This is a genomic window from Bradyrhizobium sp. 1(2017) (assembly GCF_011602485.2).
GTDB lineage: Bacteria > Pseudomonadota > Alphaproteobacteria > Rhizobiales > Xanthobacteraceae > Bradyrhizobium.
The window spans coordinates 6,748,078-6,805,748 of record NZ_CP050022.2; the positions used below are offsets into that span (position 1 = coordinate 6,748,078).

The window sequence follows — 57,671 nt, forward strand, 5'->3', positions numbered from 1 at the left end:
CGGCAGCGCTGATCTCAACGGCAACGATATCCTCGGCCTCTGCGGCCTGGTCATTCGCCGACCAGGAGCCCGCGGCATTTGCGTCAATGTATCCGAATCGCGACGTGCTGAACGGCGGCGCGCTGACGCCGGCGGGACGGATGGGACTGGAGCGGGCTGGCGGCGCCGCGCCGGTGTTCGGAGCAGGCCATCCCTACGTCCGTCACTGGCATCGATGAGCGGCTCCAGCGAGCAGGCAGTCTGCGGCACGCAGGCGACTTTGCTCGTCCCTGACCCGCACGGGGTGCGGCCGCACGAACGGCACGCCCCGCCGGTCACGAGCCATGACGGTCGTGCATTTTCCGCGCACCATCGACCGCCAACGGGCCGCCACCACGGCTTCGTGCAAAGGCGAAAATGATCGTTCGATTGATACTGCTCATCGCTCACATGCATGCACATGTCTGGTGAGCGAGCCGAGGCGTTCCCGGCGTCGCTTTGTCAAGGAGACATGCAATGACTACTCTGAAGCTCTTGTCGGCCGGACTGGCCGTTGCGGCCATGATTGCCTCCCCCGCGATGGCTCGGGAAGGCAGCAACAACACGCGCCGCGCCAATGTCGACTCCTACGCGTCGGTTCAGCGCGTGCCGGTCACTTCCAAGCGCAGCTGCGCTCGCGCTCCCGACGTCGGTGCGTACGCAACCGCCCCCTGGCGCCGGCCTCCCTGCGAGCCCACCTCCGGCTACTGAGCCTGCGAACCGGACGGGCCTTTGGCCGCAAGGCAAGCGAGAGCGCTGAGTAGGGATTCTCCTCTCAGCGCTTCGCGGATTCTACGTCGCTGACGGAAATGGTCGCGTCATCCAGCGCCGTTCTCCCAACCAGGCCGAGATCGCCGCAGCACGCGACCCTCGGCAGCTTGTTTTGCGGATGGCTAGATCATGCCGACCGCAGCGGCATTCCGCCACCGCCTCGGCGAGTCGCCCGCGAAGCGCCTGAACGTCGTGGTGAAATGAGCCTGGCTCTGAAATCCCACCGTCAGCGCGATCTCGACGATCGGCATCTCGCAGTTCCGAAGCAGATCCTTGGCGCGCCGGATCCGTTCGCGCAGGATGTACTCGTGTGGACTGCATCCCATGGCAATCCGGAACTGGGCGGCAAAATGCATGCGGCTCAAGCCGGCAACCGAGGCCAGATCCACCAGCCGAATCTTCTTGCAAGAATGGACATCGATGTGGTCGAGCACCCGCTTGAGCCGCCACTTCTGCAATCCCCGGACCTGCCTGTCACTCACACATGAACGATCGCGGACTCGCGCATCGAGCTGCGGCCGCATGTAGCGCTGCAGAGCGGACAGCCTCGCGACAACCGCAAGGCGCAGCGCGTCCATGCAGAGAGCGCCGTGGGCAGGCTCCAATCTCTTGACCGCGGCGAGGGCTTCGGACAGGCCCCGAACAACCGGATCATCTTCGTTGCAAGCGAGCACTTTTGGTGCCGTGTCCGGCGGTGTCGCGGAGGCGCGGCGCTGCGGGATCCGGACGCGCAGCCAACCGCTGTCGCGCAACCCGTCGCACTGGGACATCCCGGGGTCTCGCCGCGACTCGGGCTCGATCGCGATGACCAGGCCGAGCCGATCAAAGGCAATTGCAGCTGTATCCCGGACCGGCAGGTCGTCGCTGCGCGTGACGACGGCATGAGCGATGGCTTTCGGAAGCAACCCGCCTGACGTCAGCGCGACGGCCGAGCGGAAGTCCGTGGGACTGTCGTCGGAAATGATGGTCGTCGTCTCGTAGCCATGCTTCGGTTGTCGTGGCGGTGACGGTTGAGACATTTTTTACTCTTACTGCTCGTCCAGACCAGAGACGCGCGACCAGCGGGATACGCGAATGAAGGCGCCTCCATCGGAACGATGGTAGCAAGACACGATCCGATCGCGAGTTAAGAGACGTAAAATCAGGAAATTTCAGACGCGCCGCTGCCGACAGGCGTCTGCGGCGAGGCGCTGTCCCGCGCTCGGCAGCCTCGGCTCGCCGAGCTGTCACACGATCGTCGTCACAAATTCGTGTATAGAACAGCGAGCATGTCGAGCGGCGGGTCACCGGTGGCGGACGCCAGAGGACGGCGAAGGTCGTCTTGACACGCCAACCGCCTCCCCTATAGGAGACCAAGGCATAGTCATGCTTTCACATTATTGCCAAGGACGGTGATCTTCGGGGAGCCATGACTTTCCTGGCATCGCGACTGTGAATCTCTGATCCACGGATCCCAATGTCGTCTTCGCCGGCCAATCGAACCTATGCTTTCGGAAACTGGCTCATCGATTGCCAGCGCAGGGAGCTGAGACACGACAACATCGCAGTGCCGATCGGCAGCCGCGCGTTCGAGCTTCTCGAGAAGCTGGCGGAATCTGCCGGTCTTCTGGTGACCAAGGATGAATTGGTCGCGAGCGTCTGGTCGGGCCTGGCCGTCGAGGACAACACCCTGCAGGTCCATATCTCCGCCGTCCGCAAGGCGCTCGGCAGGGATCGCGACCTCCTCAAGACGGTGTCGGGTCGAGGATACACCCTCGCCGGAAGCTGGCGAAGCGGACACCCGGATTACGGATTGGCCGCAACGATATCCGCGCCGGCCGCTTCCTCCTTCTCGAGCAACCTGCCGAATGTGCGCGCGCCTCTGATCGGCCGCGAGGATTCCCTGAACGAGCTGGTCGACATCCTGTCCGCATACCGCGCGGTGACTCTGGTCGGCCCTGGAGGCATCGGAAAGACGAAGCTGGCCATCGAACTTGCGCGGCGTGTCGCATCGTCGTTCGACGATTCCGTCGCACTGATCGAGCTCGCGACCTTGCAGGATCCCGCACTCGCGATCTCTGCAACGGCCCGCGCACTGAAGCTTGCGTTGAGCGACAAGAACGTCTCCCCTGCAAGCATTGCCCAGGCCATCGGCGCGCGGCGCCTGCTTCTCGTGCTGGACAATTGCGAGCATGTCATCGACGTTGCCGCGCAAATCGCCAGCGCGGTGCTTCGCTATTGTCCGAATGTCTCGGTTCTTGCGACCAGCCGCGAAGGGCTGCGCATCGACGGAGAATACATTGCGGCCATCCCGCCGCTGTCGGTGCCCAGGCCTGACATCCAGGATCCCGATCTGCTTCTTGGGGAAAGCGCGGTGCAGCTCTTCGTCGCGCGGACGCGGGCGTTGCGTGCAAGCTTCGTTCCCGACGCTGGCGATTTGCGGAAGATAGCCGCCATCTGCCGGCGGCTCGACGGAATTCCGCTCGCGCTGGAATTTGCCGCGGCCCGGGTCGCGAATCTCGGGGTGGATACCGTATTGAGCCGACTGGACCGGCGCTTCGAGCTCCTGAGCAGCGGCCGCCGCGACCAGCTGCCGCGACACCAGACCCTGCGAGCAACGCTGGACTGGAGCTACGATCTGTTGTCGGGCGAGGAGCAGAAACTGCTTTGCCGGCTTGCGATGTTTCCGGCGGGCTTCACGCTCGATGCGGCCATTGCGATGATGGACGACGCTCTGTCTCGATCGGACGTCATCGAGACATTGTTCAATCTGGTCGGCAAGTCGCTCGTCTCGCTGGATCCCTCCTTCGAGGGGCGATGGCGCCTGCTCGAAACCACACGCGCTTATGCGTTGGAGAGGCTGATCGAAGCGGGCCTCGTCGCGCAAGCCGCCCGACGGCACGCGACCTTCCTCAGGCAGCTCGTTGCGCCGCTTGGCGGGACTTCGCCGACGTCCGACGATGTCTCCCGGCTCGCCCAGGAGATCGGAAACGTCCACGCCGCGCTCGACTGGGCCTTCGCACCCGGCGGCGACGCCGCGCTCGGGGTCGAGCTCACGGCCGGCTTCGTTCCGGTGTGGATGCAGTTGCTGTCCGTCGTGGAATGCTCCAGCCGGATCGAGCACGCCCTCGCCCATCTCACCCCTGAACTGACCTGCGATCCGAGACTGAAGGCGCAGCTCCATGTCGCGTTGGGGTTTGCTCTTCTCAACACGACCGGCTCTGCCGATCGCATGAAGGCGGCCCTCAATATCGGTCTCGTGCTCGCCGAAGAGCTGTCCGATCTCGAGCTTCAGCTTAAGGCCGTCTGGACGCTGTGGAGCTACAATCTCAACTCGGGCCAATATGACGCGGCCAAGTCGGTCGGCGAGCGATATCTCGATATCGCGCTGCGCACGGGAAATCCCGCCAACGAGACCGTAGGTCGCCGCCTGATCGGCGCCGCCAGCCATTTCTATGGAGCGCAGGAGGATGCAGCGCGCGAGCTGACGCTGTCGCTGGATCATCCGGACCACGGGTTGAAGGACGGCCCGAACCAGATGTGGTTCCTGCTCAACCAGAGCGTTCTGGCCAAGGCCATGCTGGCCCGCGTCTTGCTGCTGCAGGGTAAGGTCGCGCAGAGCAGAGCCCTCGCCGCCGAATGTCTGCAGGAGGCGGAGCGAGAGAAGGACAAGCTTGCGATCGCCTACGCCTTGCGGAACGCCGTCTGTCCGATCGCACTGATGACGCATGATCTGCCCGCTGCCGACCAGGCGATATCGTCGCTCCTCGAGCTCGTGACCCGCGAGGGAATAGCTTTCTGGACGAGCTGGACATCCTGTCTCAAGGGACAGCTGCTCGTCCTGCAAGGTCAGTACGACGATGGAATAGCGCTGCTGCGGAGCGGATTGAAGGCGCGGACCGAAAATGGATGGTTGATGCGCAACCCCGAATTTCTCGGATCGCTCGCCGAAGGCCTGCTCGCGGCCGGCGAGACCGCGCAAGCCCTGGCTGCCGCCGAAGAGGCCTTGAACATCGCCCGCCAGGGCCGGCAATTGTGGTGCCTCGCGGATCTGCTGCGCATCAAGGGCGAAATTCTGCTTGCCGATGCTCCACTCGATCTCTCCCGGTCGGAATTGCTGTTCGCCGAGGGACTGTCCATCGCAAGAGAGCAGCAGTGCCGCTTCTACGAGCTGAAGATCGCGGCGGCCTGGGCCAGGATCATGGCGGGATCCGATCGTCAGCAGACTGCGCTCGATCTCGTCGGCCCCATCACCGCGCTGTTCGACCGCGAGGTCGATCTTCCCGCGCTCGCATTCGCGCGCGGCCTCGTTGCAAGCCCGGCGACGACAGGTGGCGACCGGTCCGCCTCCTGCACCTGCCACTAACGAAACCTTCCTTACACAATCCGACGGACGATGCTTGATGATGTTCTCTCGACGACGACTCCTGGGCGGCGTTGGCGCTGCGGTGCTTTCGCCTGCCATCATCCGCGCGCAAGGCACGAGACCGATCCGGATCGGCGAGATCAACTCCTATAGCAGTGCGCCCGCGTTTACCCTGCCCTATCGTCGCGGCTGGCAGCTGGCGGTCGAACAGCTGAATGCGAAGGGAGGTCTTCTCGGGCGCGAGCTGGAGGTCATCAGCCGTGACGACGAGGGCAAGCCGAGCGTTGCGCTTCGCGCGGCGGAAGAGCTCGTACGCAGGAACGGCGTCGACCTGCTGGCAGGCGCGTATCTGTCGCATGTCGGGCTGGCGATCAGCGACTTCGCCCGGCAGAATCGCACCCTGTTCGTGGCAAGCGAACCGCTCACGGACGCCCTCGTCTGGGACGAGGGGCATCGATATTGCTACAGGCTGCGCCCGTCGACATACATGCTCGCCGCCATGCTGGTGGAGGAGGCAGCGCAGCTGAAGGCGACGCGATGGGCGACGATCGCACCGAATTACGAATACGGGCAGTCGGCCGTCCGGTGGTTCATGCATCTTCTCCGCCGCCGTCGTCCAGACGTCGAATTCGTTGGCAGCCAATGGCCGCCGCTGGGGGCCGTTGATGCGGGCGCGGTCGTGAATGCCATCGCTCGGCAGAGCCCGGAAGCAATCCTCAACGTCACCTTCGGTCCCGACCTCGCGCGGTTTGTCCGGCAAGGCAATGATCGCGGCCTGTTCAAGGGGCGACACGTCGTGTCGTTCACGACAGGCGAACCCGAATACCTTCATCCACTCGGGCAGGATGCACCGGAAGGGTGGATCGTGACCGGCTATCCCGTGACCGAAATTCTGGATGACACCAACAACGCGTTCATATCCGCCTACTCCGCGCGATTTGGCGAGGCTCCCACGATGGGCTCCGTGGTCGGTCACGCCCTGATCAGCTCGATCGCAACTCCGATCGAGAAGCTGCAAGGCCTCGATACCGAGGCCATGGCCGACGGGTTTGGCGGCGTCGGCTTTGAGACGCCGTTTGGACGGGCCAGCTGGCGCTCCATCGACCATCAAAGCACGCTGGGAACGTTCGTCGGCCGTACCACGGTCAGGGACGGCAAGGCCATCATGGTGGGCTCGAAATATCTGGATGGCGGAGCCGTGCTCCCGCCGGATCCCGAGGTGCGCAAGCTGCGTCCGGGCACTTGAGGCGCAGGCCTCTCAGCATCCCGGCGGCAGGATCGGCGACACGCCCGGCGTCGGCGCTGCGCCCGTAGCATTGGCCGGCAACACGGTCGCAGGCGACGCCAGGTTCATCGAGACCCCTTCCATGCAGGCCGAGCTGTTCGGGCTCGGCACGATGGCGGTTGGATCAATGCCGGTGCCGCCGGCAGCGCTGACGTCGGCCGGAATTGTCCCCGGTGGCGGACTGGCCGGCACCTGCGGGATCGAGAGTGGCAGCGACGCAGCACTCGCCACCTGCCCTCCCGGCGTTGAGCTGCATGCGACCGTCGCGCCCGTTCCCGCCGGCGCCGCTGTGGCAATCGTTCCGATGGAGCTGCCGGTCAGTCCTGTGACCGGCAATATCGGAGCAGCACTGCCCGACGTCGACAAGCCGAGATTCGAGACGATCGGCGTTGCCGGCACGGGCATCGGCGATGTCGACGGCGGAGCGCAGACAACCACCGTCCCCGGCGACGTCGGATCGGAGGCCAGCGGCACGGGCGCAAGCGTCGTGTCGGGCGCATTTGGCTCGGTCGTTGCGGAAAACGGACCCGGACTGTTCAACGGCGAGATCACGATCGCGCCCGGCACCGTCGGAAGGCCCATGGCGGTGGTGCCGGTGGTGGCCACCTGTGCCTGGCTCGCAGAGCCGCCAAGCAGCAGCAGAGCGAGCCCCGTTGCGAAAATGGTCCGTATCATCGCGGCGCCCTAACTCACTTCGACCTTGCGAATGGTGACCTTGCTGCCCTCTGCGAGGTTCACCGCCGGATTGAGCACGACCTGGTCGCCGGGCTGCACCCCCTCACGCACTTCGACCGTGGTGCCGAAATCCCGCGCGATCGAGACGTGCTGCAAATGAACGATGCCATTGCGCACGAGCGCGACGTGAAGGCCGTTCTGGTCGAAGACGAGCGCATCCGACGGAACGATCATCGACGGCGTCTTTTGCGGGATCGACAATTCGACCGTGCAGTAGATGCCGGGACTGAGCACGCCGTCCGGATTCGGGACGTCGATCTCGGTCAGCAGCGTTCGGCTTCCCGGCTGCAACGCGGTCGCGATCCGCGTGACCTTGCCCGGAAACGTCCGGCCCGGAATCTCGGGGACACGGATATCGGCATCGACGCCGGGGGCTACCCCGAAGGCCTCGTCCTGCGGCACGAAGACCTGGGTTCGGATCACGTTGGAATGCATCAGCGTGAACATGAAGGTCGATCCGGCCTGCACCAGGCTGCCATTGTCAACGTTGCGTTGCGTGATCACGCCATCGAACGGCGCCACCACGCGCTGATAGGCCTTCTCCTGCTGGAGAACGCGAATCTGAGCCTCTTGCGCCGCGATGTTCGACTGGGCGACGCCGACGGCCGCCTGCTGCGCTCGCAGGGTGAGACGGTCATTGTCGCCCTGCTGCGCCGTCAGCCAACCCTGCTTGACGAGATTGCTGTCCCGCGCATTGGTGACGTCGGCGAGTTCGCGGCTTGCTTGCGCCTGCTGCAGCGCCGCCTGGTTCTGCGCGAGCGTCGCCTGCGCCTGCGCGATCTGCTGGTTCAGCTCCGGAGCGGTGATGTCGGCGAGGAGATCGCCCTTCTTCACATGGGCGCCGATATCCACGTAACGCTTCTCGATATAGCCGCTGGTCCGCGCGAAGATGTTTGCCGCCTCGAACGCCGTCGTCGTCGCCGGCAAGGTGACCTTCATGATGTCGCCGCTGGGTCGAACCGCCGCCACCCGAACCTCCGGCACGGCGGTTCTGACTTGCTCTGCCAATGCGGCGACCTCGCGCGCGGCCTGATAGTGCCGCCAGCCACCGATGCCGAGACCGCCCACGAGGATCAGAACGATGCCGCCTCCGAGCACCACACCACCGTAGCGGCGGCCCGATTTCGGCTCCTTGCCGGGCAGCTCAACGATCCGCAGGCTCTCCGCACCCGGACGGCCCGTCTTCTCGTCGTCGGTCCGTATGCGAACGTCATTCATTGCGGTTGCTCCTCGAATACGCCGTGTTGGGGCCTGCCATCGTTGCCCTTGCGCAGCATGGCGAACAGATAAGGCACGATCAGCAGCGTCGTCGGGGTCGCGAACAGCAGCCCGCCGATGACGGCCCGTGCGAGAGCTGCATTCTGCTCCTCGCCCGGCCCTCCGATCGCCATCGGGATCATGCCGACGATCATCGCGGCGGCGGTCATCAGGACGGGACGGATCCTGGTGCGGCCGGCGCTCAGCGCGGCCTGGAATGCGGAGTGTCCCTTCAATTGCTCATCGCGCGCGAACGTCACCAGCAAAATGGAGTTCGCCGAGGCCACGCCGACCGCCATGATCGCGCCCATCAACGAAGGCACGTTCAGCGTCGTTCCCGTGATGAACAGCATCGTCACGATGCCGCAGAACGTCGCCGGCAGCGCCAGGATGACGACGAAGGGATCGCCGAAATTCTGGTAGTTCACGACCATCAGCAGGTACACCAGGATGGCCGCGAACAGCAGTCCGATTCCCAGATCGCGGAACGACTGATGCATGCTCTGGATCTGCCCCAGAACCTGGATCGAATTGCCCGGCTGGAGCTGCTTCTGCAGCGTGGACGTGACCTTGTTGATATCGGCCGCGACGCTGCCGAGATCCCGACCCTGCACGCTCGCATAGATGTCGAACACCGGCTGGACGTTGGCCTGGTTCGAGTTGGTGGGAACGGTCCCGCGCTTGAAGGTGGCGACATTGCTGAGCAGGCCCGGCACCGTCTGCCCGCTGGCGGCAAGCGACGCCGACACCGGCGTGTTCCCGAGGGCATTCAGCGAATTGGCCCTGTATTCCGGTGTCTGCACGGCGAGGTAATAGGGAATGCCCGACGTCGGGTCGGTCCAGAAGTTCGGCGAGACCTGCGCGGACGAGCTGAGGCTGACATTGATGTTGGTCGCGACCGTGCTGGCATTGAGGCCCAGTTGCGCGGCTCGGGTCCGGTCGATGTCGGCGTAGAAGGCGGGAGCATCGACTTCCTGCTGCAAATGAGCATCGACGACCCCAGGGATCGTGGACAAGTTCTTCTGCAGCTCCTTTGCAACGGCCAGATTGTTGGTGCCGTAGCCGACCGTGCGAACGTCGATCTGTGCGGGAAGTCCGAAGTTCAGGATCTGCGTGACGATATCGGCCGCCTGGAAATAGAAGGTGTCCTCGGGGAACGCCGATGGCAGCACCTGGCGCAGCTTCGCGACGTAATCCGCAGTCGGCTTGTGCCCATCCTTCAGCGACACGAGGATGGTGCCGTCATTGCCCCCTATCGTCGAGCCGTCTGTGAATGCGAGATTGTAGGCGCGTGCCGGAAGCCCGATATTGTCGACGATCAGCGCCCGGTCCCGCTCCGGAATGACCTCGCGAATCTTATCCTCCACCGCCTGGAAGATCGCCTCCGTCTTCTCGATGCGGGTGCCCGCGGGCGCGCGAACGTGGAGCTGGATCTGGCCGCCGTCGATCAGGGGATAGAAGTCGCGGCCGACATAGACGAACATGGTGGCTCCGAGCGCCAGCACCAGCACGGCGACGACGGGCACGATGGCGCGACGCTGCAACAAGGTCAGCAGGAGCTCGGAGTAAGCATTGCGCAATCGATCGAAGCCGCGCTCGAACGCGGCCGAGGCGCGCGCGAAGATGCCTGACGGGCTTTCGCCCTCACCGTGGCGCCGCTCGCCTTTCAACAGCAGGCCGATGGTGATCGGCGTGAGCGTCCGCGACAGCCCATAGGACGCCAGCATCGCGAACACCACCGCAAGGCCGAGCGGCGTGAACAGATATTTGGCCGGCCCCTCCAGGAATACGACCGAGGTGAACACGCAGCTGATGGCGAGCGTGGAGACCAGCGTCGGCACCGCGATCTCGGCGGCCCCGTGCAGCGTCGCATCCGGCAACGGCATGCCTTCTTCGGTCCAGAGCCGGTAGGTGTTCTCGATCGTCACCGTGGAATCGTCGACCAGGATGCCGACCGCGAGCGCAAGCCCGCCAAGCGTCATCGTGTTCAGGGTCTCGCCGAGGAAATACAGGACGACCAGCGAGGACAGCATTGCGAGCGGGATCGAGATCAGGACGACCAGCGTCGATCGCCACGATCCCAGGAACATCAGGATCATCAGCGCCGTGAGTCCTGCCGCGATCGCGCCCTCCCGCAGCACGCCATTGACGGAATGGGTGACGAACACAGACTGATCGAACAGCTCGTTGATCTTGAGCCCCGCAGGCGCCGATGCACGAATCGATTTCAGGGCGTTCTTCACACCATTGACGACGGCGAGCGTGGAGGCATCACCGTTTTTGATGACGCTGAGCAGGACGGCGCGGTGGCCGTCCTCGCGCACGATGTTCTGCTGCACCTGGGAGCCGTCCCGGACCTGGGCCACGTCCTTCAGGAAGATCGTGGCGCCGTTCGCGAACTTGACCGGGATCATGTTGAGATCCTCGATCGAGGCCGGGGTCGCGTTGGTCCTCACGGTGTACTGGGTGTCGCCGATCTTGGTCGTGCCGGTCGGCAGCGTCAGGTTCTGGGTGTTCACCGCATTGACGATGTCGAGCGGCGTCAGCCCGCGCGACAGCAGCTTGTTCGGATCGATGTCCACCATGATCTGCCGGTACTTGCCGCCGGCGGGCGTCGGCAGCGTCACGCCGGGAACGGGCGCCAGTTGCTGGCGGACCCGATAGATGCCAAAGTCATAGAGCTGCTGCTCGTTCAGGCTGTTGGATTCGAGGCTGAGCTGGAGCACCGGCACGCTCGAGGCGTTGAACTGCACGATGATGGGCGGCTGAATGCCGGGCGGCATCAGGGCGCGGATGGCGTTGGTCGCCGACACGATCTGCGAGATCGCCAGATCGAGATTTACGTCGGGCTGGAAGTAGATCTTCTGAACCGACAGCCCGTTGAGCGTCTGCGCCTCGATGTTCTTGATGCCGCTGACATTGGCGCTGATCGAGTACTGGCTATAGGTGCTGACGCGCTGCTCCATCTCCGGCGTCGAGAGGCCGGTATAGCTCCAGATCACCGTGACCACGGGGATGCGGATCTGCGGGAAGACGTCCGTCGGCATCGACCGGATCGCGATGCCGCCGAGAAACAGGATCAGCGCCGCGAGCACGTAGAATGTGTGCGGAAGCCGCAGCGCGAAGCGAACAATTCCCATGATGGCCTGCCTGGAGCGGGTAGTGCGGGGTCGGTGGAGAGATGAGGGTGGGCAGACATCCGTTCAAATGAAAACGCGTTCAGGCGATCGATGCCGGGACCTTCGACGCGCCTGGGCGGCCGCGTCGTGCTGCCAGCGGCAGCGCTTCACCGCGCCACTCACCGGCGCGTGCGGCATCCCGCGCAGCGAGGATGACGGCGCGCCTGACCTTGGCGAAAGCGCGGATCTCGATCTGCCTGACGCGCTCGCTGGAGATCGACAGTTCGACGCCCAGCTGATCGAGCGTGACCGGATGATCCGCCAGCCGCCTCGCTTCCAGGACGTGGCGCTCGCGTGCCGTGAGCCCGCCCAGCGCCGCACGCAGGGCGCTGCTGCGGCGCTCCGTTTGCTCGCGATCGGCCAGAACCGTCTCCGCGTCGACTGCGTCATCGACCAGCAGCGTTTCCCACTCGGCGCCATCCTCCTCGCCGCCGACGCGCGCGTTCAGCGACATATCGCCGTTCAGACGCGCATCCATCTCCATCACCTCGCGGGCGGTCACCTCGAGCCTCTCGGCGATGACAGTGGCGACATCGGGCGTGAGCCTCGCCATCGCGCCGCCCATGGCTTTCCGCATCTCGCCACGCAGCCGGAAGAACAGCTTCTTCTGCGCCGCCGTCGTGCCGATCTTGACCAGGGACCATGAGCGCAGGATGTAGGCGTGAATGGAGGCCTTGATCCACGGCACCGCATAGGTGGAGAACCGCGCGCCGCGGTCGGGCTCGAAGCGTGAGGCGGCGATGACGAGACCGAGATTGGCTTCGGCGATCAGATCGACCAGCGGCAATCCGTATCCCTTGTAGCCGCGCGCCACCTTGGCCGCGATCCGCAGATGACTGGTGACGAGTGCATTCGCGGCGCGCTCGTCCCGCGTCTCCTGCCATCGGCGCGCGAGCTGCTGCTCCTGGCCGGGCTCGAGAAGTTCGTAGCGCTTGATCGCCATCGCATACGCGCTGAGGAACGGAACCGGCGCGGATAGGCCCGGCGCGGCTACGGCATCATGCCTCGAGATGTCGTGACTGATCTGCATCTATTGCTCCCACATTCCGAAACGGCTGACAGGTATTAGGAGGCTTGCCGACGGGCAGGCCACTAAACTGGGCGTCACTAATCTGAATTCGGTTTCAGAGGTCCGGCATGTCCCGGCACCGAGGCGATCGCGCGTCAGGCCGGTCATCACATCCACTTCGCGCTTGCGTGAGCCGACATTCGACACCGGCATGCGGCGGGCTCTGCCATCCCCCGCGGTCCAGGCCAGGATCTCGATCCGCCCTCCGGGAGCCGAACCGATGATCAGCCGAAAGCCGTGCAGCTTGACGATGGCGGCCACCAGGCTCAGCCCGAGCCCAACTCCCGGCGTGTTGCGGATCTTGTCGGAGCGGTAGAACCGCCGCAGCACCGCTTCACGTTCCTGCTCGCTGATGCCGGGCCCACTGTCGCTGACGCGCACGAGCACCGTCCTGTCGTCCAATTCGAGCTCGAGATTCACCTGTCCGCCTGACGGTGCGAACTTGACGGCGTTGTCCACGAGGTTCGCGATCGCCTCGAACAGCAGGTCCCGATCGCCCCACACCTGCACACCGCGACCTATGAGGACGCCAAGCGCGACGCCCTTGTCCTCGGCGATCGGCTCGTAGACATCGCACACCTCGCGCAGGATTTCGTCCAGCGCGACGTTGCCGAAGCCGGCCGTGCGACGGTTGTTCTCGATCTCGGTCAGGCGCAGCAACGCGGTGATGATCGCCAGCGACTGGTCGATGCCGGCGATCGCCTTGTCCACGACCTCCTGGAGCTGCTCCAGTGTGGTCGCGTGGGTTCGCCCGCGCTCCAGCGCCAGCCTTGCCCGCGTCAGCGGAGTCCTGAGATCATGAGCGATGTCGTTGCCGACGCCGGCAAGCGCGTTGATCATCGTCTCCATCTCGTCGAGCATGCCGTTGACGATCCTTGCAAGCCGCGCGAACGGATCGTCCGCATTGTCCTCCGGCAGCCGCTCGCGCAGCTCGCCGGCCACGATCCGCTGCACCCGCTGGTTCACCTCCTCGACGCGCTTCTGGGCTCGGACGCTCAGCCACGCGCCGGCCAGCAGGCACAGGCAGAAGGCGGGCAGCACGCCGAGCGCAAGCGCCTGCCCGACCACGTTCGATATCTCTCGCGTCTCGTCGACGTTCCTCCCCAACACCAGGACGTCGCCGTCATCGAGGCGCCTGCCGACGGTCCTGACGATGGGGCCGCGGACGGCCGTCGCCCCCGGCGGATCGAGCCGAACACTCCGCACCGTTCCGTCGAGATCGAGCCCTGCCGGCACGCGATCGATGTTGCCGGCAAGGCGCGCCCCGTCGGCGCTGAACAACCCGGCATAGTGTACGCGCCTGGAATCCTGCTGGAGATGATCGGCGATCGCGCGGACGCGCCGATCCGGCGGCAGATCGACCATGAAGTTGATCTGCGTGGTGACCATGCGGTCTGATCGCGCGATCAGATAGTCGTCGAGCTGCCGGTAGACGAACGCGAACAATCCAACCACGAACAGCGCAAGGGTGGCCGCGACCGCCAGGGCCCACAGGAACGTGTTCGAACGGATGAATTGAATCTTGCGCATGTCCCCTCGCTATTGATGCGAGCGCAGGATGAAGCCGGAGCCCCGGACGTTGTGGATGAGCTGCACCTCGCCGGGAGCATCGACCTTGTGGCGGAGCCGACCCATGTGCACGTCGATCAGGTTGGTGGTCGCTGGAACGAACTTGTAGTTCCAGACCTCTTCGAGCAGCATCGCGCGCGTCAGCAATTGATCGCTCCGGCGCATCATGTACTCGAGCAGGCGGAATTCGCGCGGCAGCAGATCGATCTCGCGCTCGCCGCGTCGGGCGGTGCGCTCGATCAGATCGAGTTCCAGCGGGCCGGCCAGCAGGATGGTTTCGCGGCTCTCCGTCGGACGTCGCAGCAAGGCCTCGATCCGCGCGACCAGCTCGACGATCGCGAACGGCTTGGTGAGATAGTCGTCGCCTCCCATGCGCAAGCCCCGCACGCGGTCGTCGACCGCACCGAGCGCGCTCAGAACCAGCACGGGCGTCCTGATCTGGTCGTTGCGCAGCGCCTCGACGACGGTCAGCCCGTCCATTCCCGGCAGCATGCGGTCGACGATCATGGCATCGGGATGCGAGGTACGCGCCCGGTCGAGGCCTTCGACGCCGTTCGGCGCCCACTGCACCTCGAAACTCCGCTCGGCAAGCTCGGCGACGATCGCCTCCGCAGTCTCAGTGTCGTCCTCGATCAGGAGAATCCGTGTCATGAGCCTCGTCCCACCTTCTGCGCGGCGCTTCGGCCTGCGGCGAGGCGGCGCGGGCCCGGCGGTCTGCGACGTCATGGTCACCGCCCCGTTCCGAGCGCTCGGTGCCGCGCCGGCCTGCGAACGGCCACGCGCTGCATGACCAGATGGTGCTGGGGAGCTGGCGGCATCACTGAATTGATTGTCAGAAAGCCGGCCGCCTTTGCGGCCAGCGGCGCGAGCAGGACGCCGACGCATCTTGCCATTGTCGTGATCATATTCTTCGCGATCATCTTCCGCCTCCGTCTTCGAGCTACGCTTGAGTGGAGATATGCCAGTGATGCGCGCGCCGTTACTCTCGAAGGCAACGAAGGTTGCCTATTCGCACGATCGTGGTCGCGATGCCGCATCGGCTCACAGGCCGTTGAATGCCGGTGAACATTTCGTGCATTTGGATCGCGCCCGATCGCGCACATCTCCTGTAGCAGCCGGCTTGATCGCCTGCTGTCATCAAAGGAGAAGCCGAATGACCACTTTCAAGCTCTTACCGATGGGTCTGATAGCCGCTGCCTTGCTCGGAGGTCCCGTCATGGCACGCGAGCACCATGCCGTCACGCGGCAGCCCGCGATGCAATCCGATACGTATGCATCGAACGCGCCGATCTATCAGGACGGCCGCGCTTGCGTGCCGGCACCACGTGTCGGCGCGTTCGCGACCGCGCCCTGGACCGGCAACAATGTGCCGTGCGAGCCCGGCACCGGCGCGTTCTGATCGCCGCACTTCACATCGCAGGACGGGGAGCGGGTTGATTTGTTCAGCCCGCTCCCTCATGCGCGCTGTGATGCCGCGCGCCCGGATCGCCCTTCCGGCTGGCCTGCCACATTACTGAAGCCGAATTTAGTGGGATTGCCGCGCACCGTTCCTACCTCTGGTGCATCACGAGCCCAGCCATCAGGCGCCATCTCAACTGGAGCATTGGCGAGCACGACGCGGACGCGGACTGCGATGATGGCGGGCGGCTCGGCACGAAAGGAGTGTTCCATGAAGCGAGCAATCATGATTTTGGCAACAGCGGCGCTGGCCTCGACGCTGGCCGTCGGTACGGCCGCAGCGCATGGCGGTGGTGGCGGCGGTCACGGCGGTTTTGGCGGTGGCGGCCACAGTTTCGGCGGCGGCGGCTTCGGCGGCGGCGGCTTTGGCGGCGGCCATATGGGCTTCGGCGGCGGCGCGCATTTCGGCGGCGTCGGCCATGCCGGAGGCTTTGGCGGAGAACGGCTCGGCGGGGCGCATTTTGGGATCGGTCACGTCGCCTCGGGCGGCGCAGGCTTCCGCCAGCATGCGTTTCATCACTTCGGCCGCTATCGGCCCGGCTACGGATTCTACGGCTATTATCCGGATTGCTACGATTGGTACGAGCTGCACCCCGGCGCGCCGTTGCCGCTGAGCTGCAGCTGATCTGGATGCGCGGTGTTCGGCCCGGTCGGCATGTCACGATCCGGGCCGACGCAGCGTCGCGTTCTCGCGTGTACCTTCTGCCAACATCTTTCCACTGTGTGATTTGAGTCACAACAGAATCATTCGCTCTCGCCTACAATCACCGGGCATGGCCGCAAACAAGGTAACGGCGGTACGCACGAGGCTGGGGAGGCGATCAACAGCTACGGACTTTTCAAGCCGCCAGGGTGAAGAACCCGGCGGCTTCTTGTTTGGCAACGCGACGGTCGAAGCCCCGCCTTGCTGCCAATGCGGGGCAACACGGGCCGCAGCGGCGATCGCCGCTAGAACGATGCCGGGCCTTTCCTCTGTTCGCGCTCGTCTTCGACCTGCCGTTCCGCCTCGAGCCAGAATTCCAGGTCGCGGTTGACCGGGCGGCCGGCCCGCTCCCAGAGCTCATAGGCGCGCGCCCGCACCCTGCCCCGCCGCAGCATGCGGCCGAGCTTCTGCTTCAGCTCCTCGGCGAAGCTCCTGAATCCCCGGACAGTGGTTTCGTCGCGGGCGAGCGCCGCCGCCCGCGTTGCGAGCTCGATCTGGTGCTCGATCTTCTTCTGCTCGTCCACTGCCGACACTGCCGCGGAAAGGGATGTTGTCACAGCCGTGCTGGTGAATTCCGTTCCGGCAAGTTCTGTTCCCCCGGAAGCCGCCGGCGCCGCTATTGTTTGGGCATGATCGCTTCGGAGAGGCGCCGCAAAGTTTTCCGGGCAGCGGATGGTTTTCGCAGACCCATCCCAGACCGAAGCAGAATGGGCGGGCCTTGTCGGTCACAGCGTATCCGGCGTTCGCAACGTGCTCGACTCGTCCTCGTTGCGCAGCTCCTGCTCGGCGGCGCGCCAAAATTCTTCGTCGCGACCTTCGGGCTTGCCCGCTTGCTCCCATAATTTGTGCGCGCGTTCCCGGATCTCTTGCTCGGCCGGCTTGGGCATTTCATCTCCTGCTGATGAAGCACGGCCCCACCCTGGGGGGTATGGGGGGCTTGGAGGCGGGGCCGTGCAGGCCAGCGATCGGCGGCGACGCTGACCCGCGGAGTCAAGCCGCGGTGGATGCGAGAGTTCCTATTTGTGCGCGAGCACGCGTCACATTGCATGAGGTCCATCATATTCGATTGATGGGCTTGCCGAGTCGGCGGTAACGGGGGAGGGTTCGGCCGGGAATTCGCACGTCACTCGATAGGCAACGTTCGAGAGAAGCAGCCCGAGGCGGAGCTGGCACGTAACGGCAACACTGGATGCGGTTAGAGATCAGGACTTGTCGTGCGCGTACTTCTCCAACAGCAGGCGATTATATTCATCGCGCATGGCCTTCCGCGAGATATGGCCTTTCCGGTCCTTGGCGATCTTCAGAAGGTCGGGATCAGTCGGTGCCCGCGATTTCCGCCCGAATCTCGCAAAGAGCCGGGTCGCCGGCGCCGCCGTTCCAAACAGTCGGTCAAACCATCCCATCGTGTCCTCCCGGACAGAACTGAGATGAACGACATTATCATCATCAATTTGGGGGTCAAACGGACAGTAAAACTGCACTTTTAAAAACTCCCCCGCGCCCATTAAGGGTGAGCCGGGTCAGGTGACTTGTACGACAAATCCGAATTTCTGTAAAGTCGGATTTTTGCGAGGGATTGACGGGCTGGAAGAGGAAATCTTGCTTCTCGCAGAACGGAAGCTCAAATGCTTTGCGAGTTGTCGCAGTGCTTGGCTTGGCTTGGCTTGGCTTGGCACGGCGCAGCAAAGGCTCGGGGGCACAGCTGCTGTTGCAGCTGTGCCCCTTTGTCGCAAGGACGCGTTACAGCAATCCGACCTTGTGCATGATCTGCCGGATCTGAGCCGGATCAGGATCCATCATCGTGGGGGCGAGTGTCGCGCCCGCCGTCTGTGCGGGACCGCGCGCGACGGCGCTCGAACCGTTTTGCGTCAAACCAGCGGACTGTAGCATCATCCCACCTGCCGTTTGTGCCGGACCGCGCGCCACGTTGTTCGCACTGGCCTGCACTGGATCGACGGACTGCGGCGCCGGCGTGCTCCCCGGAACCATGCTCGGTGCTTCGACCGGCCGCAATCCAAGCAGACGACGCAGCGTTGCCAGCGAAGGATCGGTTCCGGACACAGCGGCGGCAACCGGGGCGACACCGGTTTCGAGGCCGAGCGCCCGCATCGCGTTCGGCAGTCCCGCGCCGGTACGATTCGGGTCACCGAATTGCAGCGGCGTTGCGGTCTCCTTCAGGATCTGGAACAGCCGCTCGACACGGCGTGCATCGCGATTCTGGAAGGTTCCCTTGGTGAAGTCCGGATGGTGCGCCAGCACGAGCGCGGCCAGGCCCGTGACATGTGGCGTCGCCATCGAGGTACCGTCCCATGCACCGAAACCATCGGCGGGAAGCGACGAGACGATCCCGACACCGGGCGCGCAGACGTCGACCTCCGGTCCGAAGCAAGAGAACTTTGCTGGAAAATATCCGTCGTGGCTCTGGAAGCCGTCGAGCGCTTGCTGCGAATGATAGCTGTCATCGGGAAACTCGCCCCACTTGCCCAGTGCGGCGACCGCCAGGCAATGCGGCGTCGAAGCCGGAAACTGCACCGGCCCCGAGGAATTCCCGGCAGCAATGATGCAGGCCATGCCCATTTGCTTGGCCCGGACGATGCGTTCCTCGATGATCCGCGAAGGCTCGCCGCCACCCAGGCTCATATTGGCGACATCGATGCCATGCTCCATGCAGTAATCGAGCGCGGAGACGAGATCGCTGAACCGGCCGCCCGGGAAGATGCGGCAAACATGGATTTCCGCCGCGGGGGCGAAGCCGCGGATTCCGCCACCGGTGCCGACCGGACCGCCGGCGATGATTCCAGCGCAATGCGAGCCATGGCCGATCGTGTCGACGGTCCACGCCGTCTTGTCGTTGCCGACGATGCTGGTGCCTTCGGTGATGCCGTGCAGGTTGCGATGGGTTGGCGCCAGGCCGGAATCGATGACCGCGATCTTGATACCGGCGCCGTTAAAGGACGGCGGCAGACGATCAAGGCCCATCGCGCGCTCACCCCAACCCATCAATTGCTGGCCGGGGAAGTTCCGTAGAACCGCGCCGAGCGCCCTCACGACGATCCGGTTGACACTGTTGGGAACGAGCTGCGGACGATCGAGCCAGAAGGTCCAGTAGTCGATCTTCGGTTTGACGAGGATCGAGCGGATGGTCTCCGGCGTTTCGCCCTGGAGGGTCACCGTGGCACGGCCGGTGGCGTCGGTGATGCCCTGCGCCGGCCACATGCTGCCGAACACATAGACCTCGGCTTCGGGCAGCGGGCCGTCCTGGCCCAACACTTCGATCGTCGCCGTGAAGCCGTTAGCCAGCGGCGTAAGCACCCCCGGATTGGGAAGCTGCGGCGTGGTCGGGTCGAGCATGTAGGTCAGCCGCTCGTCACGCTCCACCGCGCAACGCCCTTGTGCCTGGGTCTGCAGCAATTTGGCCTTGTCGGGAGTCATCTTGGCGAGGACCAGCGGACTGAGCGGCACTTGTCCGAAGTCTGCGCTCTGAAATCCGAACAGGCGCGGCGGAGCGACCGTTTTCACCACTTCGATGTCAGGGCTGTTGGTGAGCTGCTGGGTCAGAAAGTCGACGCTGAAGGTCGCAAGCCCCGGTTGCTGCTGCGGCGCGATCATGAATTGCGCCGGGCGCGATGCGAGCGTTGCGGGCCCCTGCCCTCGTGCCGGTGACTGGCTCGCGGCGTTTTCCGGAGACGCACCGTTGCCGTTTGCCACCGGTTCGGTCGCTTCGTGCTCAGTCCGCCCGGAAGTTCCTGATTTGCCTCTCGTGGCCATCTGCGGCCTCCTCAATGTTTTGCGTGTCCAATGTTTGCCCACCAAAATCAGTCGGCATCGAATTGCTTCAGCGCTGAATTCGGTTCGACCACGAGCGTGGCAAACGTCGATTTCAGGCGGTCGGCCTGGGTCTTCGTCATCGAAAGGATGACGACGTCGGGTGCGATCTGCGCGACTCGCTTCACGCCGGGTTCACGCTGCAAGTGTTCGTTGAGCTGACCGGACTGGACCGGGTCTCCCTGCACGATGAATTCCTGCGACGCGTTTGAATCCGCCATCTGGCTTCCATTCACATTTGTGCGGAGAGGACGGGCTTGCGCCCGCCCTCTCCGGGTGGGGTCTAGTGCATCGTGCCACCGGGCTGGCCGGCGTTGAAGACGCCGAGCTGGCGACCGATATCGAGGCCGGTCTGGGCTCCCTGACCAATCTTCTTCAGCACGCTCCAGAAGCTTTGCAGCTCCATGTCCGTTGGCGGTGCTGCCGCGGCCGGCTGCAGGCCGGGCTGGCCGGCGTTGAACACGCCGAGCTGGCGACCGATATCGAGGCCAGTCTGGGCACCCTGGCCGATCTTCTTCAGCACGCTCCAGAAGCTCTGCAGCTCCATGTCGGTCGGCGGTGCGGCCGCGGCCGGCTGCAGGCCGGGCTGGCCGGCGTCGAAGACGCCGAGCTGCTGGCCGATATTCACACCGGTCTGCACGCCCTGGCCGATCTTCTTCAGCACGCTCCAGAAGCTCTGCAGCTCCATGTCGGTCGGCGGTGCGGCCGCGGCCGGCTGCACGCCGGGCTGGGCGCTGAAAACGCCGATTTGTTTGCCGACATCCAAGCCGGTCTGGACGCCCTGGCCGATCTTCTTCAGCACGCTCCAGAAGCTCTGCAGCTCCATGTCGGTCGGCGGCGCGGCCGCGGCCGGCTGCAGACCCGGCTGGCCGGCGTTGAACACGCCAAGCTGCTGGCCGATATTCACACCGGTCTGAACGCCTTGGCCGATCTTCTTCAGCACGCTCCAGAAGCTCTGCAGCTCCATGTCGGTCGGCGGCGCGGCTGCAGCCGGCTGCAAGCCGGGCTGGGCGCTGAAAACGCCGAGTTGTTTGCCGACATCCAAGCCGGTCTGGACACCTTGGCCGATCTTCTTCAGCACGCTCCAGAAGTCCTGCAGTTCCATGTCGGTCGGCGGCGCGGCCGCAGCCGTCTGCAGGCCGGGCTGGCCGGCGCTGAACACGCCGAGTTGGTGACCGATATTCACACCGGTCTGAACGCCCTGGCCAATCTTCTTCAGCACGCTCCAGAAGCTCTGCAGCTCCATGTCGGAGACCTGCGCCGAACCTTGCGCCATGTCCGGACCGGCGGAAAACGGCAGGAAACCTCCGCCGATGTTACCGACGACGCCGCCGATCGTCTTTCCCTTCTTGCCGCCGAGCAGATTGCCGATAACTCGTCCGGCCGCACCGCCGAGGATGGAGCCGAATATTCCCTGCGGGTCCAATTGGCCGTAATCTTCAAATTGCTGCTGTGTTCCAGTCATGATCGAAATCTCCTGATGAAGTGCCTGACCCGCGAGCGACACGCGCTCCCCAAAGGGAGCCGGGATCACTACGCACGATTGTGCGAGCGGCTAAGGCTACGACCAGGACCGTGATGCAGGTGTCACGTCGAGCGTGAAAGTTGCGTCAAAGTTTTTGGCGCGGGGCAATTTGAGTGAGGCAGATCTCGTTGAAGCGTGGAACATGCGGCGCATATCGCGCTGCAGCTGTTCGGTCTCCTGCTCCGGCACGGCGCGAACTTCCCGCCACAGCACGGAGCGGCAAAGATCATACTGGCGCAACGCGTCGGTACGGCGACCTTGTTGCGCATAACAGCGCATCAAGATGCGATGGACCCCCTCCTGAAGCGGATCGACCGCAAGAATACGCAGCGCGAGTGCGATCGCGATATCCGTGTGTTCGCGCCCGCCGGCGTCCAGCAGGCCCGCAAGCGCCTGCATCGCCTGTGTTCGCAATCGTTGGCGCTCGGCAGACAGCCAGGCCTCGAATTGGCATGAAGTCGAGCTGATACCCTCGAGAAGGTCGCCCCGATAAAGCAGCGCCGCACGGGCCAACCGTTCGGGATCGCCCTCCCTCAGGAGCCGCTCGAATTCCCCGACATCGGTACTGATGGCATTCGGGCAGATACGGATGTCGTCGCGATCGGCGGAGATCACATCGGGATAGTGCGGCAGCACACGCCGCAAGGTGAGCAGAGCTTGTCGAAGGCTGGCACGCGCACGATCGCCGAAGTGACCATCCCATAACAGGGTAGCGAGCTTGCCGCGTGAAATGGCCCGTGGGGAACTGAGCGCGACATAGCCTAGAAGAGTTGCAGCCTTGCGACTGGGGATCAACACCGACTCGCCGGAAGCAGAGACTACCTCGACCCCGCCGAAGAGATTGATCTGGAGCAGCGACATTGTCCTTTTCCTTCGGTCATTGTCTTCTGTCCCTCATATTATTCACTACCGAACACTTTTCTTGTGATCATGATCACCGACGATTCGGACAGCACCCACCGTCCCACACGTCATCGACCAAGTCGAAATGCTCTTATGGCCACCATACAACCTGAATTAGACAAAGCAATGGATGTCGCTCGGCGTCGATTCAGCAATTTGTGAGACTGCAAATCTTCAATGTGTGAGATAGCCCATAGGTAGAATGCGAGTTGTAAGCGCAGCGATCGCTCGCATTTGATGCATTTGTCGACGACGAAAACAGACCAACTGCGCGAGACGCAGCATGACATGTCGCGACGAACGCGGTGCAAGTGTCGTGACGTCGCGCGATGGTTGTGAGTTGTTCCACGAACGCAGCGTTCTCGTCGCTGCTTGCGCTCGCTGCCATCTGCATTGAAGGTTGCTCGAGACCTCCGCCGCACTGGCCTACCATCGATCGGCCCACGCCGGCGTCGCACGCGGGCGTCGTGCACTTGCCATGTTCAGGCTGGAACCGCAGACACCAAGCGCATACGAGGCAGTGCGTCAGAGAGTCGCTGTGCCGGTGGTGCGGCAATTGGCGGCTTGGGGGATAGGCCCGTGGGGTCATCGCGCTCCGCCCGTGACGATCGCCGGCCTCGTTGCTCACGCGGCGAGGACCCCCGGTAAGGGACGCTCTCGAAAAACTGATCGAGCGGCTCTGCATCGAGCGGTTGCGGGAGAGCGGCGTGGCAGGTCGAACGCAATGCCATCGCGGATGCCCCTCCATCCAGCTTCGGTTCTCGAACGCGGACACAGCCTTGCATTCTCGCGGCTGATTTCACCCGAGCTTTGCTTGATCGCTCCACCCTCTTGTCCAAGAGGGCGCAGGGAAGGCCGGGTGCTGACCTCGCACCCGCGGTCTGCCGCGCAAAATGCACACGCAGAAAACCGCACAGCAGCATACAGGTGGTGCCGATCACTCGGCCTTCCCTGCGCGATGGTCGGACGGCTTATGCCGTGCTCTCCCGGGAGCCGAGTTCCTTCTGGCCTCCCTCGCCTCGCAGAATTCACCGGCGCCCGCGCCGGTTGACGCAGATGCCGCCTCCGCAAGAGCTTGACCGTAGCAACGACGGCCAGGACCACACGGTTTTGCCGTACGCACGGCCCGCCATTTCGCCGCAGTTTTTCCAGCCCTGTCGACGGAGCCGGAAACCTACAGACGAGACGAAGCCTAGCAGCGCCGTTCGTCCGCGCGATGCCCAGGGCTCACGGAGAGCAATCCGCCCTGCCCCTAGCTGTCGCGCCCGACGCTGCCGCGTCCACCGCAAGCCCCGGCTCGCGAACGTGACGACCACACGATCGCCCCTCAAGGGTGAGCCGGGATGGGTAAGACATACGCCATTTCCGAATTTCGGTAAAGTGGAATATTTTGGTGGGGAGGGGTTGACGGGGTGCGACACAGGCCCAACGCGGCCGTCGCTGAGGGGCTTGCATTGACTGCAACATCCTTCGGCAGGCCATCTCAAGCAGCAGCAACCAAATAAACAACCGGAGCATTTTGGCGTCGGAGGCAACGCCGCCGAAACCGTGCCAAATAACGCACGCAGCGCACCATAGCGGCAAGTTCCATTCGACGGAAAAGTGCTCTAAAATAGCGAAATTGCGGTGCCTAACGCACGGGGGAGCGCGTTGGAGTTCTTTTCCCATTTACCCATACTGACGTCCTTTGCACTGACGCTGATGCTCACTCTGGTGCTTCCAAACCTCATGGAGCGCCTGCATCTTCCGCGTCCGGTCGGATACATTCTGGCGGGCGTGCTTCTCGGCCCCAATGTGCTCGCCATCCTCAATCCCGACGGCAAGGTCGTCGGATTTTTTTCCGAACTCGGCAAGTTGCTGCTGATGTTCTTTGCGGGCTTTGAGGTCAACATCGCGCAGTTTCAGCGCGCGCGAAACAAGGCGGCGACGTTCGGAATTCTCACCTTCGCCTGCCCTTTCATCTTCGCTTTCGGACTTGCAGCAGCGTTGGGCTACTCCAACAATGCATGCGCGGTCATCGGCTCTATCCTCGCTTCCCACACGCTGCTCGGACTGCCGATCGTCAAGGACCGGGGACTGATGAACCTGGAGGCGACCGTCGTAACGGTCGGAGCGACGCTTCTGACCGACATGCTGTCGATCTTCGTGCTGGCGGTATGTGTGCCCATTCATGTTCGAGGCTTCGAGCCGCTCGGCGTGTTGGAGACGATTATCTGGCTCGCAATCTACGTCCCAGGTATCGTCATCGGGCTGAGCTGGCTGGTCGAGCGTCTGCTTCGCGTTTTCGGGACCAGTCGGGTTTCCAGCGCGTTGATCATGCTGGTTGTGATGGCTGCGGCTGCTCAGGTGGCGGAATGGATCGGTATGGAAGGCATCATCGGCGCCTTTCTCGCCGGCGTTAGCCTGAAACGGGCGTTCGGAGAGTTTCGAAGCGACGATTCGCTCGAGATCATGAGCCAGGCCCTGTTCATCCCAGTCTTCTTCATCACCGCCGGTTTTCTGGTCGACTTCAAAGTCTTCTTTGGCACGCTAGCCCATCAGCCTCTGCTCGTTCTCGGCGTGCTGGCCGCGCTGTTCGGAGGTAAGTGGCTTGCGGCCGAGGCGGCGGGCCGCTTGCTCGGGTACAACCGCCAGGATCGGGACCTGATGTTTTCGCTGACCATCCCTCAGGTGGCGGCAACGCTGGCCGTTGCCCTCGTGGCGTACTCGACCATGAACGCTGCCAAGGAAAGGCTGATCGATCAGGCCATGCTGAACGCCACGGTCGTCCTCGTCATCGTGTCGTCTCTGGTCGGACTGATTTTGACCCAGCGCGCCGCCGGGCTCGTCAAGAAAGAGCCCGCTCGAGCGGTCTCCGAAGAAGCCGTCCTCACCGACGTCCCGTCAAAAGCCGAATAGTGGCAGCTCAGGCGGCAACGTCGTTGCTCGATGCCTCGCCGAGAAGTTCGTAGACTTTCGTTTCGGCCGCCATTCCCTTCGCAACGACCACATCCACGTATCGAAAATCGAAGCTTTGCCGGACACGCGTGTAGACACTCTCGCTGACGAGGATCTGGGTGTCATATTGCTTGTTGAGGCCTTCCAGCCGGGCGGCGAGGTTCACGACGTTTCCAAGGGCCGTATAGTTCATGCGCTCCGATGACCCGAGGTTTCCGACCACGGCCTCGCCGACATGAATCCCGAAGCGCGTGAAGAACGGAGACAGTCCTTCGGCTTCGAATTCGCGATTGATGGCTTCATTCGCCGTTCTCGCTCGCAGGGCGGCGCGACAGGCTCGTTCGCAATGGTCGGCTTGGGGGTTGGGCGCGTTCCAGAAAGCCATGACGGCATCGCCGATGAACTTGTCGACCGTGCCGCCTTCAAGCAGGATGACTTCCGTCAGGGCGGTAAAGTAGCGGGACGTCTGCTGCATCAAGACATCGGGATCGGCCTGTTCGGCGATCGTCGTGAATCCTCTGACGTCGGTGAACAGCGCCGTGACTTCCTGGCGCGCGCCCCCGAGTTCCGTCGAAATCGAATTGTCGAGCACGCCGCTCACGATCGCGCGCGGCGCGAGCCGGGAGAATAGCCAGATCGCCCGTTGCGATTTGTGAATGGTCTGCGCCAGAATATCAAGCTCCTTGATCAGCGAGCCGATCGGCGCATTTGGCGGTCGCGCCATCGTCTGCAATCGGGCTGCCTCGACCGTGATGTCGCCGATGGTCCGCGACATCCGCGTTCCGAAGATCCAGGCGGCCGGGATGAACAACAGATAGGCGATTAGCGCGATGATTCTCGCCTTCCGGTCGAGCGCCCTGATGCCTTCGGCGAATTCGTCCTCGGGTGCGACCAGCAGCACGCTCGCTGCCAGGTTCGGCCCCAGCGCGATCGTTTCAAGGCGAGCGAAATACGCCTTGCCATCCGTCGAGACCAGCTTTTTTCTGTACGGACTGCTCTTGTCCCAGCCTGCGATGATCTTCCCTTCGAGCGTATCGCGAAGATCGGTCGCGCCGGGAAGTCTCGGACCCGCGGGGTCGGTGGATGATTTTTCAAAGAGCGCCGCGTAGTCCGGATGAACGATCAGCGTGCCCTGATCGTCGAACATCAGCAGATAGCCCTTCTTCCCGAATTTCACGATCGGCGCCGATTTGCTGTAGCTGTCCAGCTTGAGGTCCAATCCGACCACGCCGTGCGCCTGGCCATCGACCGGCACGCTGAAGGTGATCATGGGCACACCGAGATTGAACGAGAGATAGGGAGCAGAGGTCACCAGGTGTCCCGCCTTGCGGGCGTCCAGATACCAGTTGCGCTGGCGCGCATCATAGCCACGGGACGGAATGTCGATCTGTCCGAGCGAGTTGCCCGCCTTGTCCTGGAACACGCGCCTGGTTGGCAATTCCTCGCCATCCAGCCATTTCGTCGTCGTCACGCCATACGCAGCCTCTGGCGGGCCGCCGACCCGGTCGCGCTGGGGACCGCTCATCCCCTCCAATCGCTGCACCTGGAGCCAATGGCCATTGTCATATCCGACATAGATGCTGTCGAGGGCCGGCCATTGCGCCAGATTTCCCCTGAGGACTCCCACCGTCGGGCTGGTGTCGTCGACGATGGAGTTATTCATGATCGCCGGGGTGAAGGCCAGCGCCCGCGACATGCGCGACAACATTTCGACTTGCAGCTGGAGCGAGGAGATCGTGCTGCGGCTCGTGGCATCCATGGTCGAGGTCGCCGCCTCCTCCGTGGCAAGGTTCAGCGTCAACACCTGAACGACAAGCAGCAGCGCGGCCAAAAGGCCGATCATGAACATGACGCAGGCCGTGAGGGTGAGGCGAAAGCTCATGTTTGACTTCGCCACTCCCGGTTCGAGAGCATTGACATCAGCCTCCCATCTTCGCCGCGGCGCAGGCCCCGCCACACTAATGACTTTCGAGAAAGAGGAAGTTTTCCCAGCTCTTGATGCGAAGGAGCACGCGCCGCAGCAGCGCGACCGGCTCCCAGTGCTTTGTCAGGTTGGCCACCTCCGCAGCTGCGCCAAGCGGATCACGCATGCTCCGGAATCCCGGAGCGACCTGGGCCCGTGATTGCCGATGCCGTTATTGCGAGCGCACATGTATGAACCCAGGCCTTGATCAGCGCCGGCGGCCACCACCGTGAAAACCGCCACCACGGCCTCCTCCATGGAAACCACCGCCGTGGAAGCCACCGCCGCCGCGATGGAAGGCGGCGCCGCCGGCCCGCATGCCGCCACCTCTGTGCATCGCAGCCGGCCGGCCACCGCCGCCAACGCGGCCGCTGACCCGCGAGCGCGTCACGCTTCGGTGCGAGATCGCGGCGCGGTTGCCGGCGCCGGTGCGGGCGCGCGTGACGCTCTTGCTGCTGGTGCGGCGGCTCACGCTGGCACCGCCGCGATTGCCGGTGCGTTGCGAGACCGCTGTCCTGGCCCGGCCTGCGCCGGCGTTCGAGAACTTGCCGCCGGGAGCGCCGGTGCGATTGCGCAAGGCTTCGCGCGCGGCCGGCGTGTTGCCGCTGCCGAAGCGCCGCGCCACGCCGGCATCGCGGTAGGCGACACCGCCGCGATGGGCGGGATTGTGCGCCCAATTGTTGGTTCTGATGTTGGTGCGGTTGAACTGATTGTAACGGTTGACGTTGACGAAGACGTTACGATTCCACCAGTTACAGCCGCCCCAGATCGCTGCGCCGACGGCGACGGCGGTGGTGAAGCCGATCACGCCCGCGGCGACATAGCCCGGCGGATACCAATAGAACGGCTGATAGTCGGGATAGTCCCATGCGCCATACACCGCGCCGGGGTCGTAGACCGGAACGTAATATTCGTCCGGGTTGACCGGCTCGATCGAGATCGCCTGCTGCATGCCCACGGGCGCCGACACGCCCGCCGGCGGAGCGCTCTTGGTGACCTTCTGCTGCGGCGTCGATTTGAGATTGCCGGCGGCATCGGCGCGCTGACGCAGCTTCTGCACGGCGCCCATGACGTCTTGCTCCTGTGTGAGGAACGCGTCGCCGAGTTGCTGCACCCATTCGAGTTTGTCGTTCATCATCTGGAGCACCTGCGGGACCGATGTCAGCGCCTTGACGCTCGGATCCCAGGACTGCTTCTGCATCGCGTCCTCGAGCGCCTTGCCGGTGACGTTCTTGTTGTCCTGCGACCAGCGCGCGGCCTCCACGATCTCCAGCGGATAGGTCGACGCCATCAGGATCTGCGACAGCAGCGCATCCGGATAGAGCGCGATCGGCGCAACGAGCTGCTCGATCTGTCCGTCCGGAAGTTTTACGGCCGCCGGCGCCGCAGCCTGAGCCGGCGCCGGCTGCTGATCCGCCGGCGCCTGGGCATGCGCAGCCGTTGTCGCAATGAGTCCGACGACAAGAACCAAGGCCGACATTACTCGGTACCACCCCGCCGAAAGCCTCGTCACCATGCTCTTCGTCCTTTTTCCTAGAGCGCCTTTCGCATTTGAGTTTTGGCCTAGGCACCTGCGTCGACGTCCTCCCGTAAGCCGCAACGTGCTTCGAGTCGTCGACTATGCTGACCGTCGCCCAATCGACAACGCGTCCACTGACGCGCCGGCGATTGGCTCTCAATTACGACACTGTTGCGCAGTCGCGCGGAGCAATAAAACCCCAACCATCCACCGCTAGCCGCTGCTTGAGGATTGGAGCTGTTTCTGGATCTTCTCCAGATTGAACGAGCCGGGTGTCTGGCTTGGTGGATAGTCTTTCATCGTCTTCAGGAATTGGCCGGCCATGGCCTGCAAGGGGACGATGACGAAGGCATGTGACAGGAACCAGTCGTTGTAGATGTTTGCGCTGTGCTGGGCACGTTCGAACGGATCGCGTCGCAGGTTGAACAGCAGCGGCACTCGCAGCTCGACAAAGGGCTCGCGCCAGACCTCGAACGCCTGGGCGCGATTCTCCAGGAACACGACCTTCCAGTCGTCGTAGCGGATCGCCACGATCTGGCCGTCGTCGTTGACGTACATGAACTCCTTGCGCGGCGACTCCTTCGCCTTGCCGGTCAAGTAGTCGAGCATGTTGTAGCCGTCGATGTAGTTGCGATAGCGGCGGCCGTTGAGGTCGACGCCGTTGAGCAGCTTCTGCTTGATCTCGGGGTCGCCCGCCGCGGCCGCGAAAGTCGGCAGCCAATCCTCGTGCGAGACGATACCGTTGAGCGTGGTGCCAGCCGGAAACTGGCCTGGCCAGCGTGCAAAGGCCGGAACGCGATAGGCCCCCTCCCAGTTCGAATTCTTCTCGCTGCGGAACAGGGTCGTGCCGGCATCGGGCCAGGTATTGAAGTGCGGGCCATTGTCGGTCGAGTAGAATACGATGGTGTCGTTGGCGATGCCGAGATCGTCGATCAGCTTGAGAAGTTGGCCGACATTATTGTCATGCTCGACCATGCCGTCCATGTACTCGCTGCTGTTCGGACCGGCGATATTCTTGTTCGCCTCACGCACATGGGTGCGGAAATGCATGCGGGTGGCGTTCCACCAACAGAAGAACGGCCGGTTGGCGCGCTTCTGCCGATTGATGAAATCGGTCGCCGCCGCAACCGTCTCGTCATCGATCGTTTCCATGCGCTTTTTCGACAGCGGGCCGGTGTCCTCGATCTTGCCATCAGCCGACGCCTTGATGACGCCGCGAGGGCCATACTTCTTTCGGAACTCCGCGTCCTTCGGATAGTCGCGGTTCTCCGGCTCCTCCTCGGCGTTGAGATGATACAGATTGCCGAAGAACTCGTCGAAGCCATGTTGCGTCGGCAGATGCTCGTCGCGGTCGCCCTGGTGGTTCTTGCCGAACTGCCCGGTAGCATAGCCCCGGCTCTTCATGACCGTGGCCATGGTGACATCGGTTTTCTGCCAGCCTTCCTTGGCGCCGGGCAGGCCCACCTTGGTCATGCCCGTTCGCACCGGCACGTTCCCCCCAATGAAGGCGGCGCGGCCGGCCGTGCAGCTTTGCTGGCCGTAATAGTCGGTGAACGAAACGCCCTCTTTCGCGATCCGATCGATGTTCGGCGTCATGTAGCCCATCATGCCACGGTTGTTATGGCTGATATTCCAGGTTCCGATATCGTCGCCCCAGATGACGAGGATGTTAGGCTGACGGCCCGATGGAGCCGCTGCCGCGGGTGCAGCCGGCCCTTGCTGCGCTTGGGCCATTTGCACGGGCGAGCCCGAGATAAGTGCCGACGCGGCCAATGACGTACTCCCGAGCAGGATATTGCGCCGATCAACAGTTCCAGTGCTCGCCTTGGCGCGCTTTCCATCGTTGTTCATGTCTCTCTCCGTTTGGAACGATAGTTGAGGTCGAGTTTCAGTTCGCGTGTGCCTTCTATTGGAAGCCAAACACCCGCTTCCAGTCGTCCTTCATGCTGACGACGACCCAGCCATTGGCGCTCGCCGCGTCGAGGCCCTTGTCGAGCTTGCCGAAGGGCGACTTGCGGTCGTAGGCGTATTCGCGCTCCGCATCCGTATGGTGCACGATCAGGCCCAAGCGGCGGCCGCGCGCGCCGGTGGTCCATTGCAGCATCTGGAAGTCGCCGTCTGAATTGCCGAAGGCGGCAATCGGTCGGCGGCCGATATGCGAATTGATGCCGACAGGCTTGCCGGGGCCGTCATCGACGAGATCGATCGTCGGCAGGCGGATCAGAACCGGCCCATCCTTGTCGACCTTGAACTGCGTCTTGATGCTCGAGCCCACGACCTGCTCGGGAGGAATGCCGTAGACACGTTCGCTCCACGGACGCATGAATTCGATGCCGCCGCCCGAGACAATGAAGGTCTTGAAGCCGTTGGTCCTGAGGTAGCCGAGCAACTCTAGCATCGGCTGGTAGACGAGCTCGGTATAAGGCCGGTCGAACTTCGGATGGCGCGCGGTCTTGATCCAGTCGGAGGCAATCTGCTCGAACTCTGCGGTCGTCATTCCGGCATGCGTCGCCATGACGAGCTCGACCAGGCCCTTCTCGCCCGCCTTTGCGAGCGCGGCGATGTCCTTGTCAAGAACGGCCTTGAAGGGTTGCTTCTGCTTCCACTCCGGATGCCTGGGAGCCAGCGCCTTCACGCGGTCGAGCGCGAATGCGAGCTGCACGTACATCGGCTGCTCGCACCAGAGCGTGCCGTCGTTGTCGAATGTCGCGACGCGCTCAGCCGCCGGCACGAAGTCCGGGCTCCCTTCCCGGGTCACCCCGGAGACGAAGTCGACGATCGATTTCTTGGCCGGGCCTTCGTTCCAGGACTGTAGCGGGTCGGACTGCGCGAGCGCAGAGCCACCGGAGACAGACAATGAGGCTGCCGACGCCAGAAGACCGGCCACGATCAAACGACGGTCGATCAGGAGTTCCGTCATGGATTCCAGCCTCGTTCAAATCGGTATGCCGCAAGAGTGGAACGGCCCCGCAATCCGGGGCCGTTCCGTCGATCGCATCTAGTTGCCGGTAGGCAGTCCGATCGCGAAGCCTTCCTTCGCAAGCGCATCCCTGAAGAACTGGAAGCGCTGGTACTGGGTGAGCGTGATGGGCCCTGTATAGGTCTCACTCTGCAACTTGCGCGGAGGATATTTCACGTAAGTCTGCATGAGCTCCTTGATTGCGGCATTGATCGAAACCAGAGACCAGGTGTGCTCCGTATAGTTGTTCATGAAAACGTCGTAGCGCTCCTGTGGGTCCTGCCAGAGGTCAAAGACCTGAGGAACGGTCGCCACATAGGACTCCGGTCCCTTCCAGCCGAGATTGCTGTCAACCGCCAGGCCGCCGGTCTTTGCGCCATTGTCACCACGCAGATTGAATACGGCCTTGTAGTTGCCAACACGCGCGGCACCAGGCGTGAGCTCGGACTCGGTGAAATAGAACCAGCTCTTGCGCTCCGATTTCCCGTTACCGAACAGGATCGGGGACATATCGATGCTGTCGAAGATGATGGGCTTACCTTCGCGATCGTTCTCCGGCAGCTTCACGCCGGCGAGTTTCGCGAACGTCGCCATGTAATCGAGGCCGCCGACGATGTCGGAGTTCTTCGCGCCGGCCTTGATGCCCGGCCCCCATGCGAGGGACGGGACGCGGTTGCCGCCCTCGCGGACCGTGCCCTTGGTGCCGCGGAATGGCGTATAGCCGGCATCCGGATAGACGTCCTGCCAGGCGCCGTTGTCGGTGGTCCAGAACACATAAGTGTTTTTGTCGAGGCCGAGCGACCGCACCTTGTCCATGATGCGACCGATCCGCGTGTCGTTCTCAACGACCGAGTCGGCGTACTTGCTCTTCGACATCGACTTGCCCTGGAATTCGGGCGCCGGCATGTTGGGCTGGTGCACCTTCATGAAGTTGATGCTCATGAAGAATGGGCCCGAGGACCTGTTGCGATCGAGATATTCGAGCGAGGCCTTCTCGACATAGTCGTCGAAGAAGGGGATGCCGACGACGCCCTTATCCGGCGTGTTGACGTACTGGCCGTTGATCCTGAAATCCTCCTTCGCCTTCTCGCCTGCGTTTCCGGACAATGCGCCTTTCGTCACCCTCGTGAACATCGCCCTGAGCTCGGGGTCCATGTCAGGAAACCAGGTCGGGTCGGCATAGGTGTAAGCATTGAGATGATAGAGCCCGCAATACTTCATCTCGTCATAGCCCTGGGCGTTCGGGATCGCGTAATCATCCTCGCCGAGATGCCATTTGCCGGTGAAAAAGGTCTTGTAGCCGGCAGTCTTCAGAACCGAGGCAAGTGTCCATTCTGCTGCAGGAAGACCGCCGCCCTGCCCCTGGAATGCCACGGTGGTCATGCCGCTGCGATTTGGAATGCGACCAGTCTGCACCGCGGCACGACCGGGCGTGCAGCTTGGCTGCGCATAGAAGGACATGAACTGCATGCCTTCAGCCGCGAGGCGATCGATGTTGGGCGTCGGCATGCCGCGATTTTCGCCACCACCGTACGGCCCGGAATCACCGTAACCGAAGTCGTCCGACAGGATCAGGATGATGTTCGGCCTTGCTCCCCCGGCAGAGGATGACGGCTGCGGGGTGGTCGCCTGCGCTTGCGCAGTCTGGACGGGTGCCATCGCCGAGAAAGCGGCAATGGTGGCCAGCGAGCTGGAGGCCGCGAGCAGCTTGCGGCGGCTGAAGTCTTCCGTCGTCTTCTTGTCAGTCATCACTCTCTCCCTGGACGTGTCACGCAACGGAACCCGAGATGGCTGGTCGACGTGTCGATCGGCTCGGCATGACGCGCAGCCGGCCTGTAGCGCCGGCAATAGTTCGGCGCGCAAAGGTGCGAGCCGCCCTTGATCACCTTGCGCGGTATGCGGCTGAGCGGCAGTGACGGATCGTGGCTGTCATGCTCGGAGCCGCCCCGCGGATTCTGGGGAATGCAGCAGGCTTTCTTCGCATCGGCCTGGTGCTTCGGAGCCCACCAGTCGCTGGTCCACTCCCAAACGTTTCCGATCATGTCGAACACGCCATAGCCGTTCGGCGGATAGCTCATCACGGGAGAGGTCCGCGGGTAGCCGTCCTCACAGCGGTTCTCAAACGGGAAGTGACCTTGCCAGGTATTGGCCTGATGCACGCCGCCCGGGGCGAGCTCATCCCCCCAGGCATACTCGGCTCCCTCGAGGCCACCGCGCGCTGCAAATTCCCATTCCGCTTCCGTCGGCAAATCCTTGCCGGCCCATCGCGCATAGGCGAGCGCGTCGGCATGGGCGACATGCACAACCGGATGGTCGTCGAGCGACTTAATATTGCTTTTCGGGCCGTAGGGACGGCGCCAATTCGCGCCCTTGAGCAGCGTCCACCATCGGCTGTAGTCGCGAAGATCCACAGGATGATCCGGAGGCGTGAAGACGAGCGAGCCCGCGTAGATCATGTGCGGCAAGGCATCCGGATAGTCCTTTGGATCCGGAGGGACCTCGGCGAACGTGACATGGCCGGTAGCTCGCACGAACTCCTTGAACTGGCGGTTCGTCACCGGCGTGCGATCGATCCAGAAGCCGTCGACGCTCACCATGTGAGATGGCGCCTCCTCGGGATAATGCCGATCCGACCCCATCCGGAAGGTCCCCCCCGGAATGAAGATCGCGTTCGGGGGGCCGCCTTCGCCGACATCTGCGATCCGTGTCTGCGCAATGTTCACGTCGGATCCTCCGCGCTATCAAGGCGTCCGGCAGCAGTTCGCCTGATGACCGCCGGCTAGAGAGGCCAAAACTCTAAGGCGCGGCATTTATTGGCCTAGTTGGACCTTGGTCCATCATGTTTCGTGCGAGCTAACACGATGCTCATCTTCACCGAATCCCGAGCCTTGGCGGGAACCCGCCCCCCGAAGTCAGGTCGGCGAGCTCCGCAGATCCTGTCCTCGAAGCGCGGCCGCCGAACCGATCCCGATGTTCTTCACGATCGTCCTCGCCTGCAGCATGGTGATGTCGAGCGGCCTCACATGCTCGCCCGGGTAGTACCTCACGTTGCCGACCAGTGGCGTCGGTGCCTGCGGCACGAAGACGACCATCCAGTTGTTCTCCAGCGCTTCCAGCAGGTATCCGATCTGCCAGCCTCCTTCGGCGCTGACCAGCACCGGCTTGAACTCATCGCTCGCGGTTTCGGCCTGGGCAAGGCCTTGGGCCATGCTCTTGACCATCTGGTATTGCGGCATGCCGCCGAGAAACGAATTTTCGAACCACGCGCTGGCGTTTGCCCCAACCCTCGTCCGCGCCACGACGCCGGCCAGGAAAGAAACCAGAACAAGAAGAATCGCCGCCAGAATCGTCACGATGCCGACGCCGGCGATCTTCCCGACCTCGTCGAAATGCAGCCAATGCGACACGGGCAGCGCCGCCTGGACTGCGATCCGCATGGCGTGGCCGAGGATCACCAGGACGAGAGCCAGGGGCAGCAGGAACAACGCGCCCCCGATGACCGTGGTCTTCAAGAACTGCTTCATCGCGCCTCCCCATCATCCGGCGTTGCGCAAGTTAGGCCCGCAACATTCCGGGCGAGCTACCATGTGATGTTCAGCCGGAACTGGCTCTTGAAATTGTAGACCGGATAATCCTTGATGATGGGGACGCCGACTTCCAGCGAGGCCGCGACGTTGTCGGACAGCTTCTTTCCCGCGCGTACGTCCAGCGGCAGAAACAGGCGGCCGGTCTGTCCGGTGATTGGATCGCCGAGATTTATCCGGATGTCCTGGCTGGGATAAAAGGTGACGAACCAGCGATCGGGCAGACCGATGTTCAGGGTCGGACCAAACTGCAGGTTGCTGATATTCCGCCTCGTCGGGTCTCCGGCAACACTGACGTCATACCGGAAGATTGGCTCGAAGTAGCTCGACTTGCTGATTTCCGGCAGCGCAACACGAAAGCCGACGATCGGCATGACGCGCCACTTGCCCGATCCCAGCGGATCTTCACCGGTCGGGGTGATCAAACGGGCGCCGAAGCCCACTGCCCAGCGCTTGTCGAGATCATGAATGACGGCAGCCTGGATGTCGGCATCGCCAATGCCGTACAGGTAGTCCCCGTTCGGGTTGCTCGAATTGATCGTGTTCCTGGCCAGCAGCGGCAGATCCGTTCGTGTCACCACCGTCCACGTCGGGGTCAAATAGAACGCATGGTCATAGCGCAGATTCAGCGTCTGCGTGGTGACGTCCCGCGTGCTTCCCGGCGCCGTACGGTACTCGTACTGGAACTGAAACAGGTTCGGAGGCGGCCGGAAGAAATCCAGGCCGGACAGGTCGTATGTTTCGGCCGACTGCGCAGCGGCGGAGGTCGACCACAACAGACCGAGCGTGATGAGGAACGCGGCCCGACGCCTGCCTGTGGCTGCACTCCAGGCACACGAGCCGATGCGACCGGGGCAAGTTCTCGCATGGGCCTCCACGCCGGACGTCTTGTTGCGCATCATGCGCGCTCCGGAACTCAGCTTCAAACTCCTATCGCATGGCCTCGCTCATAGAACGTCAGGACGTCACGATATTGAACCAGAACTCGAAGGCATCAAGAGCGGAAACGACATCGCGCTACTTTGCCTGATCGCCGTATCGGTCATACGCGGCTCGTGTGACGGCGGCCGGTTGGAGGGCTGAAAGCTAAAATGCAGCCGACACACAGACCTAGTTGGACCTTGGTCCATCCGTATTGCATGCGCTCGTTGCGAAGACCCTAGGCCTGGCCGTTGACTGATACGCCCCTGCGGTCGCTCGCGACCATGTGCCGCGCCGCGCGGTTCCCGCAAGCCAGATTTGAAACGCCACAAAAACGAAGCGCCACAAAGTGCTGACCTAGCCTGGATGGCCAGGGAAAATTGGCCTTAGATTGCAGGCCATTTCGTCCCTCTCGCCCCATGGCACAAACTGCATAGTGCTTCCGAATTATAGTGTTCCGAATGAAAGGCACAAACCTGCTTGGCCGAGCTTGTTTGGTAAGAGCTGCGGATCCATCCCGTCAGCATTCCAGACCGCTCAACTCGACATAGATCGACCATAGGTTTTAGCGTACCTTTGTACCCCGAAGCGGGTCGAAATTTGTGAAAATTGTCGGTCGAGCTATAGGACAAACAACAAGAACGAATTGCAGCGGCATCCTGCCCGGTGTCGTTCAGTTGATCGTTATTGTGTTTTTCTTGTCGGGTGGTCAATCGCGCGCAGATGACTCGCCGCGGCACATCCTCATCTTAAGCGCCTATAATTACACGATGCCCGCCGCGACCCAGGTCATAGACGGCATTCAGGATCGTCTTCGCGAGCAAAGCAAAAAGAAGCTGGAGATCGACGCCGAATTTCTCGATCTCGTCCGCGTCACCGACCCCCAGCACGAGCTGCGCACGGCGAATTTCGTGCGTGAAAAATATGCGGCGAGGCCGCCGGACCTCGTCGTCGCGGTAGGCGGCACCGCACTCCAGTACATCATGAAGTATCGCGACATCGTGGCTCCACACGTTCCCGTGGTGTTCGCGGGAGTCTCGCAAGCAACCTATTCTACACTGCGCCCGCCCACGAACGTCACCGGCGTACTGATCGGACTCGATTTCGAGAAAACCCTTCGCCTCGCCGAACAGCTTCAGCCTTCCGCTCGGCGGCTCTTCGTCATCGCCAGCAATATCACTCTCGAAGACCGTCGATGGCAGGACATTGTTCGCCGCACCATCGAGCAACATGACCGAAAGTTTGAAACAACTTATCTCTTCGGGCTTCCGTTCGATACCGTCGCTGACGAGGTCTCGCGAATACCCAGGGACGCGATTGTCATCCTCTTGAGCTTCTTCGGCGACGGTACGGGAAAAGCCTTTGTCGCGAGGGACGTAGCCCGCAACCTCGCCCGCATCTCCCCTGCCCCGGTCTACGGGCCTTACAGCACCTATCTCGACACCGGCGTCGTGGGCGGGTTTTTCGAGACATTCGAATCGCATGGCGCGGCGGCAGCCGATCTGATCCTGGCGATCGAGGCCGGGGCAGATCCCGTCTCGCTCCCGCCGAAAGTCAACCCAACCCAGGCCTTCCAAGTGGACGCGAGAGCGATGGCGCGGTGGGGCTTGAAGCAGAGCGATCTCCCGCCCGGCACGACCGTGTTGTTCAAGCAGCCGAGTCTTTGGGAGGAGCATCATTATCTAATTTCGGCGGTGGCCTTGGTCATTGCGTTGCAAACGATAATCGTCGCCGCGCTGCTGATTCAACGACGACGGCGCCGGCAGGCCGAAAGCTCGCTCAAGGAGAGCGAGGACCGCATGACCTTTACCGCCGCATCCGCCAATATCGGATTGTGGCAGTTCGACCGCACCACGGACGAGTTGTGGGCGACGGATCACTGCCGGACCATGTTCGGCCTTGCCAGCGACACCCCCCTCACGCGCGAGGCATTCGTCGCGGCGGTGCATCCCGAGGATCGGCGCATCGCAGTAGGCACATTGCGGGGCATATTGCGGGGGCGCGCCGCCGTGACAGACATCCGCATTGTCCGTCCCGACGGCGCGATCCGCTGGTTCAGAGTTCGCGCCCGCGCTCCCCTCGACAGCAACAGCTCGCCGGATCAACTCAGCGGAATCTTCGTCGATCTCACCGACCAGAAGGCAGCGGAGTCCGAAGCGGAGCTGCAACGCCAGGAAATCGCGCATCTGATGCGCGTCTCCACGCTCGGCGAGCTATCGGGCGCGATTGCCCACGAAGTCAATCAGCCGCTCACGGCCATACTTTCGAATGCGCAGGCCGCGCTCTATCTCCTCGAGCAAGACGAGCCCAATCTGGCCGAAGTGCGGGATGCCCTCCAGGACATCGTCAAGGAGGACAGTCGCGCTGGCAATGTTGTTCGACGTTTGCGCGGGCTGCTCAAGAAGGATCAGACACGCTCCGAGTTCATCGACCTCAATGAGATGGTCGATTCAGCCAAGTCGCTGCTCCGCAGTGAATTGATCAGCCGGCGCGTGACGATAGAAACAGACCTGGCAAAGAGCAGACCGACCGTGTACGGCGACTCCGTACAACTGCAGCAGGTCCTTCTCAATCTCATCATCAACTCCATGGACGCGATGGTTTCGACACCCGTGAACCAACGGCGCGTCCGCATCCACACCCGGGATGCTCCAAAGGGAAACGGCGCGATCGAGCTGTTGGTGAGTGACAACGGATGCGGCGTCCGACATGTTGACGGCAAGAAACTGTTTTCGCCGTTCTATACGACCAAGGACCACGGCCTCGGTCTTGGCCTGACCATCTGTTCCGGTATCATCCGAAGGCACGGCGGCACGATCGATCTCCAGGACAACGAGGCGGGCGGCGCGACAGCAAAGATCACTCTACCCGCTCCGCCAATGCTCATGGCTGCTCAATGACGGACCGTGAATTCACAGTCTTTCTGGTCGATGACGACGAGAGCGTGCTGAAGGCAATCGCCCGGCTGCTGCTGGTGCGAGGGTATCGCGTTCAACCATTCGCCTCACCAAGCGAATTTCTCGCAAATCACGACGCGTCGATTGCTGGATGCGCCATCCTGGACGTGGCGATGCCGGACCTTGACGGGCTCGCGCTGCAACAAGCGCTCGGCGCGAGCGGATCCTGCCGCCCGGTCATTTTCCTGACCGGGCGAGGCGACATTCCCACCACCGTCCGCGCCATGCGGGCCGGTGCCGTCGATTTTCTGACCAAGCCAGTTAGCGATACTGACCTATTGATGGCCATCGAACGGGCCGAGCGGAGGGATGGCGAAACTCGCGCTGCCGAGGCGGGCCGGATCTCGTTCAACACCAGGCTCGCCATGCTCACGCCACGGGAGCGCGAGGTCATGCAGCACGTCGTCGCCGGCCGCCTCAACAAGCAGATTGCTGGCGTTCTGGGAACCGCCGAGAAAACTGTGAAGGTTCATCGCGGTCGGGTCATGGCGAAGCTTGGCGTTCGCTCCGTCGCAGACCTCGTACGCCTGGCAGAAAGATCCGGAATCGCGGGCAGCGAGACGTGACGGACACCGTGTGGGCCTTTGGGCCAACTCGACAACGCCCCGTTGCAGCGCCGATAGTGGGTGCATGGCACAACCTCCCCGGTGGATAGCAATCGTCGATGACGATCCGTCGGTCCTCAGGGCGCTATCGCGATTGCTGAGGACACGGGGCATCGACTTGAGAACGTACGAGTCCGCCAGGGACTTCCTCAGCTCGCTGCCGGACGAGGCAACAGGCGCGTGGCCCGACTGTCTGATCCTGGACCTCCAAATGCCCGAAATGAACGGCCTCGACCTTCAACGACACCTGAAGCGGTCAGGGATCCAGATCCCAACCATTGTCATCACCGCGCATTCCGAAGACGACATGCGCGAGCTCTGCATGGCGGCAGGTGCTCACGCCTATCTCCTCAAGCCCCTCGATGATCTGACTCTGATCGCGGCGATCAACGACGTTCGAGCGAGAGGCGCGCGACCCGCATGATACGCGGTCTGGTGCCTATTGGACCTAGGTCCAATGTTGCTATCGCAAGTTCGTATGGGATGCTGTCCCACGATGAAGGTCTTCAACGCTTGGAAGAATCCCTTTACGGGCGCTGAGCCGTTGCGGATCCGAATTGCGATTGGGGCGCTTGGCGCTTCGCTCCGGTCCACCGAACCTTTTCGATGAATATGCGCCGGGCGTTTGGTCGGCAGATCTCAGCATCGATCCGAATGCTGGTGCTGTGACATGCTGGACAAGGCGGCGACCACACAGGGGTAGCGATCACAAGGCCCCGCCGTCACGCGCGGCGGCCGGCAATCGTTTCATGTTGGGAGAGCTGTGCTGACGGAGCTGGAAAATTCAAAGAAGGTATCCGCAGCCCGTGACGCTATACTTGAACTGAAGTCGCGGATCGGAAAATCTGTGCTCGGCCAGGATCACCTGGTCGAGAGCATGCTGATTGCGCTGATCGCCAACGGAAACCTCCTGATCGAAAGTCTTCCGGGTCTCGCCAAGACGCGGGCGGTCAAGACATTAGCTAAACATCTCGCGGCGGATCTGTCGCGTGTGCAGTTCACCCCGGATCTGCTGCCTTCGGATGTGACCGGCGCAGAGATCTACGTCCAGACCGCGAACGGAGGCCAGTTTCAGTTCCAGAAGGGACCGATCTTCGCGAACCTCGTACTTGCCGACGAGATCAACCGCGCGCCGGCCAAGGTGCAGTCCGCGCTGCTCGAGGCCATGGAAGAACGTCAGGTCACGGCCGCGGGCAAGACCTACAAGATGCCAGACCTGTTCATGGTGCTCGCCACCGAGAACCCGATCGAGCAGGAGGGAACCTATCAGCTACCCGAGGCGCAGCTCGACCGCTTCCTGATGCATGTCGTCATCACCTATCCCGATGAAGCGATCGAGGGAGAGATCATCAAGCTCAATCGTGCCGAGAGCGCACAGAAAGCGAAGGATCATACTGCGGAGCCGGAAGCCATCCCGCAGCAGGCGATCTTCGATGCACGCGGGGAGATCGACGGCATCTTCGTGTCCGATCTCGCTCAGAAATACATGGTCGACGTGATCACTGCGACGCGCTTTCCGGACCGCTACGGCGAGCCACTGGGCAAATGGATCCAAGTCGGCGCCAGTCCGCGCGGCAGCCTGGCGCTCGATCGCTGCGCGCGTGCGCGCGCCTGGCTGGACGAATACGAGTTTGTGACGCCGGATCATATACGCGCGGTCATGCATGACTGCCTACGGCACCGGCTGATCCTGAGCTACGAAGCCGTATCCCAAGGCATCACCGCCGATCAGGTGATCGACAAGATTGCGGCACTCGTCGTATCGGCGTGAGGTAGGCCATGGCGGACGTCACCCACAGTGTGCCCGGCGTCTATGTCGATCTCGAAGATCTGATCGCACTCGAACATCGCGACCGCAGGGTGTCGTTCCTGCCGCGCCAGCCCGTGCACAGCCTGTTGTCCGGACGGTTCGCCTCACGGATGCGGGGCCGCGGGCTCAATTTTGAGGAAATCAGGGATTATCGTGCTGGTGACGACGTGCGCTCGATCGACTGGAAGGTCACCGCACGGCTGCGCAAGCCGCATGTCCGCGTCTTCAATGAGGAGCGTGACCGGCAGACGATCCTGATCGTCGACCAGCGCCTGTCGATGTTCTTTGGCAGCAGACTTGCAATGAAGTCGGTAGCGGGGGCACAGGCGGCCGCAATCGGCGCCTGGCGCGTCCTCAGCGTCGGCGACAGGGTCGGCGCCATCGTCTTCAACGACCGCGATCTCGTCGAGGTGGCGCCAAGGCGCAGCCGAGCGACCGTCCTTCAGATCCTCTGCGCGATCGTCGCACAGAACCAGGCACTCGGTGTCGGCCGCGATATCGTTTCGGCGCCGGACAGACTCAATGCCGCACTCGCGCGTGCAGAGCGCCGCGCGCTCCATGACGCCGTCGTGGTCATCGTCAGTGACTTCGATGGTGCCGACGATGCGACGCGCAAGCTGGTCGGCGCGATGAGCCAACACAACGACGTCGTCGCGGCGCTCGTGCATGATCCCCTGCAAAGCGACCTGCCGCCATCGGCCAGCATGACGGTGACGGATGGCGAGCTCCAGATCAGGCTCGAGGTTGGGCGCGACAGCGTGCGCAAGCGCATATTGCAGGCAACCGAGGAGCGGCTGAGGAGCGTCTTCGCATGGACCCCCGAACTCGGCATTCCCGTACTGCCGCTCAGCGCCGCGGAGGACATCGCAATGCAGCTGCGCCACCTCCTGGGCGGCCCGCCCCAGCACCATGGGCGCGGCGGCGGTCATAGCCGGACGGAGGCCTCGCTTGGCTGAAGCCCAACCCGCCAACGACGATCCGGTCGCCGGACTGATCGACATCCCGTTACCGCGCGAGGTCAGCCTGTGGCCGCAGACCTGGGAGGCGAGGATTGCGATCATCCTGGTCCTGGGATTCGCGATCGCCCTGGTGTGGCGTGTCGTGCATGTGCGGCGTGCCAACCGGTATCGCCGCGCGGCACTTGCCGAACTCGAAGCGATCGGACGCACGAGCTCGCCGGCTCCGACGGAGCTCCTCGCCCGGTTGTCCCTGCTCGTCAGGCGAACGGCGCTCGCGGCGTTTCCGCGGCAGCAGGTGGCGCCGCTGGTCGGTCCGGCCTGGCTCTCCTTCCTCGATCATTCCTATGGCGGGCGCGAATTTTCCGAGGGCGTGGGCCGGCTGCTCGTCACGGGGCCTTATCGGAATGGTGCGCCGGAGGACGCGGAACTGGCGACACTCGTCGCACTGGTCCGTCGATGGATCAAGGTGCACCATGCTTGAGTTCGCCTGGCCATGGCTGCTGTTGGCGCTGCCGCTACCGATCCTGGTGTGGTGGTGGCTGCCCCCCTACCGCGCGCGTCAGGCTTCGGTCCATGTGCCGTTCTTCGAGCGCCTTGCGGCGGCGACCGGCGAGACGCCGCAGCGTGGTGCGGTCGTCATGGAGCGCCGTGCGGTTCAGATGATCGTGGCGATCGCGATCTGGGTGCTACTGGTTATTGCCCTGGCACGGCCGCAATGGGTCGGCGATGCCGTGACTCACGAGGTGTCCGCCCGTGACCTGATTCTGGCCATCGACATCTCGGGATCGATGGACCAGCGCGATTTCAAGACGCCGGATGACGAGACCTTGACACGGCTTGACGGCGTCAAGCGCGTCATCAGCGACTTCATCGCGCGCCGCAAGGGCGACCGTGTCGCGCTCATTCTGTTCGGCACGAGGGCCTATGTGCAGGTGCCGTTCACGCAGGATTTGCAGACCGCTCGACAACTGCTCGGCCAGATCGAAGTGGGCATGGCCGGCGAGCAGACGGCTATCGGCGACACGATCGGCCTCGCCATCAAGAGCTTTGCAGCGAGCACGGCGAAAGAGAAGCTCCTGATCTTGCTCACCGACGGCAACGATACGGCAAGCCGCGTTCCGCCGGAACACGCCGCCGACATTGCACGCCAGAACGGCGTCGTCGTCTATACGATCGGTGTCGGCGATCCCGCGGCTTCGGGCGAGAACCGTGTCGACCTCGGTGTCTTGAAGGCCGTGGCGAGCACGACGGAAGGACGCTTCTTCCGCGCCGAGGACGGCGCTCAGTTGCAGGCGATCTACGTCGACATCGACCGGCTCTCGCCGGCGAAGCTACAGACGTTGTCATGGCGGCCGAAGCTGCCCCTGTTCCAGTGGCCGCTGGGCGCGGCCGTGATCCTCGGGCTGGTGTTGTGGCTTGCGCTCCTGATCGCCAGCGAATGGCGTCGGGGAAAGGCGGTCGGTCATGCATGACGCCGTCGCCCTTCCCTTCCATCTCCTGCGGCCATGGTGGCTGCTCGGATTGATCCCGGTCGTGGCGATATTCGCCGTGCTGCTCTGGCGGCAGAATGTGCGGGCGCAATGGGGCGCCGTGATCGCACCGCACCTGCTCGATCACCTGATCGTGCAGCCCGGGCGCGGACGCAGCGTCAACCCACTCTACCTCGTCGCGGCCGGCATGGTGCTCGGCATCGTCGGCATGTCGGGGCCTGCATGGCGACGCGAATTGCCGCCCTTCGTCGAGGACAAGGCGCCGCTGATGGTCGTGCTGGCTGTCGGATCGTCGATGAACGGGACCGATGTCGCTCCATCGCGGCTCGAGCGCGCCAAGCAGAAGATTGGCGATCTCCTCGGCGCACGCGCAGGCGCGCGGACTGGACTGATCGCCTATGCCGGCACCGCCCATCTCGTCATGCCGCTCACCGACGACCGCGCCGTGATCGAGCCCTTCCTGGCGGCGCTTGCGCCCGGATTGATGCCGACGGACGGCAAGAACGTCGCCGATGCAATCGCGCTCGCTGCAGCATCGCTCGCGACCGAGGCCGTCGCAGGCACGATTCTGCTGGTCGCTGACGACCTCGGCTCCACCGATCCTGGGGCGCTCGGGCCGGTCGCGGGGCGGAACAATCTGGTGATGCTCGCCGTGAGCGCGCAGAAATCCGCCACATCGCTCGGCGCGGGCACCGTGGAGGTCAGCATCGACGGATCGGACATCGTGCGGCTGGAGCGGCGGATCGAGAGCCGCTTCCAGGCGGCGGAAGGCGATGCGTTCGGGACGCAATGGCGGGACGAAGGTTTCTGGCTGCTGCCGCCGATGGCGCTGCTCAGCCTGCTCTGGTTCCGGCGCGGCACGACGGTGGCTTGGGCCATCGCTCTTGCTCTTGTGATGCAGGCGGGACAGGCAAGGGCCGAGGACGCATCCCGCTTTACGAGCCTGTGGTTGACGCCGGACCAGCAAGGGCGGCTTGCCTTCGATCGCGGCGACTACAAAAGCGCTGCCAGGCTGTTCGCCGACCCGATGTGGCGCGGGATCGCGGCCTATCGCGCCTACGACTTCATCGCCGCCGCCGAAGAGTTTTCGCGCGTCGAGACGATCGAGGGCAAGTTCGCGCTCGGCAATGCCCAGGCTCAGAACCACGCCTTTGAGAAGGCGATCAGCATCTATGACGAGATTCTGAAGGTTGAGCCCGGCAACGGCGCGGCCAAGACCAACCGCGCGATCGTGCAGGCCGCGCTCGACGCGCGCGAGGCGAAGCGCCGCAAGCAGGAGCAGAGCGACGCCCCTCCCCCCGATCTGAAGCCCGACGAAATGCGGGTCGATCCCAAGCAGAAGGGCGGCAAGACCATCAAGGTCTCGCCGCAGGACATCACCACCGCGGGGGCTGCGGAAGCGTGGATGCGGCAAGTACAGACCACGCCTGCAGACTTCCTCAAGCTGAAATTCGCGATCCAGGCCGCCGCGACGCCGGCAGGAACGAAACGATGAGACCGCTGCTCGCCGCGATTGCGCTGATCATCGCCGCGGCCTTGCTGCCATCGCGGGTCGCGCAGGCACAGGGCAGCCCGCCCATGCCGATCGTGCGAGTGAGTATCGATCCGCAGCGCGTCGTGGTCGGGCAGCAGGCGACGCTGCATGTCACCGTGCTGGCTCCGAACTACATGACATCTCCGCCAGAGGTCCCGAGCTTCCAGCTTCGCAACGCTGTGACCCGGCAGTTGCAGAGCGTGAACACCAATGACAACCAGAACGGTGTGCCTTACGCTGGCGTAAGCCTGGAGTTTGCCATCTACCCGATGGAAGCGGGCAATTTCGCCGTCTCGGATCAGAAGGTTCACGTCAAATATGCCGCCGAACCGCCGGCTACGCGTGAGGTTGACCTCGCACTGCCGGGCGTGTCCTTCGAGGCGTTCGTGCCTGACGCGGCATCCGGGCTAGAGCCGTTCGTCGCGGCCAGTCATCTCGTTGCCGAGCAATCGATAAAGCGGTCATCGGATCAGCTCAGGGCGGGTGATGCCGTCACGCGGACCATCACGATCAACGCCGAGGGGACGCCCGCGATGCTGCTGCCGGCGCGGCGGTTCGCGGAGGTGAATGGTCTCAGGCTTTATCCGGCTCAGCCGGCAATCCGGGACAAGACCGAGGGGCGAACGGGCCTCCTGACCGCCACGCGGGTCGATGCCGCCACCTACATGCTGGAGCAACCCGGCGACTATGTGCTGCCTGCGATCGACGTTGGATGGTGGAACATCGGTAGCGGTAAAGTCGAGACGATCCACCTCGATGCCGTGCCGCTGAAGGTCGCAGCCAATCCGGCGGCCGGAAGCACCGCGAGCATCGATCGCGCGGCCCCCGACTGGACCTGGAGCGGGATCATCGACGCAATCGCGGACCATTGGTTGTCTGCCCTCCTCACCGCCGTCGTCATCGCCGGGCTCGCTTGGGCCGCACCCGCATTGGTTCGCCGTGTTGCCGGAGCTTATCGCCGCCATCGGCAGGCCTACCTGCAATCCGAGGCGTTCGCTTTTCGCCGATTCCGCCGTGCAGCGCGCCGGCACGATGCACGGGGAGCCTATTTTTTGCTGCTCGACTGGCTGGCGCATGTTGGAGAAGCCGCATCTAGCCGTTCACTGGACGCTTTCAGGGCAGCCGCAAGCGATGCCGCACTCGACCGCGAGATCGACGCTGTCGAGAACGAGCTGTTCGCTGGTCGGCAAGACCAGAGCCGCTGGTCGCCACGCCGGCTGCTGCACCATGTCGGGGTTGCTCGTGGCAGATTGCGGCCGCGCGAGCAATCTCGCGAGGCCTCGCGGCTCCCGCGGCACTTGAATCCGACCGGAGTTGCGATCGCACCAGCACATGCAGGCCGGAAGCCCGCCAGATGAAGGGAGCAACCCGAAACTGAAACGGCCGAACTGACGACTCTCGAAGTTCAATCGAACGACCAAACCCGACAGTTCCAAGGAGCGTCTAATGACCAACGGGACGAAGATTCAGGATCAAGCCGCCGTCGATTCGACGTGCAAGAAGAACTCAGCCATCGATCGTCGGGCCGTACTTCTTGGCTCGTCATCGCTGGTCGCCGCCGCAACGCTGACGTCGCAAGCCCTCGCGCAGGCCCAGAAGGCCGCACCAGCTGCGGCACCGGCCGCCGGCCGCAAGCCGAACATCCTCGTCATCTTCGGCGATGACATCGGCATTCCCCAGATCAGCGCCTACACCATGGGCATGATGGGCTATCGCACGCCCAACATCGACCGTATCGCGCGCGAAGGCGCGATCTTCACCGACTCATACGGCCAGCAAAGCTGCACCGCCGGCCGCGCCTCGTTCATCCTGGGCCAGGAGCCATTCCGGACCGGCCTTCTCACCATCGGCATGCCTGGCGATCCCCATGGGATCCAGGACTGGATGCCGACAATCGCCGATGTCATGAAGGCGCAGGGCTATGCCACCGGCCAGTTCGGCAAAAACCATCTCGGAGACCGCGACGAGCACCTGCCGACCAAGCACGGTTTCGACGAATTCTTCGGCAACCTCTATCACCTCAATGCGGAAGAAGAGCCGGAGGGCTACTTCTATCCCAAGGATCCCAATTTCCGGAAGCAGTTCGGGCCACGGGGCGTCATCAAATCAAGCGCCGATGGAAAGATCGAAGACACCGGACCTCTGAACACTGCGCGCATGCCGACCGTCGACGAGGAGTTTCTGGGTGCAGCCAAGGACTTCATCGGTCGGCAAGCGAGGGCGGACAAGCCATTCTTCGTCTGGTTCAACTCGACTCGAATACACGTCTTCACGCACCTGAAGAAGGACTCGCTGGGCAAGACCGGCAAGGGTATCCACGCCGACGGCATGGTTGAGCACGACGGGATGGTGGGAGAGCTGCTCAAACAGCTCGACGACCTCGGCATCGCCGACAACACGATCGTTCTCTACACGACGGACAACGGCGCTGAAATCGCACTTTGGCCCGACGGAGCCATGACGCCGTTCCACGGCGAGAAGGGCACTACGTGGGAAGGCGGCATGCGCATTCCGATGATGGTGCGGTGGCCCGGCGTGGTGAAGCCCGGAACGCAATACAACGAGATCATTTCGCTGATCGACTGGTTTCCCACCCTCTGCGCAGCGGCGGGGTTGCCTGACATCAAGGAGAAGATGAAGACGGGATTCACCGCGAACGGCAAGAACTTCAAGGTTCATCTCGACGGTTACAACTTCATGCCGTTCTTCAAGGGCGAGACCAGCACGCCGCCGCGCGATGCGATCTACTATTTCGATCAGAGCGGCAATCTGAACGCCATCCGCTGGAACGACTGGAAGCTAAGTTTTGCATCGTCGAAGGGAAACATCGCAACGGGAACGCGAGAGGTGACAGCCTGGTCGCTCATCGCCAACCTGCGCATGGATCCCTATGAGCGCGGCCTCGAGGAAGGCGGGGGAGCAATCCAGTTCCTTGCCCAGAACATGTGGCTGATCGTTCCGGTGCAGGGAAAGATCAAGGAGTTCTTCTCCGACTTCAGCGACTTCCCGTACCAGGAAGGAAGCTCGCTGAATGCAAGTGGCATCAATTACGGACTGCTCCGTCAGCAAGCGGCGCTCAAACGGCTCAACGACCTAGAGCGGCTTAAGCCACAATAGTGGCAATAGGTACGCCTAGGAAAGCCACGCGCGAGACGAAGTCCCCGATCCGTGGACTTCGTCTCGCAAATTTCCTTCCGCACGTGACCCGCGCACTCGAGAGGGTGAGCCGCCCTATCGGCTACAGGCAGCCATGCCGAATGCGGTTTTCGTCCCACGCATCCGCCGAGCAGGAAGACGCAAATCGAAGAGTCGATGGAGCCGAACGGGCGATCTCAGGACAATGGCAAGCGCGCGGCACCCGAGCCGCCATTGGTACACGGGGCTCCGGCGAAAGATGTGGACGTGCAGCAAAACACTGCGAGGGTGGAAGCCTGGTCGATCGAGGCGTTCAAGCGCAATTTCGGCCTGAAATACGTTCAGGAGGCGCGCTCGCCGGACGGACGGATCGGCACATTCGAAACCTTCCATGCGCGCGAAGGAAATCCGTTCAGCCTGCTTGAGGACGATGAGCAGGACGCCATCTGCGAGCTACTCGAAAGGCTGTGATTGCCAGAGGGGTTGGATGCGTGTCCGAGGTGACATACTACGTGGCATTGCCTTTCGTCATGGCCGACGACGGCGTCGCGCCCGGCGAGGCGATGGAGTGCCTCAGCGCCAACGCGTCCGTGATGCGCGCGGAGGCGCTCTCGCGGAAGCCACGCTGCGCCGGCGCGGTCGCCTTTTCGCGGACGGGAGACCCGTCCAGCGGCGACTTCGATCGATGCTGATGAGAACCTGAAGCCACGATCGATCCATATATCGTGGGGGCACTCTGAACGTGCGCAGGCTTCGTCTAGCATGGTGACGAAGTCCCCAGGGTTTCGGAATAGCTCCATCTTTCCAATGTGGTTTCGCAAAGCAGATTTGGAGTCAGATTCAAGTCAATTGCGAGTCCCGGACATCTAAGACAACCGAAATCCGAGTCCCATCGGTAAGCCAGACGGCTTTCAGGCGCTAATTCCTTGAACCGGGCCGTCGACAGGGTCATGACCAGGAGGAAGGTTTGGCATGGCAACTGTCCATCCGACGGCCAGTACAGCCTCCATGTATGGCTACGGCGTGGCCGGCGGGTGCAGGCGAGGATCGCGGCGAACGACTCCTGCAACTTCACCTTGTAGGAGAGCCGGCCGCGTTTGACGCGACAAACATCAGATTCCAGCTCGCGGTCGACACGACACTCGGAATCAGAACGCCCCTATGTCTGCCGAGAAGATCGTCGCCGAATGCTTGCCGTCCAGTGCTGGGGATACCAGGTCGATGCCAGCTCTCGAAGCAACTCAGGGAGTCCGCTCCGGCCGGTCCTCAGGCGCACAAGAAACGGAACCAGCCCAGCAGGCGCAATGAGTGCCCAATGAAGACCATTCCTCGCACCCTCCTGCACCCAATGGCCGACCCATCGATCGAAAAAGTGAAGCTTGGCTAGGGCTCCTTCCACCAAGGATACTGACTAGGCATATCCGTAGATACCTTGCCCGGAAATGACGGCGATCGCTTTTCCAGGAATGAGGCGATACCCTCGCGGACATCTGCGTGACTGCCACGCTCCCGCGAGATCGGACCATCGATCGTCAAGAGCTCGAATGGATCCGGTGCGCCTGCGAAACGCCACAGCATTTGTCGGGTGAGCGCAACCGACACTACCGAGGTCTCGGAGGTTAGCTCCAGCGCTATTTGCTTGGCGCGATACAACAGATCCGCGGGCTCAGTCGTTTCGCTGACAAGGCCGCCGCTCAACGCCTCATCGACGCCGAAGGTACGGCCCGAAATCGCCCAACGCAGCGCCTGTGGCAGCCCGACCAGCTTGGGAAGAAACCACGCGCTGCCCGCCTCCGGTACCAGGCCGCGCCGCGCGAAGATGAAGCCAATTTTCGCACCCTTCGAGGCAATGCGCACGTCCATCGGCAGCGTCATGGTGATACCGATACCGACCGCAGGGCCGTTGATGGCGGCGATCGACGGCTTGCGGCAGCGGAAGATCGCATCGACGAAGCCGCTGCCCGAGCGCGGACTGCCGCCGGTCGGGCGATTGCCGAACACGCCGGCGCCATGTGCACCCGATGTGTCGAAGCTCGACGCCCCGCCCGATACGTCGGCGCCGGCGCAGAAAGCCCGGCCCGCGCCGGTAACGATGATGGCGCGAATGGCATCGTCGCCGTCCGCCTTGCGGAAGGCATGCTCGATCTCGGAGCCCATCGCGCCGGTATAGGCGTTAAGCTTGTCCGGGCGGTTGAGCGTGATCACCAGGATCGCACCATCGATTTCGCAGCTGATGAAGCTGTAGGCATCATATGACTTGACCACGAAACTCTCCCTCGCTCAGATCGAGCGGCCGGTGCCCTGCCAGAACGGCTCTTTCAGCTTCCGCTTGAAGATCTTTCCGGTATCCTCGCGCGGCAGCGTGCTGGAAAACTCGATCCGCCGCGGAATCTTGTAGCCGGCGAGCCTGGGCTTCAAGTCCGACCGGATCGCCTCCTCATCCAGCACCGCGCCCGCACGCGGCTCAATGAAGGCACAGACCTTCTCGCCGAATTCGTCGTCGGGGATGCCAAATACTGCGCAGTCGGCGACGCCTGGGACCTTCATCAGTTCCGACTCGATCTCCGCGGGATAGATGTTGGTGCCGCCGAAGATGATCATGTCACTGGCGCGGCCCGACAGGTAGAGAAAGCCGTCGGCGTCGAAGAAGCCGACGTCGCCGGTGGCGACGAGACGGCCCCGCGCCGACTTCGCCCGCTTGGCCGGATCGCCGTGATAGGTGAATTCCGGATAGAGATCCCGCCCGCAGACGATCTCGCCGGACTGTCCGAGCGGCATCTCCCTGCCCTCCTCGTCCATGACGACGACGGCGCAGCCGGGCAGCCTCCGCCCGACGGTGCCGGGATGCGCCAGCCATTCGTCCGCGGTGCAATGGGTGACGGCGCCGACCTCGGTCGAACCGTAATGCTCGGTTATGACAGGCCCCCACCAATCGATCATGCCGCGCTTGACGTGCGGCGGACAGGGCGCGCCGACATGCATCGCGTAAGTCAGGCTCGACAGGTCGTAGCGCGCCCTCGTCTCGGCCGGCAGCGCAAGCATGCGCACGAACATGGTCGGCACGACCAGCGCGTGGGTGACGCGATGCTGAGCGATCGTCGCGAGCATCCGTTCGGGCTCGAAGCGGGGCTCGACGATGATGTTGGCGCCCATGTTGTAGAACGAGAACATCCAGCCGTTCGGGCTGGAGTGATAGGCCGGTCCCGGAATCAGCAAAACGACATCACCGAGACGATCAGCCCAGTCGGCGAGGCCACCGACCATGCGCATCATCTGCTGGCTGGCCGCTGCCTGCTCCGGCGTTGGCGGCTGCCGGCGTACCCCCTTGGGATGGCCGGTGGTGCCTGACGTGTAGATCATCGATCCCGGCGAGGTCGGGAACGGCGGCACGGCGGGCTCGAAGCCCACAAGCCAGCTCTCCCAATCATTCATCTCGGCCGGCACCCCTGCGGCCTCGTCGGAGACACGATACGGGCCGCGCAGGTCCCGCGGCGTCTCAGCAACGATCACTGCGACCGACGCAGGAACGGCGTGGCCGATGCTACGCCAGAGATCGGCGTGGATGACCAGCACCTTGGCGCCGCAATTCTCGATGACGTAGCGGGTCTCCTCCGGCGTGTTGTGCCAGTTGACCGGCACGACATAGGCGCCGCACAGGCCCGCGGCGAGCGAAGCCTCCATGAAGGTGAAATCGTTGCGCATGTAGACCGCGACGACGTCGCCCGAGCCGACACCGAGGCTGGCATAGCCCCGTGCGGCGCGCTGAGCGCGCGCGTCCATCTCCGCCTTGGTCTTGACGCGATCACCAATCCTGACCCACGAACCCATCGCGCGCCTCCCGGGCTTATTGCTGTCCCCGCTTGTCGCGGTGTTCCTGCGTTGGCGAGGACGATGATCCGTCCCCGCAATTCTCTGGTATCAGCGGCCCGTGAACACCGGTTCGCGCTTCTCGAGGAAGCTGCGCACGCCCTCACGATGATCCTCGGTGTCGAACAGCTTGTAGATAACCTCGATGGCCCAGCTTCCGGTCTCCCTGGGATCGCCATGGGTAGCACGGCGCAAACCCTCTTTCATGAAACGCAGCGCCAGCGGCGAATTGCGCGCGATGCGCGCAGCAAGGTTCATCGCCTTTGGCATCAGGTCGGCATGCGCCGTGACCTCGCCTACGAGCCCAATACGAGCGGCCTCATGCGCGTCGATAACGTCGCCGGTATAGAGCAGCTCGGCCGCCTTGGCCGGGCCGACGATTGCCGGCAGGTGCAAGAGCCCGCCGACGTCGCAGATCAAGCCACGGCGGATGAACAGCTCGGCGAAGTTCGCCTTCTCGGACGCCAGGCGAATGTCGGCATAGAGCACAAGCTCCATGCCCCAGCCGACCGCCGACCCATTCACGGCTGCGATCACAGGCACCTGGCATTCGAGCGCCGCCATCGCGGCCGGCGTCGGTGGACGACGCACCACCGGCGTGGTAGCCCGCTTCTCGCCGGTCATCATCTCCTTGACGTCTTCACCGGCGCAGAAGGCTGGGTCGGCACCGGTCACCACGACGCAGCGGACCTCGCTGTCTATCGACGCGGCGTGGAAGGCGGATTCGACCTCGTCATAGGCGCGGCGGTTGAGCGCATTGCGCCGCTCCGGCCGGTTGAGAGTGACAACGGCGACATGATTGGCTAGGTCGTATTTCAGGCACTCAAAATCGGACGGAGAGATCTTTGGCTGCACAGTCATCGCAAGACACCTTTCCGGCCTTCAATCGCGTACTTCGGGCTGCATCACCGTCTCCGACATGATCGGCCCGACCCTGTCGTAGCTGGTGCCGTTGAAACGCAGCATCTGCATCTGGGTGATCGGGAAGTAGTTGGTTGGGCTGGTGTTGACGGTGATGCCGTCGAACAGCAGACCGAACTTCAACGCCTTCAGATTGGCGGCCTGCTTCATGATGTTGTCGCGGGACAGGTCGTCGCCACACTGTTCGAGAACCTTTTGCAACACTTGCGCGGCAAGAAATCCGTAGGCATTCTGGCCATTGGCGATGTCGCCTTCCGGATTGTAGCGCTTCATGAACTCGAGATACTCCCTGACGCCGGGGTCGTCGGCATAACGAGGATCGTTCGCCTCCTTCATCGACGTCGCGGTGAACAGTCCGATCGCATTCTCGAGCCCGGCCGGCTTGAAGTTCGAAATCGCCGCGGCAGTTGTATTGATGAAATGGACCGGCTTCCAGCCGAGCTCGGCCACCTTTCGGATCGCCAGCGCGCCAAACCGCGGCGTCGAAAAATTGACGAAGATATCGGCCCCCGACGCCTTCAGCTTGCCGATCTGTGAATCGATCGTCGGCTCAGTGCTGTCATAGGACACCTCCGCCACGATCGTCGTCTTTGCCCTGGCGCCGAGCGCATCCTTGAAGCCGCCATAGATATCGCGGCCATAATCGTCGTTCGGAAATAGGACGGCGACCTTCCCTTCCGGGTAATTCGCCAGAATGTACTTCGCGTAGATCGCGCTCTCGATCCGGTAGACCGAGGTCGAAAAGCCCATCGTCCAGGGAAAGTTCTTGGGATCACCAAACTTGGTCGCGCCGGTGGCGGAGAACAGCTGCGGCACCTTCCTCGCGTTCATGTACTTCATCATGGCCGCGTTCGATGGCGTGCCGACCGCCTGGAAGATCGCAAGGACTTCGTCCTGCTCGACCAGCCTGCGCGCCTGCTCGACCGCTTTCGGCGGGCTGTAGGCATCGTCATAAGAGATGAACTGGATCTTGCGCCCGTTGATGCCGCCCTTGTCGTTGAGCATCTTCATGTAGGCAGCCTCGGTTTTCGCAAACGCGCTGTACGCCGAGGCCGGGCCGCTGTAGGGCGCGATATTGCCGATCTTGATGTCGCCCTTCGCGGCGTCCGCGCGCGCCGGGATCGGCGACTGGACTGCGAGCGCGATCCCGGCAAGCAGGATGCAGGCGTGCGGCGTCAGCCGCGACCCATTGCAGGTTCGCATGGCGTTTCTCCCGTCGCGGCGATTTCGAAGGGAATGCGATGACACCCCGCCCGTCCGCCGAAATATTTTTATAACGCGTTCTTATAACGTGATATAGATTTGCCAGGGTGTCAACCAGTGCTTATCGCCCGCACAAGAAAGCACCGCAGGCAGGTGGAATGGAAAACCGACGCGACACGGCAAAGGCGGAGCGGCGCTCTCGCATCGTCAAGGCGGCGCGCGATCTGATCCGCGAGACCGGTGATGCCGGACTGTCGATGCGCGCCCTCGCGGCGAAGGCCGGCGTCAGTCTCGCCACACCCTACAATCTGTTCGGCTCCAAGCGCGCCGTGCTCGTCGCCGTGCTCGAGGACATCAAGGGATTCGGCGCGCGCTTCGCGCGATTCAAGTCGCTCGACCCGCTTGAAAGGATCCTGCGGGCCGCGAAGCTCGCCGTGAGCTATTACGAAGACGATCCGATCTTCTACCGTGCGCTTTGGACCAGCATCCTGGCCGCGTCCGCATCCGAAGAGCGCAGCGCGATCTTCAACCAGAAGCGCGATGGCTTCTGGATGAAGCTGCTCGACGACGCCGTCGACGCGGGCCTGCTGCTACCCGACATCGACACCGCCGTGCTGTTGCGCAATCTCGACTACACGTTTCGCTCCATCATGTTGCACTGGGTGATCGCCGAGATCGAGATCGAGGACATCCAGCCGGCGGTCGGCTACGGCTACGCCCTCGCCTTGCGCGGCGCGGCGACGACGAAGGGACAGCAGTCGATGCTCAAGCGCCTGAAGGCGCTTCAAGCGCAGTGTCCGGCGCCCGGCACAAAAAGCCGCCGCCGGCTGGCCGACGCGGAGACAACGGTCTGATGATTGCGGGGTGATGAGGTGAACGACCACAAGACGCAAGTTTGACACTGACATCAGTGTCAGTTTAGCGTCACGTTTGATCGACGACGTGCATCAATGCGCGCCGCGACGTGCACAAAGCACGCGCGGGAACGACAGGGAAGAGACGTGGCAGGGAAACGACGCATCATGCGTTCGGCCGCCGTGCGCCGTGGCGCGCCTGCGGGAGATTCGCGACGCACCCGCAACTCGGCCGAGGCCACCGAGCAGATCCTGCTCGATGCGGCGAAGCGCGTGTTCGCCGACAAGGGCTACATCCGCGCCACCGTGCAGGACATCATCGAGTCCACCGGGCTGAGCCGCGGCACCTTCTACCTCTACTTCCGCAGCACCGACGACATCTTCGTCCGCACCATCACGAAGGTCGTCGACGACATCGTCGCCTCATCGCGGGTGCGCTCCGGCCACACGCTGCGCCAGCGCGTCTACGACAACAATCTGCGTTACTTCGAGATCTTCGGCGCCAATCGCGGATTGCTGCGGGCCTTCTTCGAGGCAAGCTACGTCGATCCAGAGATCGGCCGGAAGCGAGCCGAGATGCGCAGCGCTTATATCATTCGGGTGCGCGACCATCTCGAACGCCAGCGCCAGCTCGGTCGCTGTTTGCCGATCGATCCGGACGCCGCCGCGCTTTCACTCGCAATGATGGTCGAGGGCACCGCGCAATCCTTTGCCGTATTGAAGATGGAGCCGTTCGAGCAACCGCTGGAGTTGAAGAAACTCTGCCTGGCCGTCACCGAGATCTGGTGCCGCGCGGTCTATACCGATCCCGATCGGCCGCTCACGCCCACCGCCGCAAAGGCGCCGGCCGTGGCGGCTGGCGGCAAGCGCAGGAAACAGCCAGCGATGTCGGCGCGAGACAGATGAACGCGATGGACAACAGCTTCAGCCACGCGCTCGAAACCATGACCGCCCGCATCGTACCAGGCGCGCGCGGCATCGCCAATCTGCGACGGTTGTCGGCTGGCGCGACGCTCGAGACCTGGTCGTTCGACGCCGTTGACGGCGAGCGGGTGTTGCATCCGCTGATCCTGCGCCGCTCGCCCGGCGGGCTGCGCAGCGCGGAATCGCTCTCGCTCGAGGCCGAAGCCGAGCTGATCCGCGTGCTCGACGGCAGCGGGGTGCCGGTGCCAGCGGTGGTGCATACGCTGATCCCCGCGGATAGCCTCGGCGACGGCTTCATGATGACGCGGATCGAGGGTGAGACGATTGCGCGCAAGGTGCTGCGCGACCAGCAATTCGCAAACATACGCCCTCACCTCGCGGCGCAGTTCGGCGCGATCCGCGGCACAATGACAAAGGTCGATGCCGCGCGCCTGCCACGGCTCCCGTTCAAGCCGGCCGAGGTCATCGTCGCGCGGCTCGCGCGTCGCTATGAGGCCCTCGGCGTGGCGCGGCCGGTATTCGATCTCACATTTCGCTGGCTGGAGCAGAATGCCCCCGCCCCGCTCGACAAATACAGCCTGGTGCATGGCGACTATCGCAACGGCAACATCATCTTCGGAGCCGAGGGCGTGCGCGCAGTGCTCGACTGGGAGGTCGCCCATATCGGCGATCCCGCCGAGGACCTCGCCTGGATCTCGACGCCGCCATGGCGCTTCGGCGAGCTCGACCGTCCGGTCGGCGGCCTCGGCTCGCGCGCGCAATTGTTCGACGCCTATGAAGCCGCGAGTGGCGAGCGCATCGATCCCGCCCGCGTGCACTATTGGGAAGTCCTCGGCAGCCTGCGCTGGGGCGTAAGCTGCGCCAGCATGCTGGAATGGTTCACCAGC

General features: G+C 63.3%; 48 protein-coding genes and 1 pseudogene (2 of these 49 only partly in view). 23 read left to right on the forward strand and 26 right to left on the reverse strand.

From position 1 onward, the window contains the following. Together HAP40_RS32020 and HAP40_RS32025 are read left to right on the forward strand one after the other, a co-directional pair. On the forward strand, window positions 1-218 hold the 3' portion of the coding sequence (locus HAP40_RS32020) for a hypothetical protein (protein WP_166813748.1). It extends 25 nt beyond the left edge of the window; the window shows 218 of its 243 coding nt (coding positions 26-243); its start codon lies beyond the left edge, outside the window; it ends in the stop codon at window positions 216-218. 277 nt (window positions 219-495) lie between these two features. Continuing rightward, window positions 496-729: a hypothetical protein gene (locus HAP40_RS32025; RefSeq protein WP_166813747.1), complete on the forward strand. Its 234-nt coding sequence runs from the start codon at window positions 496-498 to the stop codon at window positions 727-729. 182 nt (window positions 730-911) lie between these two features. Here the strand turns inward: HAP40_RS32025 and HAP40_RS32030 are convergent, their stop codons facing one another. Further along, window positions 912-1,694 (reverse strand): helix-turn-helix transcriptional regulator, encoded by a 783-nt coding sequence (locus HAP40_RS32030; protein ID WP_246741234.1) that lies wholly within the window; start codon window positions 1,692-1,694, stop codon window positions 912-914. 551 nt (window positions 1,695-2,245) lie between these two features. Here HAP40_RS32030 and HAP40_RS37420 point away from each other — a divergent pair. From HAP40_RS37420 to HAP40_RS32045, 3 genes and pseudogenes are all read left to right on the forward strand, one after another. Beyond that, window positions 2,246-2,485 (forward strand): annotated as a pseudogene (locus tag HAP40_RS37420) (winged helix-turn-helix domain-containing protein); the annotation flags it as partial. A 2,686-nt stretch (window positions 2,486-5,171) separates the two neighbouring features. After that, entirely contained in the window at window positions 5,172-6,380 is a 1,209-nt protein-coding gene (locus tag HAP40_RS32040) for an ABC transporter substrate-binding protein (protein WP_166819257.1), read from the forward strand. 121 nt (window positions 6,381-6,501) lie between these two features. Next, window positions 6,502-7,107: a hypothetical protein gene (locus tag HAP40_RS32045; RefSeq protein WP_246741232.1), complete on the forward strand. Its 606-nt coding sequence runs from the start codon at window positions 6,502-6,504 to the stop codon at window positions 7,105-7,107. On the opposite strand, the gene HAP40_RS32050 is transcribed toward HAP40_RS32045, so the two are convergent. The 5 genes from HAP40_RS32050 to HAP40_RS32070 all read right to left on the reverse strand — a co-directional run bounded on the left by HAP40_RS32050 (window position 7,104) and on the right by HAP40_RS32070 (window position 14,879). Further along, window positions 7,104-8,372, reverse strand: a complete 1,269-nt coding sequence (locus HAP40_RS32050; RefSeq protein ID WP_166813741.1) for an efflux RND transporter periplasmic adaptor subunit — start codon at window positions 8,370-8,372, stop codon at window positions 7,104-7,106. The genes HAP40_RS32045 and HAP40_RS32050 overlap by 4 nt on opposite strands. Beyond that, a complete protein-coding gene (locus HAP40_RS32055) occupies window positions 8,369-11,551 on the reverse strand; it encodes an efflux RND transporter permease subunit (RefSeq protein WP_166813739.1) in 3,183 nt (1,060 codons plus the stop codon). Before HAP40_RS32055 ends, HAP40_RS32050 begins: the two co-directional genes overlap by 4 nt. 79 nt (window positions 11,552-11,630) lie before the next feature. Beyond that, window positions 11,631-12,620 carry an RNA polymerase sigma factor RpoH gene (gene rpoH / locus HAP40_RS32060; protein WP_166813737.1) on the reverse strand — a complete coding sequence of 330 codons (990 nt, stop codon included), beginning with the start codon at window positions 12,618-12,620 and terminating at the stop codon, window positions 11,631-11,633. Next, complete coding sequence (locus HAP40_RS32065) at window positions 12,621-14,189, reverse strand: sensor histidine kinase (RefSeq protein WP_246741231.1); 1,569 nt, start codon at window positions 14,187-14,189, stop codon at window positions 12,621-12,623. It abuts the gene before it with no gap. A 9-nt stretch (window positions 14,190-14,198) separates the two neighbouring features. Continuing rightward, window positions 14,199-14,879 carry a response regulator transcription factor gene (locus tag HAP40_RS32070; RefSeq protein WP_166813735.1) on the reverse strand — a complete coding sequence of 227 codons (681 nt, stop codon included), beginning with the start codon at window positions 14,877-14,879 and terminating at the stop codon, window positions 14,199-14,201. Window positions 14,880-15,381: 502 nt separating this feature from the next. Here HAP40_RS32070 and HAP40_RS32075 point away from each other — a divergent pair. Both HAP40_RS32075 and HAP40_RS32080 read left to right on the forward strand, forming a co-directional pair. Continuing rightward, complete coding sequence (locus HAP40_RS32075) at window positions 15,382-15,627, forward strand: hypothetical protein (RefSeq protein ID WP_166813733.1); 246 nt, start codon at window positions 15,382-15,384, stop codon at window positions 15,625-15,627. 270 nt (window positions 15,628-15,897) lie between these two features. Further along, window positions 15,898-16,311 carry a hypothetical protein gene (locus HAP40_RS32080; RefSeq protein ID WP_166813731.1) on the forward strand — a complete coding sequence of 138 codons (414 nt, stop codon included), beginning with the start codon at window positions 15,898-15,900 and terminating at the stop codon, window positions 16,309-16,311. A gap of 323 nt (window positions 16,312-16,634) precedes the next feature. On the opposite strand, the gene HAP40_RS32085 is transcribed toward HAP40_RS32080, so the two are convergent. The 7 genes from HAP40_RS32085 to HAP40_RS32115 all read right to left on the reverse strand — a co-directional run bounded on the left by HAP40_RS32085 (window position 16,635) and on the right by HAP40_RS32115 (window position 22,600). Further along, complete coding sequence (locus HAP40_RS32085; RefSeq protein WP_166813729.1) at window positions 16,635-16,913, reverse strand: DUF2934 domain-containing protein; 279 nt, start codon at window positions 16,911-16,913, stop codon at window positions 16,635-16,637. 201 nt (window positions 16,914-17,114) lie between these two features. Then, window positions 17,115-17,276 (reverse strand): DUF2934 domain-containing protein, encoded by a 162-nt coding sequence (locus HAP40_RS32090; protein WP_166813727.1) that lies wholly within the window; start codon window positions 17,274-17,276, stop codon window positions 17,115-17,117. 315 nt (window positions 17,277-17,591) lie between these two features. Further along, a complete protein-coding gene (locus HAP40_RS32095) occupies window positions 17,592-17,870 on the reverse strand; it encodes a hypothetical protein (protein ID WP_166813725.1) in 279 nt (92 codons plus the stop codon). Between the two features lie 259 nt (window positions 17,871-18,129). Then, window positions 18,130-19,998, reverse strand: a complete 1,869-nt coding sequence (locus HAP40_RS32100) for a S8 family peptidase (RefSeq protein WP_166813723.1) — start codon at window positions 19,996-19,998, stop codon at window positions 18,130-18,132. 206 nt (window positions 19,999-20,204) lie between these two features. After that, window positions 20,205-20,435, reverse strand: coding sequence for a hypothetical protein (locus HAP40_RS32105; RefSeq protein WP_166813721.1), 231 nt, complete (start codon window positions 20,433-20,435; stop codon window positions 20,205-20,207). A 62-nt stretch (window positions 20,436-20,497) separates the two neighbouring features. Continuing rightward, window positions 20,498-21,679 (reverse strand): hypothetical protein, encoded by a 1,182-nt coding sequence (locus HAP40_RS32110; protein WP_166813719.1) that lies wholly within the window; start codon window positions 21,677-21,679, stop codon window positions 20,498-20,500. A gap of 96 nt (window positions 21,680-21,775) precedes the next feature. Continuing rightward, window positions 21,776-22,600: an AfsR/SARP family transcriptional regulator gene (locus tag HAP40_RS32115; RefSeq protein ID WP_166813708.1), complete on the reverse strand. Its 825-nt coding sequence runs from the start codon at window positions 22,598-22,600 to the stop codon at window positions 21,776-21,778. Window positions 22,601-24,292: 1,692 nt separating this feature from the next. Between HAP40_RS32115 and HAP40_RS32120 the strand changes: the two genes are divergently transcribed. Continuing rightward, window positions 24,293-25,540 carry a cation:proton antiporter gene (locus HAP40_RS32120; protein WP_166813706.1) on the forward strand — a complete coding sequence of 416 codons (1,248 nt, stop codon included), beginning with the start codon at window positions 24,293-24,295 and terminating at the stop codon, window positions 25,538-25,540. A gap of 7 nt (window positions 25,541-25,547) precedes the next feature. On the opposite strand, the gene HAP40_RS32125 is transcribed toward HAP40_RS32120, so the two are convergent. From HAP40_RS32125 to HAP40_RS32165, 9 genes are all read right to left on the reverse strand, one after another. Beyond that, entirely contained in the window at window positions 25,548-27,461 is a 1,914-nt protein-coding gene (locus HAP40_RS32125) for an adenylate/guanylate cyclase domain-containing protein (RefSeq protein WP_166813704.1), read from the reverse strand. Window positions 27,462-27,537: 76 nt separating this feature from the next. After that, window positions 27,538-27,669 carry a hypothetical protein gene (locus tag HAP40_RS32130; protein ID WP_256380455.1) on the reverse strand — a complete coding sequence of 44 codons (132 nt, stop codon included), beginning with the start codon at window positions 27,667-27,669 and terminating at the stop codon, window positions 27,538-27,540. A gap of 81 nt (window positions 27,670-27,750) precedes the next feature. Beyond that, window positions 27,751-29,022 (reverse strand): DUF3300 domain-containing protein, encoded by a 1,272-nt coding sequence (locus HAP40_RS32135; protein WP_166813702.1) that lies wholly within the window; start codon window positions 29,020-29,022, stop codon window positions 27,751-27,753. A 252-nt stretch (window positions 29,023-29,274) separates the two neighbouring features. Then, a complete protein-coding gene (locus HAP40_RS32140; RefSeq protein WP_166813700.1) occupies window positions 29,275-30,912 on the reverse strand; it encodes an arylsulfatase in 1,638 nt (545 codons plus the stop codon). 55 nt (window positions 30,913-30,967) lie between these two features. Next, a complete protein-coding gene (locus HAP40_RS32145; protein ID WP_166813698.1) occupies window positions 30,968-31,981 on the reverse strand; it encodes an HAD family hydrolase in 1,014 nt (337 codons plus the stop codon). 78 nt (window positions 31,982-32,059) lie between these two features. Next, window positions 32,060-33,769: an arylsulfatase gene (locus tag HAP40_RS32150; RefSeq protein ID WP_166813696.1), complete on the reverse strand. Its 1,710-nt coding sequence runs from the start codon at window positions 33,767-33,769 to the stop codon at window positions 32,060-32,062. Continuing rightward, complete coding sequence (locus HAP40_RS32155; protein ID WP_166813694.1) at window positions 33,769-34,659, reverse strand: formylglycine-generating enzyme family protein; 891 nt, start codon at window positions 34,657-34,659, stop codon at window positions 33,769-33,771. The genes HAP40_RS32150 and HAP40_RS32155 overlap by 1 nt, the downstream gene beginning before the upstream one ends. A gap of 273 nt (window positions 34,660-34,932) precedes the next feature. After that, a complete protein-coding gene (locus HAP40_RS32160) occupies window positions 34,933-35,544 on the reverse strand; it encodes a DUF502 domain-containing protein (RefSeq protein ID WP_166813692.1) in 612 nt (203 codons plus the stop codon). Between the two features lie 56 nt (window positions 35,545-35,600). Then, the gene (locus HAP40_RS32165) at window positions 35,601-36,506 is read right to left on the reverse strand and encodes a transporter (RefSeq protein ID WP_166813690.1); all 906 of its coding nucleotides are present in this window, start codon (window positions 36,504-36,506) and stop codon (window positions 35,601-35,603) included. A 696-nt stretch (window positions 36,507-37,202) separates the two neighbouring features. Here HAP40_RS32165 and HAP40_RS32170 point away from each other — a divergent pair. From HAP40_RS32170 to HAP40_RS32225, 12 genes are all read left to right on the forward strand, one after another. Further along, complete coding sequence (locus tag HAP40_RS32170) at window positions 37,203-39,425, forward strand: sensor histidine kinase (protein WP_166813688.1); 2,223 nt, start codon at window positions 37,203-37,205, stop codon at window positions 39,423-39,425. After that, window positions 39,422-40,048, forward strand: coding sequence for a response regulator transcription factor (locus HAP40_RS32175; RefSeq protein WP_166813686.1), 627 nt, complete (start codon window positions 39,422-39,424; stop codon window positions 40,046-40,048). Before HAP40_RS32170 ends, HAP40_RS32175 begins: the two co-directional genes overlap by 4 nt. Before the next feature lie 64 nt (window positions 40,049-40,112). Beyond that, a complete protein-coding gene (locus HAP40_RS32180) occupies window positions 40,113-40,511 on the forward strand; it encodes a response regulator transcription factor (RefSeq protein WP_166813684.1) in 399 nt (132 codons plus the stop codon). A 390-nt stretch (window positions 40,512-40,901) separates the two neighbouring features. Then, entirely contained in the window at window positions 40,902-41,858 is a 957-nt protein-coding gene (locus HAP40_RS32185) for an AAA family ATPase (RefSeq protein WP_208024919.1), read from the forward strand. A gap of 8 nt (window positions 41,859-41,866) precedes the next feature. Next, the gene (locus HAP40_RS32190) at window positions 41,867-42,853 is read left to right on the forward strand and encodes a DUF58 domain-containing protein (RefSeq protein ID WP_166813682.1); all 987 of its coding nucleotides are present in this window, start codon (window positions 41,867-41,869) and stop codon (window positions 42,851-42,853) included. Continuing rightward, entirely contained in the window at window positions 42,846-43,337 is a 492-nt protein-coding gene (locus HAP40_RS32195; RefSeq protein ID WP_166813680.1) for a DUF4381 domain-containing protein, read from the forward strand. Before HAP40_RS32190 ends, HAP40_RS32195 begins: the two co-directional genes overlap by 8 nt. Next, window positions 43,330-44,328, forward strand: coding sequence for a vWA domain-containing protein (locus HAP40_RS32200; RefSeq protein WP_166813678.1), 999 nt, complete (start codon window positions 43,330-43,332; stop codon window positions 44,326-44,328). Before HAP40_RS32195 ends, HAP40_RS32200 begins: the two co-directional genes overlap by 8 nt. Beyond that, window positions 44,321-45,841, forward strand: coding sequence for a VWA domain-containing protein (locus HAP40_RS32205; RefSeq protein WP_166813676.1), 1,521 nt, complete (start codon window positions 44,321-44,323; stop codon window positions 45,839-45,841). Before HAP40_RS32200 ends, HAP40_RS32205 begins: the two co-directional genes overlap by 8 nt. Beyond that, window positions 45,838-47,238 carry a BatD family protein gene (locus HAP40_RS32210; RefSeq protein WP_166813674.1) on the forward strand — a complete coding sequence of 467 codons (1,401 nt, stop codon included), beginning with the start codon at window positions 45,838-45,840 and terminating at the stop codon, window positions 47,236-47,238. Before HAP40_RS32205 ends, HAP40_RS32210 begins: the two co-directional genes overlap by 4 nt. A gap of 88 nt (window positions 47,239-47,326) precedes the next feature. Next, complete coding sequence (locus HAP40_RS32215; RefSeq protein WP_166813672.1) at window positions 47,327-48,997, forward strand: arylsulfatase; 1,671 nt, start codon at window positions 47,327-47,329, stop codon at window positions 48,995-48,997. A gap of 195 nt (window positions 48,998-49,192) precedes the next feature. Beyond that, a complete protein-coding gene (locus HAP40_RS32220) occupies window positions 49,193-49,486 on the forward strand; it encodes a DUF7693 family protein (protein WP_166813670.1) in 294 nt (97 codons plus the stop codon). 20 nt (window positions 49,487-49,506) lie between these two features. Then, window positions 49,507-49,707, forward strand: a complete 201-nt coding sequence (locus tag HAP40_RS32225) for a hypothetical protein (protein ID WP_166813668.1) — start codon at window positions 49,507-49,509, stop codon at window positions 49,705-49,707. A gap of 691 nt (window positions 49,708-50,398) precedes the next feature. Here the strand turns inward: HAP40_RS32225 and HAP40_RS32235 are convergent. The 4 genes from HAP40_RS32235 to HAP40_RS32250 form a co-directional block, all read right to left on the reverse strand. Beyond that, complete coding sequence (locus HAP40_RS32235; protein ID WP_414645354.1) at window positions 50,399-51,220, reverse strand: enoyl-CoA hydratase-related protein; 822 nt, start codon at window positions 51,218-51,220, stop codon at window positions 50,399-50,401. A gap of 75 nt (window positions 51,221-51,295) precedes the next feature. Further along, window positions 51,296-52,843: an acyl-CoA synthetase gene (locus HAP40_RS32240; protein WP_166813666.1), complete on the reverse strand. Its 1,548-nt coding sequence runs from the start codon at window positions 52,841-52,843 to the stop codon at window positions 51,296-51,298. A 90-nt stretch (window positions 52,844-52,933) separates the two neighbouring features. Further along, complete coding sequence (locus HAP40_RS32245) at window positions 52,934-53,743, reverse strand: enoyl-CoA hydratase/isomerase family protein (RefSeq protein WP_166813664.1); 810 nt, start codon at window positions 53,741-53,743, stop codon at window positions 52,934-52,936. 21 nt (window positions 53,744-53,764) lie between these two features. After that, window positions 53,765-55,006, reverse strand: coding sequence for an ABC transporter substrate-binding protein (locus HAP40_RS32250; protein WP_166813662.1), 1,242 nt, complete (start codon window positions 55,004-55,006; stop codon window positions 53,765-53,767). Window positions 55,007-55,164: 158 nt separating this feature from the next. On the opposite strand from HAP40_RS32250, the gene HAP40_RS32255 reads away from it, so the two are divergent. The 3 genes from HAP40_RS32255 to HAP40_RS32265 all read left to right on the forward strand — a co-directional run. Next, a complete protein-coding gene (locus HAP40_RS32255; RefSeq protein ID WP_166813660.1) occupies window positions 55,165-55,860 on the forward strand; it encodes a TetR/AcrR family transcriptional regulator in 696 nt (231 codons plus the stop codon). Between the two features lie 96 nt (window positions 55,861-55,956). Next, window positions 55,957-56,766: a TetR/AcrR family transcriptional regulator gene (locus tag HAP40_RS32260; protein WP_166813658.1), complete on the forward strand. Its 810-nt coding sequence runs from the start codon at window positions 55,957-55,959 to the stop codon at window positions 56,764-56,766. Further along, a protein-coding gene (locus tag HAP40_RS32265) for a phosphotransferase family protein (protein ID WP_334270846.1) crosses the window boundary here: on the forward strand, window positions 56,763-57,671 show its 5' portion. The gene runs 93 nt beyond the window's last position; 909 of the gene's 1,002 nt are visible here — the first part of the coding sequence; its start codon is at window positions 56,763-56,765; the stop codon falls past the right edge of the window. Before HAP40_RS32260 ends, HAP40_RS32265 begins: the two co-directional genes overlap by 4 nt.

Bases quoted from the DNA above. Each gene is read 5' to 3' on its own strand.
- HAP40_RS32205 (WP_166813676.1), top strand. From the start codon at position 44,321: ATGCATGACGCCGTCGCCCTTCCCTTCCATCTCCTGCGGCCATGGTGG.
- HAP40_RS32050 (WP_166813741.1), bottom strand. From the start codon at position 8,372: ATGAATGACGTTCGCATACGGACCGACGACGAGAAGACGGGCCGTCCG.
- HAP40_RS32140 (WP_166813700.1), bottom strand. From the start codon at position 30,912: ATGAACAACGATGGAAAGCGCGCCAAGGCGAGCACTGGAACTGTTGAT.
- HAP40_RS32040 (WP_166819257.1), top strand. From the start codon at position 5,172: ATGATGTTCTCTCGACGACGACTCCTGGGCGGCGTTGGCGCTGCGGTG.
- HAP40_RS32070 (WP_166813735.1), bottom strand. From the start codon at position 14,879: ATGACACGGATTCTCCTGATCGAGGACGACACTGAGACTGCGGAGGCG.
- HAP40_RS32180 (WP_166813684.1), top strand. From the start codon at position 40,113: ATGGCACAACCTCCCCGGTGGATAGCAATCGTCGATGACGATCCGTCG.
- HAP40_RS32190 (WP_166813682.1), top strand. From the start codon at position 41,867: ATGGCGGACGTCACCCACAGTGTGCCCGGCGTCTATGTCGATCTCGAA.
- HAP40_RS32165 (WP_166813690.1), bottom strand. From the start codon at position 36,506: ATGATGCGCAACAAGACGTCCGGCGTGGAGGCCCATGCGAGAACTTGC.
- HAP40_RS32260 (WP_166813658.1), top strand. From the start codon at position 55,957: ATGCGCGCCGCGACGTGCACAAAGCACGCGCGGGAACGACAGGGAAGA.
- HAP40_RS32125 (WP_166813704.1), bottom strand. From the start codon at position 27,461: ATGAGCTTTCGCCTCACCCTCACGGCCTGCGTCATGTTCATGATCGGC.
- HAP40_RS32055 (WP_166813739.1), bottom strand. From the start codon at position 11,551: ATGGGAATTGTTCGCTTCGCGCTGCGGCTTCCGCACACATTCTACGTG.
- HAP40_RS32065 (WP_246741231.1), bottom strand. From the start codon at position 14,189: ATGCGCAAGATTCAATTCATCCGTTCGAACACGTTCCTGTGGGCCCTG.
- HAP40_RS32025 (WP_166813747.1), top strand. From the start codon at position 496: ATGACTACTCTGAAGCTCTTGTCGGCCGGACTGGCCGTTGCGGCCATG.
- HAP40_RS32110 (WP_166813719.1), bottom strand. From the start codon at position 21,679: ATGACTGGAACACAGCAGCAATTTGAAGATTACGGCCAATTGGACCCG.
- HAP40_RS32135 (WP_166813702.1), bottom strand. From the start codon at position 29,022: ATGTCGGCCTTGGTTCTTGTCGTCGGACTCATTGCGACAACGGCTGCG.
- HAP40_RS32105 (WP_166813721.1), bottom strand. From the start codon at position 20,435: ATGGCGGATTCAAACGCGTCGCAGGAATTCATCGTGCAGGGAGACCCG.
- rpoH (WP_166813737.1), bottom strand. From the start codon at position 12,620: ATGCAGATCAGTCACGACATCTCGAGGCATGATGCCGTAGCCGCGCCG.
- HAP40_RS32240 (WP_166813666.1), bottom strand. From the start codon at position 52,843: ATGGGTTCGTGGGTCAGGATTGGTGATCGCGTCAAGACCAAGGCGGAG.
- HAP40_RS32100 (WP_166813723.1), bottom strand. From the start codon at position 19,998: ATGATCGCGCCGCAGCAGCAACCGGGGCTTGCGACCTTCAGCGTCGAC.
- HAP40_RS32045 (WP_246741232.1), top strand. From the start codon at position 6,502: ATGCAGGCCGAGCTGTTCGGGCTCGGCACGATGGCGGTTGGATCAATG.
- HAP40_RS32215 (WP_166813672.1), top strand. From the start codon at position 47,327: ATGACCAACGGGACGAAGATTCAGGATCAAGCCGCCGTCGATTCGACG.
- HAP40_RS32155 (WP_166813694.1), bottom strand. From the start codon at position 34,659: ATGGGGTCGGATCGGCATTATCCCGAGGAGGCGCCATCTCACATGGTG.
- HAP40_RS32200 (WP_166813678.1), top strand. From the start codon at position 43,330: ATGCTTGAGTTCGCCTGGCCATGGCTGCTGTTGGCGCTGCCGCTACCG.
- HAP40_RS32160 (WP_166813692.1), bottom strand. From the start codon at position 35,544: ATGAAGCAGTTCTTGAAGACCACGGTCATCGGGGGCGCGTTGTTCCTG.
- HAP40_RS32145 (WP_166813698.1), bottom strand. From the start codon at position 31,981: ATGACGGAACTCCTGATCGACCGTCGTTTGATCGTGGCCGGTCTTCTG.
- HAP40_RS32115 (WP_166813708.1), bottom strand. From the start codon at position 22,600: ATGTCGCTGCTCCAGATCAATCTCTTCGGCGGGGTCGAGGTAGTCTCT.
- HAP40_RS32090 (WP_166813727.1), bottom strand. From the start codon at position 17,276: ATGCCCAAGCCGGCCGAGCAAGAGATCCGGGAACGCGCGCACAAATTA.
- HAP40_RS32075 (WP_166813733.1), top strand. From the start codon at position 15,382: ATGACCACTTTCAAGCTCTTACCGATGGGTCTGATAGCCGCTGCCTTG.
- HAP40_RS32150 (WP_166813696.1), bottom strand. From the start codon at position 33,769: ATGACTGACAAGAAGACGACGGAAGACTTCAGCCGCCGCAAGCTGCTC.
- HAP40_RS32255 (WP_166813660.1), top strand. From the start codon at position 55,165: ATGGAAAACCGACGCGACACGGCAAAGGCGGAGCGGCGCTCTCGCATC.
- HAP40_RS32245 (WP_166813664.1), bottom strand. From the start codon at position 53,743: ATGACTGTGCAGCCAAAGATCTCTCCGTCCGATTTTGAGTGCCTGAAA.
- HAP40_RS32220 (WP_166813670.1), top strand. From the start codon at position 49,193: ATGGAGCCGAACGGGCGATCTCAGGACAATGGCAAGCGCGCGGCACCC.
- HAP40_RS32210 (WP_166813674.1), top strand. From the start codon at position 45,838: ATGAGACCGCTGCTCGCCGCGATTGCGCTGATCATCGCCGCGGCCTTG.
- HAP40_RS32080 (WP_166813731.1), top strand. From the start codon at position 15,898: ATGAAGCGAGCAATCATGATTTTGGCAACAGCGGCGCTGGCCTCGACG.
- HAP40_RS32175 (WP_166813686.1), top strand. From the start codon at position 39,422: ATGACGGACCGTGAATTCACAGTCTTTCTGGTCGATGACGACGAGAGC.
- HAP40_RS32130 (WP_256380455.1), bottom strand. From the start codon at position 27,669: ATGCGTGATCCGCTTGGCGCAGCTGCGGAGGTGGCCAACCTGACAAAG.
- HAP40_RS32250 (WP_166813662.1), bottom strand. From the start codon at position 55,006: ATGCGAACCTGCAATGGGTCGCGGCTGACGCCGCACGCCTGCATCCTG.